Source organism: Mucilaginibacter sp. JRF, assembly GCF_015223065.1.
Lineage (GTDB): Bacteria > Bacteroidota > Bacteroidia > Sphingobacteriales > Sphingobacteriaceae > Mucilaginibacter.
This window is the reverse complement of the sequence record NZ_JADFBY010000001.1, coordinates 806,748-864,418: the sequence shown is the minus strand read 5'-3', so window position 1 is coordinate 864,418 and position 57,671 is coordinate 806,748. Positions and strand designations below refer to the sequence as shown.

Below are 57,671 nucleotides of genomic sequence, written 5' to 3'. Positions count from 1 at the left end.
TCCATGGTTTTAGGCCAAGGTTTAGTTTTTTGTTAAGCACGTAACGCACAATTGCCGCGTGACGAGCCTCAACCGCATGGATAGATACGGCAGCAGTCAGAATATCAGGTGCGCTTTTCAGGGCTGTAACCTGACCTTTGTAAGCACGCACACCGGTATCTTCAAACGCTACTGATACTTTCAGGAAGGTATCGTAGTTAGTCAACACGTCCGAAAAAGTACCATTGGCCGTTAAGTCAAACGTAAAGGCGCTTTTTGGTGTGGCCGATGAACCCAACGCGGTTTGTAAAAACGTTACGTGGTTGTTTTCATCACGGGCTATCTTGGCAAAATAGTTTGTTTTATCTGCCGTTGGGATAAGGTTAGCCTTGGCTACACCCTGATTATAAAATTCAGCCTCAAGATATTCAAGCGTTAAGGCGTAGTTAAGCACCTCAACAACGCCTGATGGCAATGTTTGGCCGTAAGCTTTTTTAAGCAACGAGCCGAATGCGAATGGCAACGCGGCAACAGCCACTTTTGAGCCGAAGCTTGCCATATTTCTTATCGCGCTACGGCGCGGGTTGATACGATCGCCCAATTCCGGATCGATCTTCTCTATATTTTCAATTACATCAAATAAGTTCATGGTAGCTGTGGGTTAAAAGTTAAAGCTTTTTGCACTGATCTTGGTTTTCAGGAATAGGTTGGCTGTAGCCACTACTTTAGTTGGGCCCATAGTGATATTCAAGCCATTTGAGTCAACCTGATCTGAATCAACAAAACTTCCCGGCGTTATCAAGTTGCTGATCACGGCGGCATGCCTTGCCTCTACCGATACAATTTTACCTGCTATCACCAAATAATCGTTGTTCTGAATTTTTGAAGCAACACCATCATAAGCTGTTACACCTAAATCCTCAAATGCCTTCGCTGTGGCCAGTACACTGGTACGGCTGCTGAAATCGATCTTGCTAAAATCAGGAGTTAAGCCTTTAATAGCGCCCGAACCTAATGCCGCCTTAAAAAATTCACGGTGAGCCACCTCATGATCGCGAATGTCGGTAAGTAGTAACTTTTCCTCCGTGGTAAAATCAGCTGAGAATGAGTTTACTACCTGTATGTAGAATGCAGCCTCTAACTGCTCAAGTGCATAGGCATAATTTAGTATACCCGGGTCCCCTGATCCTACATCAATTGTTGCGCTATCGCCACCGCCTACGTCCTCATAGGCACTGTTGTCTTTAGAGCAGGCCTGCATTGCCACAATACCGGCAACAGCAGTACTCGCCCCGGCATAACGCAAAAAGGCCCGCCTTGCCATATTTGCATTACTAAGGTTGTTTGTTTCTGTTTTCATAATACTGGATATAAAATTTTTGGTTTATAATTGTACATACCCTTTTTATTGGTCGGCGGTTTTCTTATATCGAAAATCTGTTTACAACCAGGGCGGGTAATCTGTTTAAACACAGAAAATTACACATGAACAAAATTGAGTTATACATTGAGGCATTGATATTTTCGTCGGAGCTAAGCCTGCGGCTCGAGGAGATATTATATTGCCTTCAGGGTGCTTTTGAGCAGGATTTTGAGGATAAACAAGTACTGGCTCATATAGATAATATCCGCGAAAAATACCGGCAGGATGATTTTGCCATCGAGCTTATAAAACTGAATAATGGCTACCAGTTTTTAACTAAAAAGGAATACCATGCCGTAGTAAGTATGCTACAGGCGCGGCGTGCTAAAAAGAAACTTAGCCAAGCCGCTATGGAAACTTTAGCCATAATTGCTTATAAGCAACCGGTAACCAAAACTGATATTGAACAGATACGCGGCGTAAACTGCGATTACTCGATACAAAAGCTATTAGAGAAGGAATTGATAGCCATTGTTGGAAAGGCTGAAGCCGTCGGTCGACCGATATTATATGGCACAAGCCCATTGTTTATGGATTATTTCGGCATTAACTCGGCTAATGAATTGCCTCAGATAAAAGAACTTACAAACGAGAGCTCAACCATTGGTGAGGCTACCGAATAAATTTTCGCTTTTTTTTATAAGAAAATGGATTTTCGTTATTTTTACTGAACGCAATTTAACCCTGATTAAATAGCCAACAGCTTAATATAACTTACTTGAATTAAATATTACCAATTGTTTGAATGATGGGAACGCCAAAGAAACCAGTGAACAAAAAGCCTGCTTCTAAAACTGCCGGCGATAAAAAATCAAGCGGACTGGCTAATAATTCCAAACCGCAAAAAAGGTTTATTGATGATGACGATGACGACGAATTTAACGAGCCCCTTGATGAGCTTGATTATGACTCGTTAGGCAATAGTTATGATGATGACGACGACGATTACAAATATTAATACCCAAAAAGCATTCAGTTTAAACTGAATGCTTTTTTATTTTGGGGCTGATATTTATATTGCATTAACTTTTAATGATCAGAGTGTTGGCCTCTAAAAATCATTTACTTCTCCCCTTTTCTATCTGCCATTACCTTACTTAACATTACTGTTTGCTAACAGCATCCATAAACTCACCGATTGAGTTTTATGCTAAAGTTTAGCAAAAAATAATGTACCTTACATGCTGTCAAACAAAGGCAATAAGTAGCGCCGAACAGGGTTGTGAATACCGTCACCTATCGGCCAAATAAATATTACTAATAATGACTAAGTGTTTTAAAACTGGTTGGATATTCATCTTCTTTTTGACGACATTGCTTACAAGCAGCTTAAGCTTTGCGCAAAAAACACAACCGGATTTCAGGGTTATCGCCTTTTATACTGCCAAGAACGATCAGGCCCATATCAGCTTTGTTGAAGAAGCTAATAAATGGTTTGCACAGGCAGCCGCCCAAAATCACTTCGCGTATGATGCCACCAGTGATTGGGCTAAACTGAACACTAAATTTTTATCGAAATACAAGGTCGTAATATTTTTAGATAGTCGTCCCGACGCTAAAGCACAGCGCGACGCCTTTGAAACTTATATGCGTAATGGCGGCGGCTGGTTGGGTTTCCATTTTTCGGCATTCGCGCTTACACCCTCCGATTATCCGCAGAATTGGGATTGGTATCATAATGAATTCCTGGGCTCAGGCAGCTACAAAAGCAACACCTGGCGACCAACATCGGCCAGCATAAAAATTGAAGACCGCAACCACCCCGTAACCAAAGGCATGCCTGTAATGTTCAGATCGGCACCTAACGAGTGGTATCGTTGGGAGAAGGATCTGCGTGAAAATAAGGATATACGCATACTTTGCGCTATTGATAGTTGTAGCTTTCCGCTGGGCACCGGGCCAAAACCCGAGGAAATATGGCATAGTGGTTATTACCCTGTAGTATGGACCAACACAAAGTATAAAATGGTGTACTTTAACATGGGCCATAACGATATGGATTACGAACACGGCACCAACGAAACACTATCGCACACGTTTGATAGTGAAGTTGAAGATCAGCTGATCATCAACAGCCTGTTATGGATGGGTAGCAAAAACAGTGCTCAACAACAATAAAATTATTGCTTTATTTCGCTCGGCAAAATACCGTAGTATTTCTTGAATGCTTCTGAAAGGTGCGATTGATGTTTGAAACCTACCTCGTAAGTAACCTCGCGCACGGTTAGCTTTTTATCTATCAGTAAATGGCGGGCATGCTCCATTTTAAGGCGGGTAACATAACCGTAAATAGTAGTACCGAAGTAGGCCTTAAAACCACGCTTCAGTTTAAACTCATTCAACCCAACCAAACGCGATAGTACGGGCAGTACAGGCGGATTAACAAACTGTTCATCAAGCAAATCTCGGGCATATTCTACCTTTTCCTGCTCAACGGGTGTAAAGGTATTAGTTTCATTTAACTGGTCGTTCTGTATCTGCTCCATTTGCAGCATTAGCAGCTCCAATATCTTAGCCTCAGTGAAAAGGCGTTTTATCTCGCCTGTTTTGCGACACTCCACAATATCATTGATAATCTGCCTCATCTCATGCGATACCAACAGATCCTTTGCCGAAATAGAAGTGTATTTGCCGTTCTTTATCTCCTCCACAAAATCAGCATGAAGAATGGAGTCTTTATTGATCAGGTGGAAATAATATTCTTTTGAAAGCACCACCAAAAAATAGCTATAGCTAACGCCTTTAGTCAGCTCATATTTTCCGGATAGTGATGGTATATACCTGATGTTATGGCGTGCGCCTCCACGCATTTTTTTGCTGTCTTTATCATCAGTTACGGGTACATTCTCGTAAAATATAAATTGCGAATTAATGGTTTCGCCCTCTATCTCGAACAGGATGGTTGCCTGCTCATCAAACTGCATTTTAGCATGCATCAAAAACATACCGCCCGAACTTAGCATGTAATTCGAGAACTCCTGAACCGGCGGCCGCTTAATGGTCATGCGTTTTTCGGCCAGCGGTGTGTTCGCGTTAAATGTATCGGGCAGTTCTTCAATAAACAGCCAGTCTTCAAACCCCTCTATTTTTGATTTTATATGCATTTAATAATAGTTGCGCCTGCTGTGCCCGTGCCCACACAAATAAACACGGGCTGGCAGGACTTTTTTTGTTTAGTGACTTGAGGTTGTGTATGTATATTAATTAACTATTAATCAGTAATGTGATGATATTCACCAATGCTGAGCACCGATTCAAAAAATCATCAGATGATATTATGCGGGAATGATGTCTTATGAAATAAAGACTTCACCTACACTATTTTTAATCAGTCTAAATAACCAACAAACAAAGGTGTATAGTTTAATCGATAATTCATTACCGAAATCGGGATTATTTTTTACGACTTTGGGACTAACATTAAGCTAAATAAACAATCAAATACCATAAATCCAGAATACATTTCAATCACTAAAAACAATTATTTATATGATTTTCAAATATTTACAAAAAACATAAATACAATTCAGTTTAAATCAACCCTTCCTCCATACCTATCCCAATTCCGTAACACAGACACCCTCTATTTGGAATGCTTATAAATAAGCGGTTCATTTGCGGCATGAAATCATACATTAAAAATGCAACAGGAAGCTTATGTTTAACATTAGGCTTATTATTGTTTGCAAACGGCGCCTTAAAAGCACAGGACGTTAAAGTTGTTAAAGATCTACAAGCTATCTCAAAAGTTTATTTCAGCATAGACAAAGGCACCGTAGTAACCGGGGCAGATACCGCTTCGGCAAACTGGGATATCGCTATACAGCGCACCAATATATTAGTGAACAGCGGCACCAGCGGCAAGGGTATAACAACAGCGCAGTTATTAAAGGATACATCCTTTGATAAGGTAACCGCAGCTCCGGCCGATGGATATATTGAAGATTCGGCAGAAGCCAAGGCCGTGCCACCGGGCACCGGCAAAGGCTGGTATTTATACGATATGACCAATCATACCATTAACCCTGCTCCCGGACGCGTTATTGTAGTAAAAACCGCATCGGGAAAGTATGCCAAAGTCGAGATATTGAGCTATTACAAAAACGGCGATGGCGACCCAAGTCATTACACCTTCAGGTACGCGTTCATCAACAAAGCCAACTAACAGCATCATGAAAAAGCATTTCATTATTTTATGCGTGTTGCTGGCCACGTTGCAAACAGTTATAGCGGCTGTGCCAAAACGCATCATCACCCTGAATAATACACTTACCGAAACAGTTGATGCATTAGGGCTTGGTAAAAACCTTGTCGCGGTAGATGTTACCAGTATTTACCCCGCTTATGTACAAAAACTACCAAAGGCAAGCCGCAACCGTTCGGTATCGGCAGAGGGGCTGTTATCTTTTAGTCCGGATATTGTGCTTGCAGCCTATGGTAGCATTAGCAAAGAGGTTGAATATCAACTAACCGCGGCAAATATTAAAGTGGTACAAATTAAACAGGCCTATTCGCCAGCGGGAACTTATCAACTAATAAAGGATGTTGCTACCGCCCTGCAAGTACAAGCCAAAGGCGAAGCCCTTGTTAAAACATTGCAAGCCAAAGTGAACAAGGCCATAAACTTTGTAAAACAGCACCCTAAAAAAACTAAGGTATTATTTATTTACGCCCGCGGGACCGGTGTAATGATGGTAGCCGGAAAGAATACCAGCGTTGATGCCATGATCAGTTTAGCAGGCGGACAAAACGCGGTATCTGGTTTTGATGATTTTAAGCCTTACACTACCGAGGCCCTTGTTGAATCCAACCCTGATGTGATACTGATGTTTGATTTTGGCCTCAGCAGTTTAGGCGGTGTTGAAAGCACTTTAAAAATGCCAGGCATGGCGCAAACCAACGCCGGTAAAAACAAGCGCATTGTACAAATGGATTCAAACCTGTTGGTAGGTTTCAGTACTCGGCTTGATCAGGCTATACTCCAACTCCATAGCAAATTCTGATGAATAAAAAGCTCTTTTATACATTAGTAATTGCAGGGATAGTATTGGCGGGTATACTTTCAGTTGGCTTAGGGGCGGTAAGCATCCCTCCTGTTGAAGTAGCTACATTACTTTTTAATAAGATGCTGGGTGTTAAGGATGACCAGGCTAATTTGCAGCACGAGGCCATTGTAATTATAGTACGCCTACCCCGTTTGCTGCTTGGCTTGCTGGCCGGTGCGGCATTAGGCATTTCGGGTGCATCTATACAAGGTATATTTCGTAACCCATTGGCCGAACCGGGATTGATCGGTGTATCGGCCGGGGCTTCATTAGCTGCTGTAGCGGTTATCGGGCTTGAGGGCGTGCTGTTCGCCGGGTTGAGTAACCTGCTTGGTTACTACCTGCTGGCATTCGGCGCTTTTGCCGGGGCCGGGGTTACCGCGCTCATCATCTACAATATATCAAAACACGAGGGGCGGCCAAATATCACTACCATGTTGTTGGCTGGCATCGCCATTAATGCCTTAGCCGGGGCTTTAACCGGTCTTATCACCTACCTTGCTTCTGAGCAGCAGTTGCGTAATATTACCTTTTGGCTGCTGGGCAGCCTGGGGGGCGCTACGTGGCAAACCATAATCGCCTTATTACCCTTTGTGCTGATACCTACTATTTTGTTACCCTTTTCGGGCAAGGCATTGAATGCTTTTTCGCTTGGTGAGGCACAGGCCGGTTATTTGGGTATCGATGTAGATAAGGTTAAAAAGCGGGTGATACTATTATCAACCATGGCAGTAGGTTCGGCGGTATCGCTCACTGGTATTATCAGCTTTGTGGGATTATTGGTTCCGCATATTGTTCGCCTGGTAATTGGTGTTGATAACACGCATGTGCTGCCTGCATCGGCTTTATTAGGCGCTTTAATGCTTACCATTGCCGACCTGATAGCCAGAACCATAATCGCCCCTATTGAATTGCCTATTGGTGTAATAACCGCTTTAATTGGCGCGCCGGTATTTTTGTATATACTGATACGCGATAAACGTAAACTCATTATCTGACAACATGCTTACAGTAAACAACATATCGTTTTATGCAGGCCAGCGCACATTGGTGAGTGATGTATCATTCAGTATCAGGCCGGGCGAAATGGTGGCTTTGTTAGGTGCCAACGGTGCCGGTAAATCAACCCTGCTTAAAATGCTGGCGGGGATGCATAAACCGGCTAAAGGCCATGTAGTATTTAACGGCAAAGCGCTTAACGAATACTCCACAACCGAACTGGCTAAACACCGCGCGGTACTTAATCAGCAAAACAATGTAAGTCTGCCATTTACCGTAGGCGAACTGGTAATGATGGGGCGTTACCCCTACTTTAAAAATTCGCCATCAAAAAATGATGAGGATATTGTGAATGAGGTGATGGATGCTGCGGGTATTACATCGATGGCTGAGCGATCATACCTTACCCTGTCGGGTGGTGAACAGCAGCGGGTACAATTGGCACGTTCGCTGGCACAATTATGGGAGCAAAAAAAGGCGCTGTTACTGATGGATGAACCGGTTACGGGCATGGATATATTGTATCAGCAGCAAACGCTGGCTATCCTAAAATCAATGGCGCGCAAAGGGCACATGGTGGTATGTGTATTGCACGATATGAACCTGGCATCCCATTACGCCGACCGTGTGCTGATGCTTAAAAACGGCCGCAAATGGTATGATGGTACGCCGCAGGAAATATTACAGCCCAAGCCCGTGTACGAAATTTTTGAGGTTGAGGCCGATATTGTGATCAACCCATCAACATTAAAACAAATGATAATGCCGCGCGAAGTGGTGTTCAACTATAAACAACAAAATTTAAACCCTACGGATATGGAATCAACACAAAACGCCTTGAAACAAAGGTACACTGAATACAAGGCCGAAAACCCTAAGAAACGCATACGCGAAATAGCAACCGACCTTAATGTTAGCGAGGCTGAACTGGTAGCCACCGGCATTGGTGAAACTGCTATCCCCCTGAAAAAAGACTTTGAGAAATTACTTAAACGCGTGCACGATCTGGGTTATGTAATGGCGCTTACCCGTAACGAATATTGTGTTAGCGAGCGTAAGGGTGTTTACGAAAAAATATCATTCACCCCGCATGCCGGTTTAGTTTTGGGTGAGGATATTGATCTGCGCTTATTTATGCAGAACTGGCAGTTCGGCTTTGCTGTTAATGAGAATGACAGGCGCAGTCTGCAATTTTTTGATAAAGCCGGTACAGCGCTGCACAAGATCTACCTAACAGATAAAAGCAATGAACAAGCTTATCAAACTTTACTGAACGACTTTACCGATAACACCGTGCAAGCTATACAGGTTGCCGCCAAAACAAGCAGACCTAATACCGAAATGCCTGATGATGCCGTACAGATAGGCGATTTTCAAACCGCGTGGAAAGGCATGAGCGACAGCCATGAGTTCTTCGGCTTGCTTAAAAAGTTCAATGTATCGCGCACACAAGCGCTACGTTTAGCACCTGAGGGATTTGCCCGTAAACTCAATGCAGAGAATTTCAGGAAAGCCTGCGAACTATGTTCTGGCGAAAATGTACCGGTGATGATATTTGTGCCTAATCACGGTTGTATACAGATACATACCGGCAACATTAACAAGCTGGTTGAAATGGGGCCCTGGTATAACGTGCTCGATCCGGAATTTAACCTGCACCTGCGCATGGATGCCATTGCCGAAACATGGCACGTTATAAAACCATCAACCGATGGCGATGTAAATTCGATAGAATTGTATGATGAGAATGGCGATATGATATTACAAATGTTTGGTAAACGCAAACCTGGCGTGCCAGAACTTAATGAGTGGCGCGAAGTGATTGCCGGTTTGGAGCCTGTTACCGAACCTATAAATTAAAATCAGGAAGCTCTCCTCGGGCGTTTGCCCCTGCGTTCGGCAACGGCAGCTACCGCATAACCGGCCGGACGCACGGGCTTACGCTTTTGTTGTTGCTGCTGTGGCGGCGCTGATTGCTGAGGCGGTTGTTGCCTGTCGGCCAGGCGTACGCTTATAGTACGATCGTCAATTGTACCGCCATCAAGAGCCTTGATTACGGCAGCGGCGCTCAGTTCATCAACCATATTGATAAATCCGTAACCTTTGCTTTGTCCGCTATTAATATCGGTAATGATCTTAACAGAAGCCACGTGGCCATACTGGTGGCATATTTCAGAAAGCTCGGCCTCCTCCATGTCGCGGGGAATACCCACGATAAAAAGTTTCGTCATGTGTGTTTGCTATATCAGAATAACAACGAAAAGTGTGCCACTAAATTTTACAGGCTAAAAACTAATCGTATCAACCACAAAAATAGAATTAGAAGTGTAATATATACACACTATGCAGATAATTTTATACAGTGCTGACAGTGCAGCAATTACTATTTTACATGCTGCATTAATCGCCCTACAGGGTAACGTAAAAATGTCTGCTCAAAAAACGGCGAATTCTGGTAAATAAACTCCAGCTGTGCAGCCGCACTCTCTGCCATTTTAGGTTGAGCAGTTTTTGCCGAATCCAACTTTCTTTGCATATCGGGGTGTGTTTTAAGATACTCGAAAGCGATATCCTCAAACACATAATCCGAATAGTGTTCTTTTTGCCCCAACATCGAATCAAAAAATCCCCAGGCAAAAAATGAATCCACACCCTGCGGCTCCAAAGTTTCAACAATGTAGCGATTTACAGGCTGATCTGTATAAACCAAATAATCGCCTTTGTAAAACCTCACCTTGTTATTATCCACCGTTTTTAACGATACATCATAGTGCAGATAATGGCCTTCATAAGGTTTGGGCCGGGTTTTGTAATCGGCTATATAATACGTTTGCACAGTAAGCGTGGTATCGTGCTGTAACTGCTGCATGGTTACCTTATTCAGCTTAAACAACTCAATAATTTTACCCCAGGCCTGCGGAATAACATAAACCAATGGCTTTTGTACGGTTACCGTGGGCTTATAGGTGTTGTAATATTTTATCTGCTTTGAGAATGGCTTGCTCCTATCGTAATACAACCTTGGCAACCCACTTATATCGCTTGGTTTATGGCCGGCCTCAAAACCTTTAAAGGTTATCATATCAAACTTATCGGCATCAAGTGCCCAGTTAAGGGCATAGCTTTGCTGTTGGGCTACAGCGGCATCGGTTTGTTTTTTCAGCTCGCCTATCTTTTTGGCATCACGCTGGCAAATATCTATCAGGCTTTGCATAAAAGTATAAGTCGCGTATACCTTTTTATCGTAAGGCTTGAGCATGTGGGTTTCGGTCATGTAACTGATTACGTTATGCTGTGCCCCGTACCCTGTTGAAAACCTCGGCGTTTCGAGGAAAGCTACAATACCCGAGTCGGGTGTTTCTTTCATGCTTTCCACATAAGGCGTCATTTCATAACTACCGGCGGCCATTCGTTTGTATAATTCGGGCGATAGCGTTTTGGATGTATAGTCGGCCAGTATCGGGTTCTGCTTATCCTTTTGAGTTTCTATCAAAGTCATTACATACTGATAGTCAGCACCATTACTCGCGTGATTATCAAGTAAAACTTCGGGCTGCCAGGTATTGAATATCTGCATAAAAGCCAGCGCGTTACGACTATCGGCTTTGATAAAATCACGGTTAAGATCCAAGTTGCGGTAATTCCCTCTGAAACCATAAGCCCGTGGTCCGTTCTGGCTGATGCGTGATACTCCCCTGTTCAGGCTACCATCAATATTATATAAGGCGATGAAGCAAAGCACCACATCATTGGGTAGTTTTTTATTCTTGAGCAAATCTCGGGTAAGCATCATGCTGGCATCAATACCCTCCGGCTCACCGGGATGTATACCATTATTGATGAGTAAGACACGTTTATTCTGCTTTTTTATTACAGCAGGATCAAAAACCCCATTTTTTGAAAGCACCACCAGCGTAAGCGGTTTACCTACATCTGTAGTTCCATAATTTATCAGGTATAATTGTTTAGGATATTGTTTAGCCAGCGCATTGTAATAAGCTATAACCTCGGCATAAGTAGCAGTATAGTTTTTGTCGTTGCTTTTTTCGAATGGTGTTAACTGGGCAAAGGCCGTGATTGAAACGGCAGTTAAAATTATAAATAAGAAAAGCTTTTTTAGATGTGCTGATATGTAACGATGCATGGTCGCAAAGGTACATCCTTGATCAGAATTTTCAGGATTTAAGGATGAACAGGATTTTTTGACCAATTCTCTCCTTTACAAATTATCCAACCTATTATGTCATGCTGAGCCTGTCGAAGCACTCGCCGCTTAGTTAAGCCCACGCTCACCCTTCGATAAGCTCAGGGTGACAGGCCATTTTCTTTTGTAATCAAAATTAATTCTGTAAATTATCAAATTCTGAAAATTCTGGTTCAGACAAACTACAAATAATTCACATAACGCTCCTCAAAACTACCATCATCATACAGTTCGATCAAACCATAACCATTTTGGGTTTCCCTAAGAATGCCATCCCACCAGGCGCCGCTTACCGCACCATCGCATATATAGGTTACATTATTATATTCCAAACGCTCGCGCAGGTGGATATGCCCGCTCAGGCATAGCTTTACATTTGGGTGCTGATAGAACAATTTGATAATTTTTGATACATCGGTATGCATATCGCCACCCAGCATTTGCCATCGGTTAACAATATCATCCTCTATCAGGTTAGTGGCCGTCAATATCGGTATGTGCGACATGATGAGTACCGGTGTTTTAGCATCGGTATTTTTCAGTTCCTGCTCCAGCCAGCTAAATTGCGCATCGCCAAGCTTACCGATATACCAGGTACCATCAATATCCAGATTCACGCTATCCAGTATGATGAATTTCCAGCCATTCTTTATCAGGCTGTAGTATGGCTTGGTGAGTTGTAACTGATCAAGCGAGTATTGCTTGCCGTATACAGCCTGGCCCTTGTTGTTCTCGTTCCACCAAATATCGTGGTTACCTAAACAGTAAGTCATAGGCAAACTACAATCGTTTTTCAGCATATTTTTATACAACTTCCATTGGGCATTGATGGTGTCCATGCTTTCCTTGTTCATATCGAATACGATGTCGCCACCGTTCAATATCATATCCACCTTTGGGGTTTGTTGCTGCACGTGATGCAGGCACTTGGCAAACTTAGCGGGCGCGCCAAGCTCATTCTTTAAATGAATATCAGTTAAATGCGCAACCCGCAATACCCGTTTACGTGCCGGGTTGGGTGCAGCGAATGTTATGGATGGCGCTAACAAGGCCGCGCCAATGGTTTTTAGTACCGATCGTCTTTGCATGGATAGATGTTGATATTTACTATCCGGCAAAGCTATCGGCACAAATTATATTTGACGAGCAATGAATGTTATGAAATGGTTAACTACCTGTACAGGCATCGATGTAACAAACAATATACTTTAGCCAATAAATATTAAAACTATCTTGCAGCACATCAACCCGTTTAAGCTATTAATCATGAAATACGGTATTCCTGTAGCTGTTATACTAATTTTAGGCGCATGGTTATTGATGCCTCCGAGCCAGTCTGCAAAGGCTGATAAACCGAAAGCCGCTGCCAAACCCAACGTTATTGTAATATATACTGATGATCAGGGCACGCTTGACCTGAATATATACGGGGCAAAGGATCTGGAAACGCCTAATCTTGATGCATTGGCAAGGCGTGGTACACGCTTTACTAACTTTTATTCGGCATCGCCGGTATGTTCTCCCTCAAGGGCATCGATGCTTACAGGAAGATACCCGCAACGAGCCCAACTGGCAGGCAACGCAAGCAGCACGCACGATGAGGCGGGTATGCCGGGCAGCCAGTTCACCATGGCCGAACTATTTAAACAAGGCGGATATAAAACCGCGCACATTGGTAAATGGCACATTGGCTACACGCCCGAAACTATGCCTAACCAGCAAGGGTTCGATTACTCGTTTGGCTTTATGGGCGGATGTATTGATAACTACTCACACTACTTTTATTGGGCCGGCCCCAACCGCCACGACCTATGGCGTAACGGTACCGAGATATGGGAGCCCGGCAAATATTTTCCGGATATGATGGTGAGCGAAGCCGGCAAATTCATAGAAGAAAACAAGAACGCGCCGTTCTTTATGTACTTCGCCATTAATAGTCCGCATTACCCGTTGCAGCCCGAGGTGAAGTGGATTGAGCATTATAAGGATCTGCCGATGCCTCGTAAACTTTACGCGGCATATATATCAACCATGGATGAGAAGATAGGGTTACTACTAAAAAAACTGGATGAACTGGGCATTGTCGACAATACCATTATTGTTTTTCAGGCCGATCAGGGGCATTCAAAAGAGGAACGTACCTTTGGCGGTGGCGGATATGCAGGCCGTTATCGTGGTTCAAAGTTCAGTTTGTTTGAGGGTGGTGTAAAAGTACCTGCTTTTATCAGCTGGCCGGGGCACATTCAGGCCAATGCCGTGCGCAGCCAGTTTGCCGCAAATATCGACTGGTTCCCAACCCTTGCCGAATACTGCAACATTAAACTACCTGAGCGCAAATTAGATGGCAAAAGTTTGGTAAAAGTTATAGGCTCAGCCAGGCACGCATCACCGCACCCAATATTTTACTGGCAAAGTCAGGGTTCAAAAACCAACCCGCAATGGGCAGTACGCGAAGGCGACTGGAAGTTATTGCACAGTCCATTAGAATCAAAAGAAAGTGAACTGGATGCCGAAAAGCTAATGCTGGTGAATATGAAAACCGATAGCGCTGAAACCACTAACATTACCGCGCAACACCCGGACGTGGTTAAAAAGCTGCATAAAAAGTATCAGGACTGGATACGGGAAGTGGAAACACAATAAGCGTTATTCATTTTACTTTACACACTTATTGCAAGGGTATGCTAAAGTAAAAGGTTGATCCATGTCCAAAATCACTATCCACCCATATTTTTCCGTGATGATGCTGAATGATCTCGGCACATAGGTAAAGCCCTATACCAAAACCTGATATGGATTTCATTTGATTACCGCTTACGCGATAATAACGGTCAAACAGTTTTGATATATCATTAGGTTTAATACCCATACCCTCATCGCGCACACTTACCTGAACGTTGCCATTGTTTTGCGTGCAGGTAACGTAGATGGTTGTACCAGGGTCAGAATATTTTACCGCGTTACTTATCAGGTTATTGAGCACATGGCCTATTTTATCCTTATCTGCTTCAACAATAACACTTTCAATAGGATCAAAAATTATATTATGGGTTGATATGGTTGCGTTGCATTCCTCGCTGGCCTCGTCCATTAGTTTGGCTATATCAAAGATTTGCTTATCAATATATATCTTTCCTGATTCCAGCCTCGATACATTGAGGAAGCCATTAATCATGGCGGTCATCTTCTTGATCTGCAAACTGGCCTTGCTTAACGCGCCCCCGGTAAACTCATCATCGTTTTTACGGGCGTGCATCTGCAACATTTGTATATACGCGGTTACTGATGTAAGCGGTGTTTTAAGCTCATGGCTTACCATCCCGATAAAGTCATCCTTGCGCTGCTCATCCTTTTTACGTTCGGTAATATCCTGCAAGGTGCCGTTCAAACTTATAGGCTGGCGTTGCAAATTAAACGTGGCTTTACCTTTAGCCTTAACAATACGTGGCATCAAGGTTACCGGATTAATGATGGTATATTCTTCATCATAATTACCGCCCGACTCATAACTGAGCGCGCCTTGTATAGCCTTGATCACCCTGTCTCTGTCCTTATCGGCAATAACATCAGTAGCCAGGTTGAGGTCTATCTCATCAGCGGGCTGCAAACCGAACCATGATTTTAGCAGATCGTTCCCTGAAAAACGGTTTGTACCCGGATCATAATAGAACGTACCTAATTCACCGGCATCAACTGCCAGGTTCAGCATATCCTGCATGTGCATGGTTTGCTGGCGGGCAATCATTTTTTCTGTTATTTCTTCCAGCAAAACAATTATACCGGTTATCTCTCCCCCGGCATTGCGTATGGGTTGATAGATGGAGTTTACATAAGCCTCACGGAGTTTATCGCCATCTAATAGCATCACCCTAAACTCGTTGTTTACCTTGGTGATGCCGGTGTTATATACATCATCAAGCCATTGATAAACAGGCTGCCCATCCAGTTCCGGCCGGGCTATGTGGTGCGGTTTATTGATAACATCTTCCTCTTTTCGTCCCCATATTTTAAGGATGCTTGAGTTGGCAATTTCAATAACATGATCGGGGCCGGCAAGTACGGCAATCCCCAAAGGAGCCTGATCGAAAATACCCAACAAGCGGCTTTCGCTTTCAACCAACCTGTCATTAGAGTTTTTTAATTGTGATTGCGTAATAGCGAGTTCCTCATTCGTGGCCAGCAATTCTTCGTTAGCCGCCTCCTGCTCCTCATTAATTGCCGATAGCTCGCTGTTAAAATCATGCAATTGAACTTCGTTACGTTCAAGCTTTTTGCGGGCATCAACTATCTCGGTAATATCTATCACCGATACCATCACGGCTTCAACACTACCATCAGGATCAAACAGGGGGCTGTAGGTAAAATTAACATATACCTGCTTCAGGTTACCTTCAACGTCTGATATAAAGACTTCGATCTCAGGCACATTTAGTTGCTCGCCTGTATCAAACAGGTTTTTAAGCATTTGCGGAAACGGCTGATCTGCCAGCTCAGGGAAAGCATCCATTAAACGCTTGCCAACAATCTGCTCACGGGTTCGGCTCCAAATGGCCAGCATAGGCTCGTTAGCAATTTCAACAACCAGGTTGCGACCCTTAATTATGGTCATGCCCACAGGCGCGGTCATGATCATTTGAGTGAGGCGATGCTCACTGTATTCTATTTGTTTTTTAAGTGTGTTTTGATCGGTAACATCATTCGCAACGATCATTACACTGATCACCTGCCCTGATGAGTTTTTTACAGGCTGATACACATAATTGTGAAAACCGAAGCCATATTGATCGGTATAATCAATACCTGTAACAGTATCGTACCCCAGTACCGATTCGCCGCTAAGCTTTACGTGTTCCAATATTTGGATAAGCGCTTTCGCCTCATCAGTACGCAAAATATCATTTAAATTTTGGCCGATCGCCTTTTCATCAGTACCCCAAAGTTCAAGTAAACGAGAGTTTGCCGTATCAATATTATAGTTTCCGCTATCAACAACACCAACTGCTACCGGTGCGCCTTCTAATAATATACGTGCCTTAGCTTCGGTAATGGCAAGTTCATCATGAGCAGAGTTAAGCTGCTCGTAAGTACTCTTCAGCTCATCATTCGTAGTAACCAATTCCTCGTTAGTGGCCAGGTACTCCTCGTTCAGAGAATATAATTGCTCATTAGTTGATTGGTATTCTTCGTTTAGGGCGGTTAATTCTTCGTTTGCAAGCGCAAGTTCATCGTTAGTAACCGAATGCTGCTCATTCAGCGACTGTAGTTGCTCATTGGTTGACTGGTATTCCTCGTTAATTGCGGTCAGTTCTTCATTGGTAGCAGCAAGTTCATCGTTCAATTGCTGCTCAATCCGTTCGCGCTCCTCAACCAGTTTCCAGGCCTTTAAACGCTCAGTAACATCTGTAGCGGTATGTAATAAACTATATGTTTGCCCTTCATCGTTTAATATCGGGCGGTATTCAAAATCAAAGTAAAAGGTTTGTACTTTTCCGTCAACCTCAATATCGGCAGGCGAATCCTTAGCTATAAAGCTTTCACCCGTACGCCAAACTTTTTGCAGCAATCCAGCAAATTGCTGGCCTTTCATTTCAGGAATAGCCTCCTCAAATGTTTTACCTATAACTGTCTGGTCTTTCCCCCAAATAGCGATCATGGCATCATTAGCAAAAGCAATATGTAATTGCTCATCGCTGTAAATAGCCATGGCGTCTTTTGATTGCGCCAATACTTTTAGCAGGGCATCACTACCCAATACCTTGTTTTGGTTCATTATAATTAGGGAGAAACAGTGCATAAAGATAATGGTTTTATTATAACGATAATAGATTACTACCACAGAAAAGCACAACCATTGCTTTAAAAAAACCGTAATGTGTTTAAACATTAAAATTAATTATAATTAGTCTAAATAAGATTAAAATAGTTTCTTTGCGCAACATTACCATCACAAATTTATTATGCGCTATTTTTTACTACTCCTATGTTTGTTTAGCTGCTCACTCCCCCTCCAAGCGCAACAAACACCACAAGGTTCAATTTACGGAACCATCACCTCGCCCGATGGCGAAACCATACTTGGGGCAACCGTTACCATACAGGATCGCTCCAGATCAACAACCACTAACGCCAGCGGTACCTATGAATTAAAGCTTGAGCCCGGCGAGTACAAAGTGCTTTTCAGCTTTATAGGTTATGAAACCGCCGAGCAAACCGTTACTGTTGAAGCCGGCCTGCGTATAGAGCTTAATGTTAGTTTAAAGGCATCATCATACGCCTTACAATCCGTTGAGATAACCGGCCGTAAAGAGAGTGGTTATAAAAACACTACCTCATTTACTGGTACAAAAACAGCAACATCCATCAAGGAAACACCGCAAACCATAAGCTATGTTACCAAAGAAACCCTTGACGATCAGCTGGCCTTTAAAACCAGCGACGCGGTAAAAAACATCAGCGGTGTTAACCAGGCATCATACAACAATAACGATTTTATTTTGCGTGGTTTTAGGGCGAGTAATACGCTGATCAACGGTTTACGTATCTCCACACGTGGCTGGGCTCAAAACCTGTTGCCTTATGTTGAGCGTATCGAGGTTATAAAGGGCCCAGCCTCGGCCCTGTTTGCCAATACCGACCCGGGTGGAACCATCAACACCATCACCAAAAAACCGTTGGATGAAAACCGTCGTTCGGTAAACTTTACTACCGGTAGTTTTGATACTTACCGTACAAGTTTTGACTTTACCGGCCCGATGAATGATAAGAAAACCATTCTTTACCGTTTAAACCTTGCTTATCAAAACGCGGGTTCGTTCCGTATGTTGCAGGATGGCTGGGCAATGGTTATAGCGCCATCATTCTCATTTGTGCCGAATGAAAAAACACGCGTTAACTTCGACCTGGTTTACCAATACAACAAAGGCCGTTTAGATCGCGGTCAGCCTATATTTGGCGCCACCTCGGCAGCCGATCTGTACTCAACGCCGACCTCATTCGCGCTTGGTCGCCGTAACGATTACCAGAACGAGCTTAACCTATTCTCCACCATATCATTACAACATAAGTTTTCGGAGAATATCAGCTTCAACGCATCGTACCTAAAATCAATGTATGATGAGGACTTACTGGAGCACCGTACCTCGAACCGTTACGCAATGGACTCGGCAGGTGTAACCATACCTACGCTGATGGAGATGCAAACCATTCGCCGTTTACGTAAGAATTATGTAGATAACATTAGCACCTACTTCAACCTTAAATTTAACACCGGCGATTTCTCGCACCAGGTATTGGTAGGATATGATCGCATAAGCGAGCGTTTCCCGTTGGGTAACTCAACTTACAACGCGGGTGGTTATCTCAACGCGGCAGGCACTGGCACTATCAGTCGTTATGACCCGACACACCCTGAGCGTTACCAGTTCAGAAACGGCGTGCCGGTACCAAACGTACCGTATTTCAATCTGGCTAATCCTGATTATTCTATTTCCGAAATATCGCAGTACATCAATACATCGGCACAGGAAACTCCAAGCCGTTACTTTGTGAATGGTGTATATGTACAGGAGCAATTGAAATGGAAACAACTGCAAATGCTTTTAGGTTTCAGACAGGAGTTTTACACCGATCAGCTCAATTATACCAAGGCCGATCAGCGTAATGTGCAGCAAAAGGCCTTTATACCACGTGTGGGTTTAGTGTATACCCCTATTGAGCCGGTAAGTTTTTATGCTACGTATGTTGAGGGTTATCAGCCGCAATCAGCAGGTACCATTGGCGACCCGGCAACTTTTGGCGGTCCGTTTGATCCGCTGATCAGCAACATGGTTGAGGCCGGTGCTAAAATGGATTTCTTCCATAAAAACCTGTTCGTAACCACATCGGTATATCGTATTGTACAAAACAACATTTTGGTTAATGCTAATGCTGATGACAACCCGGATCTGTTACGCCAGATAGGTCAGCAGCAATCAAAAGGTATTGAACTTGAGGCTTATGGTAAAATACTGCCTAACTTTAGCATTACCGGTAACTTTGCCTACAACATTGCCAAAATAACCGAGAGCGATGACCCGGATGAAATAGGACAGCAAATGTTCAACGCCCCAAAAACACAGGGCAACCTTTGGATGCGTTACAACTTTGTAAGAGGTGCTCTTGATGGGTTCGGTATTGGTTTGGGTACTAACTATGCATCGGTACGTAATACTGATAACGAGGCTTTGAAATTGCCGGCTTATTGGGTGAGCAACGCGGCGGTTTATTATACTATTGACAGGTTTAAGCTGCAAGCTAACTTTAACAACGTATTTAATAAAACTTATTGGGTAGGTGGATTTGACTTTAACAGGTTATTCCCCGGCGCGCCACGTAATACAATGGTATCAATAGGTTATACTTTCTAATAACATACATTTCTATTTATACCAAAGGCTGATATTGATCAATATCAGCCTTTGGTTTTTAAAATGACCGGAACCAGGGCCTGCTGATCAACGGTGAAAATGCCCAGGGTATTGATGACAGGATAACCAACAGACCAATAGTAAACCATATGGCCTGGGTTTTGAATTTATCCTTATCAGTAAGCTTACGTTTGGCTTTTGATGAGCCGATGGCGATGAGTACAATACCGGTAAGCATCATGGTGATATGCTCCATCCCGAAAAAACGCAGATCGCGAATGTGCATAGCCTCTTTAAAATGCTGTAGAAAGTAGCTCACTATCGGGCTGATGAAATATAACCATAGCCCGATTAGCAGTTGCACATGCGCAATGGTGGCGGTAATATGCCTAACCGAATTATCAAACTTTGAATACGGTTTGTTACCCAGCCAGCCACGATATCCGCGGAAGATAGCGAACAACAAACTTATCAGTATCAGCCAGCGGGTTAAGGAGTGTAAGGCTAAAAGTGTGGCGTACATAAATTATTGGGCTTTACGTTTTAATGTGATCACTGCAATTTCGGGCCACATGCCAATGCGACCTTTGAGGCCCAAAAAGCCAAAGCCACGGTTTACGTACAGATACTTACCGGCTTGTTCATACAAGCCCGCCCATTGTTTGTACACATATTTTATAGGGCTCCATTTAAAGCCTAAAAACTCGATACCGAACTGCATGCCATGCGTATGCCCTGCCAGGGTTAAATGTATATGCTGATGATGGCCAAGTGTTACGGCATCCCAGTGTGATGGATCATGCGAGAGAAGGATATTGAAACTATTATCGGGTAACCCGGCGGTAGCCTTATCCAGATCGCCGTATTTATGAAAGCCGCCCTTGCCCCAGTTCTCTACCCCTACCAGGTTAATGGCTTGTCCGGCTTTTTCAATGCTGACAGATTGATTGAGCAATAATTTAAAGCCGATATCGGCATGTACCTGCTTTAAGCGAATAAGGTTATTGTGCTTATCGGTTTCACTATCCCAGCGCACATAATCGCCATAATCATGATTACCTAATACTGAAAATTTGCCGTATTGGGCTTTTAGTCCAGCAAAGGCCGGTATCCAGCGGTCCATCTCGGATGCTTTATTGTTTACCAGGTCGCCCGTGAACAGGATAACATCACTGGCTTGCGCATTGACCAGATCAAGCCCTTTTTGTACACCAGCCGCATTGCTAAAGCTGCCCGAATGGATATCAGATAATTGAGTAATGGTAAAGCCATCAAAAGCCTCGGGCAAATCAGGGAAATATAATGTTTCGCGACGAACACGATAGTAATGCTTGCCACGGGTAATGCCGAATACTACTACTAAAAATATAACCGCAGCTACAGCCATAGTAAGTTCGCTCACCCAAAATGCACGGGGTGGAAAGCCCCTGAAAAGGCGCGTAATATCCTCAACCAATAAAACCGGTAACGAGAATAGCCTCGGCACAAAGATGAGTAACATCAACGCCATTAAGCCGGTGATGATAAGCTGCGCGAACTTTTCGCCCCTGCGCAAAAAGAATAGTGAAGCAATACCGCCAATAATTATCAGATCGATGAGCCTGTAAGCCCAATGTATCAACGGGTTTTCGGTAAGTACCTTTACCGCCTGGAAGAAATAAACATCAGTAAATAACCACAGTATAAGTATGAGTGGAAGTCGTTTTGCCATTTAAAATGAAAATATAAATTGTTATTGAGGCAGACGACCGGCGCAGACAAATATTTTAATGGTTATTGGTTAATGATGATTTAATGACAAAAGCCTAAATTTTAAACTTAATTATAATCGCATTTATCGCCCATTTTATCGGTATTGCCTCCCCTATCATCACAAGCTGAATCAGATGCTGGTTCAGGTTGATACGGGCCGAAACCACCGTTATCCTCCGCTTGTTTTGCGTAAGGTTTACAAGCCGTATCGCCCATTTTGGTTAATGAGCCTGATGTTCGTTTTGATTCCTTGTAGCTTTTTTGTTTGGTTTCAACCAGGTTTACAGTGGCAAATCGCAGGAAGCCAAACAGGTTTCTCCACGGTCTTTGACCCTTGCCCTCGGTTGCGATAAAGGCATCAATGGCGGCTAACAATCTTGGCGCGGCAGGCGAATCAGCAGCTATACCAAACAAGGACAGTCGCGCGGCAGGGCTTTGCAGCTTTTCAGTTCTCAGCAACGCCAAAAACTGTTCTGCAAGTTTTGCATTAGGTATATCATCGCCAAACAGGAATAAAGAAACATCCTCCGGCCCTTTAAAACCTGAGCTTATTATAGCGTCAGAAAGGCTACTATCAATGCCAGGGCTCGCTGTACGGCCAAGCAATTCGCCACCTGCCTCCGGTTCGGGCAAGCTTGTACGTGAACCTACTTTTGATGACAGCAGACCATGCAAACGCTTAGCGCGAGAAAATGAAAGTTGCATATTAGGTTTGGGTTTATCCATATTATCCTCTGGTGAGGCATAACCTACTATGGAGCTTATACGTGCACCATCCTTTACCCGGCTTTCAACCTCGCCCAGCATTTGGGCTGATTGGGTTTTGAGGGTTGGCTCATTAGTATCATTCGCGGTATCAAGGCTAAAATAATACCGTAACGGACTATATTCATCTACATTATAAGTAACTTCTTCTTCGTAATCGCGCGGTTCAACATCTTCAATACATTCGTAAACTATCGGGCATTTACATTCGCGGCAGGTTTCTTTACTAACATCCTGCCCGGGTAAATTGCCTCCAAATGTTATAGTTGGCGTTGGGGTGCCCGTTACATCATTCACGCCAATTGTACCCCTGTAGCCATTTATATCCAAACCCACACTTGGGTCAACCTGTAATTTACCGGTATCAAGGCCTTTGGTTAAATCTACACCTGCACCGCCCTGTATTTTGTCGTTACCTACCCTTACGGTGGCTTTGCCCCCTACTTCGGGTTCAGAGCCGGTGTTTTTAGCGCTGCCTTCTACCGCAATATTCGCCCCAACACCTCCCGGTGCATTAGGTGCAATATTTATATTACCTTTTAAAGTTGCCTCGCCGGTTGTAAAGCTGCTGGGTTTTATATCACCTTCAAGCTTGGCAACTACACGCCCGCGGCAGTATACAATTGTAAAACCGGGATTAGGTTGATAACGCACTGAGGCACTCGATTTTGAAACACTACGTGACCGGCAAGTACACATGTAACGAATCACGGCTATCTTAACCTCATCCTCTCCCCGTTTACCTATCGGGATAAAGGTAGCCCTTGGTTGGGCACCCCGCTGTTGCGGCGATTTAAAATCGGGTTCTGATGTATCTGTAGCTGGTTCGGGCAAAGCCTGGCGCCTTAACGCGGGCGCAGCTCCTGTTTGTATTACCGGTTTGCTTGTGCCCTGAGTCACCTGTTCGGCTACAAGATCGGCCTCTGCTTCTTCGGGTGAATTCACTTCTCCTACGGTCAGCTTATTTTGAAGTTTTGTATTGCCTGCGGATGATTGCTGTATGGTATGCGTTAACTCATGCGCTATTAATTGCTTACCGGCTGTGGTATCGGGCGTAAATTGCCCCTGACCAAATACCACGTTATTGCCCACGGTATAAGCCCGCGCGTTTACTGATTGTGCTGATTCTGCCGCTACTGAATCAGTGTGGATACGAACATGACCAAAACTTTGTCTAAAACGCGATTCCATAAATGAAAGTGTACGATTATCAAGCGAATTCCCGGGCGATTGCAGTGTTTGGTTTACTTTTGAGAAAGATGGTTGCCCTACACCTCCGTTCTCTTTACGTTGCAAGCCTTGTTCTTCTTTCTCACACTCGGCACATTTGCGTTGAATATGCTTTTCTCCTTCCTCCTCCTTAGCGCATGCGGCGCATTTACGCTGAACAACGGCTTGTGTATGCGTATTTATCCAGGGGATTGTATCAGCACCTTTAACCACCTTTTCCGCTACGGCATCGGCTTCCTGCTCATATACATCGCCGGGTTGGTTTACTGTAAGCTTAGGCTGTATGCCATAACGCTGTATTGCTGACGTAACAGCAGCCGCATCACTGGCTTTATTGGGCACAAATGCCTTAGTACTATCGGCTTGGCTTTGTTGGTTACTAAATGCTTGCATAACGGATTAATTAGTAATTATGGTTACTGTGTACCCGGCAAAAAAGTAGTATCAGGCTTATAACAATGGTTTAAATCGGGAATAACTAAAAAAGCAGACAATTAGCTAACAAACAGCAAATTACCCTTTCTGCAATAAATATAAATGTAGCACATTAAATTCAAGATAAAGAAGAATATGATCGATATTTTCCGTCATATTCTTCTTTAGGCTGATCAGACACAAAAAATTATTTTGACTTACCCGATAACGGGATGAACCTTGCCGACAGATCAGGGTCGGCCATTGTTTTATCAAACGGGAACATCGGTCTGATTATACGCTTGTAAGGTAAATGCTCAATATCCTGATCAACGCCGCCCGGCGTTAAGGCCAGCAGCCAGTCGGCACGCATGGCATACAATTCAGGTTCCAGATAACCTATCTTAACAACCACAATATCGGCCTTGCGTGGGTTGAGGCCAAGGCGGGTAAAATCAATTTCTTTATGATAGGGCTTGCGCTTTTTGGTAACGATAACGTTTACGCTGCCAACTTTTACCACAACTTCAACCTCGGCATCCTTATCGCCATAAACAATGGATTCTACCGTACCTGTCAGTAATACCGGCGGAGCATAACGCGCATCAACGGCAGCGCCCGCCTTGCCGCTTACAGGATTGCCAACACCTGCCGCTATGGCCTTTTCAACCAGCTCCGGACCGGGTATGGATGCATAGATGAGCGACTGACCGTTGGCCGATTTAAACTCAGGCCGTTTTAATATTTCGGTCAACGTCCAGGTAGCATCACCTGCGCCGCCAGCCGTTGGGTTATCGCCCGAATCACTAATATAAAATGGATGTTTGGTACTTGTCACGGCCTTATCAAGGCAGTATTTCAGATCTCCGGTTGGGGCTACAAATGCGAACTCATCGCGCTTATCCCAAAAACTGCGGGCCAATTGCTCGGCAGTGGCCTTTACCTTTTGCTGATCATCACCCGTAACCATTACTACCGCGTGGTTGCGTGGTTCATCGGCCCAGGCGTAGCCAATCCAAATGGCGGCATCAATTATACCGGGTTGTATGGCCGCCGGTGCAACTTGCTGATAGATGCTTTTTCCGGGTTCAATACGGGTACTTGTTTTTTCGCCGGGTAGCAATATAGGTACAGGTATCCATGCCTTGTAAGCCGGTTTACCTTTGCCACTGTTTATACGATCGATCAGGTTTTTAACCGCGCGGGCTTTGGTTTGCATGGCATCCTCATGGGGTGCCATGCGGTAGCAGGTTATCAGGTCGGTATTTTGGGCCAAACGTTTTGAAACATTGCCATGCAGATCCATAGAGGTTGATATAATGGTTTTATAACCCACTACTTTACGAATGCGCTCGATGAAATCACCTTCCGGATCATCCAACCCAACAACACTCATGGCACCATGTATATCATAGTACAACCCATCATAAGGCAAATGCTTTTTCAGTGAATCGAGGGTTTTGTTCACTAAAGATTCATAAGCCTCGCGGGTAACCGCGCCACCCGGCAGCGATTTACCTACTACGGTTGGCACCCAGTTAGCTTGTTGGCACAATGTTGAATCGGCAGCCATGAAGGGATACCTTGAAAAAACATCGGCAGCATAGGTGGCATGAAAAGCAGCCTCATCTGTTAATGCAGGCGAAAACGTGCTCGATTCAATACCTAACCCGGCAATGGCTATTTTGGGGAGCTTTTGCGTTGAGGAATGCTTTTGGGGTAACGGATGTTTATGATCATTACGGGCAAAAAGTGATTCCGAAAAAAGAACTGTAAGGGCAATAACAACGCAAAGTTTCCGCATAGTAAATCAGTGTTTAAGTGTATTAAATCGCACATTATCTTACTAAAGCATAAGTTAGTAAAATCTTTTGAAAAGCAGCTTTTGCCATCATTATAACTTTGGGCATTCTATCTTTACAAAGTAATACAACATGCTTATATGCATATTATACCATCTTAACTCATGGCACAACACACTATCATAAAACACTTTACCGAACTTACCACAACCGAACTATACAACATTCTTAAGCTTAGAAGCGAAGTTTTTGTTGTGGAACAGAATTGCCCTTACCTTGATCCTGACGATAAAGATCAGCAATGCTATCACCTGATGCTGTATGTTGATAACCAATTGGCCGCGTACGCAAGGTTGTTACCCGCGGGTGTATCCTACAATGAAGTATCAATAGGCCGTGTGGTGACCTCACCCCAATTTCGTGGCCAGGGACTGGGCGAAAAGCTGATGACTACCACCATTAATGCCTGTTATGAAAAGTTCGGTCGATCCCCCATACGCATTGGCGCTCAGCTTTACCTCTTAAAATTTTACAGGTCGCTTAGTTTTGAGGAGGTTGGCGAACCATATGATGAGGACGGTATACCGCATATTGAAATGGTGAAACCGGTTTAGGGTGTACCTATGTAGGCACACTGTAAATATCTGTAACAGTACACTACAATTCAAGATATTTTGACAGCTTTGCCCCGATGAATAATCAGACAGGCGAAAAACAAAGCCATATAAAATATTACACAGCAGGCATAGTCGCTTTCGCTATCTGGGGTTTCTTCAGCTTTGTGCTGAAGCCATTGCACGCTTATGCCTCGTTAGATATTTTGTTTTACCGGGTGTTTTTATGCACTGCCATAATGCTTGTTATAGCTATTACAGCAAAGCGCCGCGTACTTGCCGAGAACATACAGCATTTCAAATCGCTACCTGCATCCGAGAAAAGAAACAACCTTATGCTGAATATTGGTGGTGGTATCTTTTTAACGGGTAACTGGTTCTTCTTTATTTATGTGATGAACCACATCAGCATCAAGGCTACATCGCTGGCTTACCTTGTATGCCCCATACTCACCACATTGCTCGCTTTTGTATTTTTAAAGGAGAAGCTGAACAGGTTGCAATGGGCAGCCATACTACTCAGCGCGGCAGGTTGCTTGCTGCTATCGCTGGGGCATTTAATGGATATGGTATTCAGCATGATCGTGGCCTTATCATACGCTTTGTACCTCGTTAGTCAGCGGCGTAATGTAGGGTTCGATAAAACTTTGGTACTCACCTTTCATTTCCTGGTATCGGCATTGCTGCTGTTGCCACTTTATCCATTTTTTAGCGAGGCATTACCAACAAGCATGGAGTTTTATATATACATCGGCATCATATCAGTGTTGTTTACCATCATCCCGTTGTTTTTAAACCTGTATGCTTTGAAAGTTCTTACCTCATCAACGGTAGGTATGCTGCTCAATATCAATCCTATCATCGGGTTTATTATTGCCGTAACAGTATTTAAAGAGCATATTGACCAGCTACAGATTATCGCTTATAGCATCATCTTTATCTCGGTGATCATATTCAATATTCGCCCACGGCTAAGAAAACAACAGCCGGAACAGTATTAATGTCCCGGCTATCGCAAGTTATTTTTGATAGATATTGATCACAACCGGCCCAAATAATCCTGAGGTCTGCAATTTTGAGGTTGGTTTATATGGGTTGTATGATAACCATGTTTTTCTTTGATCCTGGGGCAAAGCCGCATCCCCTATCAGCCTGTTAACCCAGGTGTTGGTTACCGTTATCTCGATGGTATTTTGGCCACGTTTTAAAGCTTTGCTTATCTCTACACGGTAAGGCGCTGTCCATGCGCTGCCCACATCCTGACCGTTTACTTTTACCTTAGCCACAGCCGTTAGTTTATCCAGATCGAGGTACGCGGCCTGGCCGGGTTTAACGGCATCAACTTTTAACATTTTGGTGTATACCGCAGCGCCTGAATAATACTTTACTGAATCATTTGCTGACTCTGCCCAATTAGTAAGGCTATTAAAAGTTAGCGGCTTTTTAGGGCCACGTTGCGCTTCATCAAATTTAACTGTCCACGCTCCGGCTACCGGTATGCTTTTTATTGGCGCCGGGAAGTTTTTAGCTGTAGCTACAGGAGCCGCGCCTGCCTGTTTTTTGAATACGATGAACACGCTCTCATTAACATCTAACTCAAGCGGAACGCTGGTATATCCATTTTTCGCGATATACTCAACCAGATCCGTTTGGGCACCTGTTACTGCCTGCCATAGCTCCGGCGCTTTACCGCTTACATGAAACTCGGGTTTTATGCTGATACGCCCGGTGGATTGATTGGTTAAAAAGTAAACATCACCATCAGCCAGTTTGCGGTGCAGAAAGGCTACGGAATCTGTACCCAATTTTACATCAGGTTCAGTTTTCAGGCCATTAAGTGCCGATCGCAAGTCTTTACCGTTGATCACCATACCTTTACCGTAGGGGCGCATCAGTGAATCGGTTTGCCCGGTTCCCCATAACTCATCAGCCAGGGCTTTTACCTTGTCATCGGCAGCCGGATAGCCTGCTAAACTTGGCGAACGTAACGGCTTTGGCCCGAAAACCACACCGCCATTCTTTACCAGCTCGGCTATTTTTTGCAAAAGCTCCGGTCGTATAGTTTCCAGTTTGGGGAGTACAAGTACTTTGTAGCTCATACCGTCGGGCAGGGTGTAACGGCCATCATTTACCGCAAAACGGTGCATGATCACCTCGCCGTTCACATAATCAAAGGAGTAACCTTTTGGTAAGGCCGGAGATTGTATACCGGTCATTTTCGGGGCATCTTCACCTATAAAGTAAGCTATATCCGCTACGTATAAGCCTTGTTGCAGCAGGTAGTTCGTACGTTTAAGGTATTTTATAAAACCGCCCATTTCATAGTACCAGGTATTGTGCCTGTTAAATTCACTGCCAAAACCGGTATTAATTCCAGGCACTTTATCCTCTGATGGCTGGGTTATGTATACATGCAACAGGGTGTTATTGATACCTTCGGCAAAAAAGCGATCACCGCGTTGCTTCATAAGCGCAGGGTAACGTACATAAGTTCCGCCACCTGCCGTGAATGATTCGGCTGATACCTTTCGTTTACCATAAATGTGCGCCGATGATGAAGCCGCCCGGTTTTCAATATTACCCAGATCGCCCTCATTCCAAAACTCACCGCCTATTTCGTCAGACTGCCCGCCGTACTGCAAAAACTCACCGGGAAAGCCCCAATGCCCGTAATTTTCCAACCAGGTGATTAACCCATGCTGATGGCTTACCTCACGTAAACCAGCCACGTATTTGTGCGCCACGTTATCAGCCACCAGGCGGCGTACATCCCACAAAAACCGATCAGACCGATCCTGGCTGCCAACCACTGTGCCCTTGAACACAGGCAAGTATGGAACCGGGTCATAATTATATTTATCCTTGAACTCCGCTATAAAATCATCACTCCAGTTTTGGCCGCCGGTTTCATAGCTATCCTGCACGGTTACTTTCCACGATTTTCGGTCTGCCGCCGGTATGCGTTTCATTATCTCGCCCAGGTAGCTGTCAAAATGGTAAGCCGCGTGTTTCTTGCTCATTTTATCAACCTCAAGGCCCGTACCCGCCGGTGATGCCGGTGAATTGGTTACCAAAGTTGAGGTCATGCCTGTACGCATGATCAGCCAGTTACCTTTTGGTGCTTTCCAGCGCAGCATGCCACTGGTATCCATGTTCGCTGAAATATCGATCACCTTATCGGGCGAAACAACGTATCCGCTGTTATCAGCCGCCGCTTGTACCGGCCATTGATATTCATTCCAGTAAGGCAAAGGTGTAGGGAACATTTTTGCCAGTACCTTTTCAGGATAACGCTCCACTTTTGGTATGGGCGATAATTCAATACCTGCTATACCACTCCCCTCGTTATAACCATTAAATACCAGCCTGAACTTTTTTGACTTTACGGTTTTGAATGATACTATTATCGGCGCGTAGGGATCAAAGCCCACGTTCAGCGCATCGTTCTGCCTGTCAATATTACACTCTTTTATTGTTTGATAGCTATTGTTTACATAGGCCTGCAATGTAGTTTTGGCAAATGTCGCGTGCTTAGGTGGATAAATGGTCAGGCTTTGCATAGACTGCTCTGCTTGAAAGGTCAATTCTATTTCCTGCTTGCCACTTTTATCAAACACTATGTCCTTACTATTCCCATCAACCAACAGATCGTTTATACCATTTATAGCGGGCGAAGCTGTTAATGTGGGTTTTACTGCAATTGCAGCATCGGGTATAGGATAAGTGATCAGCCGCTGATCCTGAAATTGGTTAGTGGGTTTAGGCAGTATCATATCTAACTGCTTACCACCCTTAACCTTTGTTTGCGAAGCTGTTAAATAGCGCATGGATTGCTCCGGCTTTATCCACGGGCCGCCCGATTGGCTCCAGCCCGGGCTATTGAACAAACCGATATCTATATTAAGTTCAGTAGCTGTTTTCAGAGCCGTATGCAAAATATCCCACCACTCATCAGTAAATATTTTAACCTTACCATAGGGTGTTTCCTGCTGGGACAGGCCGATGTTGCCAATGAATGCCCTGTTGATACCCATTTTCTTCATGGAATGCAGGTCTTTTATCACCCCTTCTTTCGAGATATTATCTGATATCCAATACCAATAAACACTGGTTTGGATGGTATCGGGCGCGGTAGTGAAGATGGCACCAATTTCATTAAACGATGGTTCGCTACGCTGTTGGGCTGTAGCATTTAATGAAATTAAAGATACACTTGCACCGGTCAGTATTTTGTAGAAAAGATTCATAGGATAGCTTTTAAACCTTTGCGTTTATAATTCCTTAAAAATAGATTATAAATCGATTAAACAAAGCCTCATTTGAAAGATTCTCTCTGCTAAGCATTTCAACCAGTATACTTTCGGCCTTACATTTTGCTCCAAAATGTTTCCAGATTCCCTGGCTATCCTTGCCTAAAAAATTTCCATGTATATTATTCTTTTCATCATAGCCATTATATCCTTTGGCATCAGTGCTATTTGCGGTGGCGGTGCGAGTTTTATACTGTTGCCTGCGCTTGGTTTGTTGTTGCCGGGGTTGCAAGTTCCGGCGGCATTATCAATTGGTACCGCCGTGAGCAGTGTTTCACGCATTATGGTTTTCAAAAAACATGTACGCTGGGATATCGTAGCCTGGTTTGTACCTCCTGCCCTGCCGGCGGTATGGCTTGGGGCTAAATTGCTCAGCAACATTAATCCGGTTTTGCTGGAGTTCCTGATCGGGCTATTTCTGGTGGTTAATCTCCCGCTTATCTTCCGCAAGGAGAAAAAATCATCAGGCCGAAACCCCAAATGGGTATTGCTGCTGATAGGCGTTGGCACCGGGTTTATCTCCGGTTTAACAGGTGCAGTCGGACTGCTTTTCAATAGGTTTTACCTCACTTACGGCCTCAGTAAAGAGGAAATTATTGCCACACGGGCGGCTAACGAGTTACTGCTCCATCTCATCAAGATCGTGCTATACGGCATGTTCGGTTTACTGACCGCGCAGGCATTGGGGGCAGGTTTCGCACTATCGGCAGCGGCTATAATATCGGCCTGGTTAATGAAACGTTTGCTGAAGTATATTTCAGAAAATGGTTTCAGGCGCACCGGTTTTATTGCAATGGTGCTTTCAGGTATTATCATGCTGGTTAATTCAGGGTATACGCTTTATAATAAGGAGAATGTGCGGTTATCCATGCAAAAGTTAGACAAAGGCATGGAAACCAAACTAAACTGGAAAAAGCGGAGCTTTACGCTTGAGTTTACCTTTGATGACGGATTTGAGGCTGAGAAAGCGATACGCTTTAATAATCTGCCAGCCGACAAACAAGTACGGGTTAAAGAACTACAGCAAACCGGCAAACTTGTGTTGCTTGAGGTAGTTTATGGTTGGGGACGAACATCGTACGAGGCCTATTTTATCAAAGATAGTCGCCTTATTGTTCATGATCTTTAACCCCGTCAAATTACAGGATCATCATCAACGAGCCTCCGATAATTAAACAGGCCGCTATGCCGTGTTTAACGGTAAGTGGTTCTTTTAAAAAGATCACCGAAAAAATGATAACAAGCGCCACACTCAATTTATCAATAGGCGCAACCTGGCTTACTTTACCCAATTGCAAGGCCTTGAAATAACATATCCACGATAACCCGGTAGCGGCGCCGGATAACGTAAGGAATAACCAATTCACCCTGGTCATACTGCCAATGGCGGATATTTCTCCTTTAAACAATGCGATACCCCAGGCCAGTACCAAAACAACCGTGGTACGAATGGCCGTAGCCAAATCAGTATTTACTCCGCTGATACCCACTTTGGCCAAAATGGCCGTTAACGCGGCAAACACCGCGGACAGGAGTGCATATATCCACCACATAACTTTTTTTAATTTAGATGTTCAGATTTTCTCCAAAATTACAACCTAAATTTGGAGAAAATCTGGAATGAAACTGCTTGTTATAGAAGACGAAAAGGCCTTGCGGGAAAGTATCGGCGATTACTTTGCCGATGAGGGCAGCATTTGCGAAATGGCGCACGATCACGCATCGGCAATGGTAAAGGTAAATCTCTACAGGTACGACTGCATTGTTCTGGATATTAACCTGCCCGATGGTAGCGGCCTCGATATACTCCGGCATTTAAAAAAAGAAAGACTGAGCGACGGAATTCTCATCATATCAGCACGAAACTCACTGGATGACCGCCTGACAGGGCTTGATCTGGGTGCTGATGATTATTTAACCAAACCATTCCATCTGTCCGAGTTGCGTTCGCGCGTGGCGGCGATAGTAAGAAGAAAAGCCTTTGACGGCAATAATGAGCTTAGTTTTAATGAAATAGATATTGATTTGCTGGGCAAGGAGGTTAAAATAAACAACACTCCCCTAAAGCTTACCCGTAAGGAGTATGCCCTGCTGCTTTACTTTATCACTAACAAAAACAAGGTGGTTTCAAAAAACGCCATTGCCGAACATTTGTGGGGCGATAGCATGGATGTGGCCGATAACTTCGATTTTATTTACTCACATATCAAAAATCTGCGTAAAAAAATGCTTGAAGCGGGCGGACATGATTATATTCAGGCGGCCTACGGCCTCGGATATAAATTTACAGCGATATGAAACTGCTGACTCGCTATAACCGGCTAACCATTATGGTTACCATCATGATAATGGTGGTTGCCGCTGTAGTTTACTATTTTACCATAACGCTGGTACTATCAAAACAGGTAGATAAAGCCCTGATAGTGGAAGAAAATGAGGTGCAGGAATATGTAGCGGTAAATAATGCTCTACCACACATATTTACCACCAACCATCAATCCGTAACATTTACTAAAACAGCCAATAAATTACCACGAGCCATACGTGATACCGTTTACCAGGAGCTTAAAGGTAACGAGATTGAACCGGCCAGGGTATTGTACACCAACGTACAGGTTGCCGGGCAAAATTACCTGGTAACGGTTATACAATCAACAGTGGAAACCGAGGACCTGCTTAAGTTGATATTCGGCATCACCTCGGGATTGATATTCACACTATTGGCGGCTTTATTTTTTATTAACAGGTTCATTCTATCCAGCATCTGGCAGCCTTTTTATGTTTTTTTAAATCAATTGAAAGGCTTTAAAGTTGCCGAGAACACAGGCATTCCGGCTATAGCTTCAAACATTGATGAGTTCAGGGAATTAGATTCGGCTGTGAGTATTATGGCAGCAAGAGTTAAGGATGATTACCATACCCTGAAAACTTTTACCGAAAATGCATCGCACGAGTTAATGACGCCTATTTCCATCATGAATTCAAAGCTGGATAGTTTTGTGCAAACCGGTGAGTTTACTGATAACCAAAGTAAGATACTGAATGATGTTTATGGCTCATTGAACCGGCTTACACGCCTCAACAAAGCAATGCTGCTATTGGTAAAAATAGAGAACGGTCTTATTAACGATGAAAAGGAAATAAACCTGAAAAAGTTGACAGCCGATACGATTACGCAATTTGAGGAGTTGACCGATAATCTTAACATCGAAATATCTTCTGATCTGCATGACCATACCATCAAAGCCAACCTGCCGCTTATGGAGATACTGCTTAATAACCTAATTGGCAACGCCATAAGACACAATAAAACTGATGGACAAGTAAGTGTAAGTCTTGACAAAAAGGCCTTGCGTGTAATTAACACCGGTGATAACAAGGCGCTGATATCGCAGGATATTTTTCAGCGTTTTCATAAAGCTTCAGCTTCTGAGGGTACAGGGCTGGGGCTCACCATCAGTCAGCAGATATGCGATAACTATGGCTTTAAGCTCTCCTACTCATTTGAGGATGGCAGGCATCAGTTTACCATATTGTTTTAGGTAGATAGCGAAATATCACTCTGCGTTAGCCAATATTTTAGCCAGCAGGGTTTTTAATTGCATGGCTTCATCCCAGGTTATACCTATATCACTAAGGCGTTGCTGCATACGGGGTACTTCGGCTTTTAATGCTTTTCCCTTTTCGGTGAGGCATATTACAATACTCCGCTCATCAACGGCTGATCGTTCTCGGGTTATTAATTTAAGCTCCTGCATGCGTTTTAATAAAGGCGTTAAGGTGTTTGATTGCAGCATCAGCTTACCGGCAAGCCACGACAGGTTAACACCATCATTCTCCCAAAGTACCATCAACACCAAATATTGCGGATAAGTTATCTCCAACTCATCAAGCACAGGCTGGTAGCACTTGGTTACCGTGCGCGATGCAGCGTACAAATGGAAACAAAGCTGGTTTTCCAGCTTCATCATATCAATGGGTTCGGTTTTTTTGCTCATGTTTTCGCTCTACTTAAACACAATATACAAAGCGCCCGCAAACAACGGACGCTTTGTATAAAAAATTCAATTAGGCTACCTCTAACTCAACATCAATATTACCACGGGTAGCGTTCGAGTACGGACAAACCTGGTGAGCACGCTCAACCAATTGCAAGGCCTGCTCTTTTTCAATACCCGGTATAGTTACTGTTAGCTTCACTTCTAATTGAAAAGCGCCACCTTCTATCTGGCCTATACCTACAGTAGCCTTAACTGATGTAGCTGATTCCGGTTTTATTTTGGCCTGACCTAATACCAGGTTGAGCGCACTATCAAAACAAGCGGCATAACCCGATGCAAATAATTGTTCGGGGTTAGTATAGCCTGCGCCATTTCCGCCTAACTCTTTAGGCATACGTACTTCCAATTCTAACACACCATCTTCGCTGGTTACTTTACCATTACGGCCACCTACCGCGGTGGCGCTGGTTTCATACAATGTTTTCATAAATTAAATCGCTTAAGATTATATCGTTTACGATACAAATATATAAACTGTTTTTAACACCTAAGTATGATCACAGATAATTTATATTCAGATGACGAATGGAGCAGTGAGTATCCGGAATAATGGCTTGGTTAATTTACAAACCACAATATTCCTAAACGGGTTATTTTAATAGCAAATAGGAATTGCTTTACTAAAACATTCTAAAAAATATCTCCGTAGAAAGCAGTATCTAAGTTTAACTTTATGGTGAAAATTGTTATTTCAGCCCTGGTGGTTGTGAATGCAATGGTGATACTTTCTAAGAGCTATATCCCAAACAGAAAGTAATTATCATTGCCAAAGAATTTTAAGCGGGTACATTAGCATGCCCGCTTATTTTTTTAAAGAACTTTTCAAGCCCCTACTCACCTATAATGTATGGCCCCTTCCTGTTCCACCCTATTTTAAGGTTTGACAGGTACCAGGTTTTACCCTTATCATCATTCCCCTGATAGAACAGGTAGGTATCGCCGTTATCATCTTCATAAATACAAGGATGGCCGGACTCGCTGCTGTTCCAGCTTCCGGGTCTTCCATTAGCCAGAAAGGGTTTATCGGATAGGCGTTTCCATTTAACACCATCGCTACTTACCGCAACACCAATTTGTTGGGGCATGTTATTGTATGAGCCTGCATAAAACATATACAGTTTATTGTTGCGTTTGATGATGCTTGCACCCTCAATACATTTACCCTCCCAGGCCAATTCAGGCTCGAGTATGGAGTTGTTGCTGGCCTGTTGCCAGTCATCCTTTTTAAAATTTGTTGATGATGGCGCCACGGCTACACCCTGTTTTTGAATCTCACCAGCCTTATCACGGGTGGCGAAATATAGAAAGTAGCGATCTTTGTACTGATATATCTCAGCATCTATGGCCCGGCCATTTGTCCAGTCGCCTGTTGGGAAGAATATTGGATTGGTTTCGTCGCGTGTAAAGTTCACCCCATCGGCCGACCATGCATGGCACAGCGCATCCTTCGGTCCGTTTCCGTACGTTTGGTAAAACAGGTGTACCTTCCCTCCTCTTAGTATGGCACCGGGTGCGCAAAGTCCGCGCTGTTCGTAAGCGGCTTGAGGCTTTATTTCGGCTATCTTTTTCCAGTTATACAGATCGCTGCTTTCGGCTATACCAATGTTCCATCCCTGCATACCATCATTTTTGTTCTGGAACATTTGCTTGGAGTAGTACATCAGGTATCGCCCCTTAAACTTAACCACAACCGGATCTTTAGCTATGAAAATATCATTGCCCGATGTATCGGTGAAATACATTTTGGGCTTGCTTTGCGCGGATACATTCAGCGAAATAGTCGCTAAAAATAATATCAGGATCAATTGTTTCATAGGTTTGTTTTTGGTAGATGAATATGAGTTTAGCGATGTAAAATCCGTTCATATACTTTCACATCAATATATCTCTATTTGACCTTTACATAGGTTTCAATAATTTCCCTGTTGATATTCAAACTATCAATTTTTTCAATTCCTTTTTGTACCAACGTATCTCCATTGAACTTCACGTTGAAAACAAAATCCCTGCCTTCCCAATCACGGTAATTTAAATACGCCAAATGTTCGGTGTAAGTATCGCCTTTAAAATCATAAGTACCGCCACCGGCAGTATAGGCTACATTTTTGCCCTTACCCTTTTGCAGATCGTGCCTTAAAAAAGCGAAGTGCGTGGCGTTCAATATCTTTATCATTTCCTGTCCCTCAACAGGATAATCCTTCACTGTATCACCTTTAGTAATTGTTAAGGCTGATACTAATTTCCAGGTACCAACAATTTGCGAGGTTTCAGTGGCTGTATCTTTTGCCGGTTTTTTATCGGCACAGGCTGATAATAATATTGAAACCGATAGTAGAGAAGCGATTAATTTCATTGGTTTATATGGTTATATGTTAAAAACAATAGGCCAAAAGTAATTATTACTTCCGGCCTATCGTTTTTTATTGACTCTTAAAAAGAGCTAAGCAATCTGTTTACTTACTGTTCAGTTTATCTGCCAGCATTTTCATATAGAAGCCACCTATTACACTGCGTGCTTTAAAATTGTCGCGTATGCCGGTGTTTGAATCGTAAAAATCATTCAACGGTACGCGCGATTGTGTTTCGAGCGCATGTCTGTAAACCGGAGTTACCAAAGCCTCAAACTCTGCACGGGTTGGGGCAAATGTAGCGGTCCATAATATCCAGTCGTTTTTAGTGTATGCCTTTCTGCTATCCAGCGGTATACCAAATTTATTTTGCTTAGTTAAGTAATACTTGGTTTCGGTATCATATATCTTTTGCGGAAACAAGTTTAGTTTTAACACCTTATCCCATACCAGGTTATATTTTTGGCTCCAGGTATTCTTGTCGTCAAAGGTAAGCGCGTAATGGTCGCCTGCCTCTGCCATTTCCATCCATTTAGGCACCATGCCCTCGGCAATAGCACGATATTTTTTAGCCGTTTCGGTTTCGCCTAATGCTTCGGCTATTTGTGCATAGCAGGCAATACCTACTATTGCCTTAACTGATAAGTTGGCATTACGCGCCAAGTGACCGGCAAAGTCATCCGTACATAACTGTGTTTTTGGGTCAAGACCTTCCTTTACCAAATAATCAACCCAAAGAGTAAGGGTTTTCCAGTGCTTTTTAGCGAACTCCGCATTACCTTGAGCTTTAGTAATAGCAGCGGTAAGTATGATCATATTGCCTGATTCTTCAACCGGCATAGGCTCACCATAAGTTTGGCCGTTAGCTTTAGGATAGGTACCCAGATCGTGCGCCGCCCAAGGGTGCGGGTATTTACCGCTCTCGCTAAAGTAAAATATACCGTTAAGCATACCTTGCAGCAGTTCCGGTTTGTAAATAAGGTATAATGGTGCGGATGGATAAGTTACGTCAACCGTGTTAATAAAACCACCGCTGTTATTTTCTTTAGACAACCACAGTATCTCACCATCCGGACTTTTCACCAATGTATGTGCCGCGATGCTTTGGCGATAAGCCAGTACACACAGGTGCGCGTACTCTTTACCACCTGATTTTAACGCATCAGCGTAAACCTCTTTGTTAAAGGCAGCACACTGTTGCATAACTGTTTTATAATCGGCAGCGGCATTGGTTAACTGGCCTTCAATGGTTTCTTTACCTGAGTTATTCCACCACGGCCTTAAATTGGTATTGAAGTATTGAATGGCGTATATTTCATCATAACCCAACTCCACAAAGCGCTCAACCGGTGCTTTACCAACCGAACCGAAAGGCACCACTGTATTTAATGAAAGTGATTTACCTTTAGCTATTGTTGATACTGACGATCCTTTTCTGAATGCATCCGCAGCCTGCCCTGCTGTTGTAATAAATTGTGTAGCGCCACTGGCTTTAGGTGCAGCTACATAGAAGTAGCCCCAATCAATACGCATATCGTCGGCGCCTTTTTGTAGTATAGGCTGCTCAACGGTTCCGGTTTTCAGGATAGATAATTTATCGGTAGCATATTTTTTAGCGGTTACCTCCTGCGATGGCCTGAACACCGCGATGTTTGACGAAGCACCCAAAAATACTTTTACCACGTGCGATTTACCATCATTAGCTTGCACGCTGTAAGTAATGTATGATACCGGGCGCGACAATAAAGCCAGATCCTTCATCAATAAAGGCGAGGTAAATATAAGTTTCAGATCAACCTTACCGGCGGTGAAATTGTAGATGGTTTGTGTAGCAGTAACTTCCACATCCTTTTGCTGAGCCAGTTGTACTTTGGCAGCGCTTGCATTTTCTTTATCAACCAAACCAAAATCAAGGAAACGGCCACCGGCGGTATTCAGCAGGTGAATAGCGATGATGTTTTTACCCGCTTTCAATTCGCTTTTGCTGATCGGGAAGTATTGGAAAGTGTTTGTCCAGCCAGCCTTTTCATATACCTTTTTACCGTTCAGGAAAACCTCCACGTTATCATCGTGGTTCATTTTCAGTAACAGATCATTAATACTTGCTGGATTGGCAATATTGAACGCTCTGCGAACCCATATATCATGCGATTTCCAGAGTGTTTTAACATTGTTAGCATCATCACCAATTGGTGCCGAGCCCGATTTCCAGCCAGTGGCGGCATAATCTGCCGATGTCCAATCACCTTGTGGTTCGGTTTCGGTATAGTTAACGGTGTATGGTGTTTCGTCTGATGTACCCAGAATCATTTTGTAGTTGGCTTCCTCTTTACCCATAAAACGGTAAATGTTACCATCAACATTGATGAGGCCTAAAAGCGAATGATCGGCATCGGTCCAGTGTTTGGTAGTTGACGCGTTCAGGTCATCAGTTTGCGACCATATACTAAAATTAGGATTATGTGTAATAAGCGGATAAGCGGGCGCTTTTCGCTCTTGCGCGTTAACCTGACCGGCCGAAAACAAAATGGCAAGCAAGCCCAGAAATTTAAATTTGTAAAATTGGTTCATATTCAATAAATCTTTGATGATAGACGGCCTAAAAATACGATACCTAATGCTTTAAAAAACAACATATAGTATCAAGGTTTCGCCTATTTGTATCACATATTGATTTTTGAATCAATTTGGTTCTGTTTTTGACAGGAAATTTAAGACTTCATGAAAATTGCATATTAAATCATTTTAGCTAAAGCGATAGTAAAGTGATGCGATCATCTATCATTCACCCATAGCATATTTTATAGCGCCGAGCAAGTGTTGCTGAAAAAGCGGCTCCTGAAAAGACTCATTAGTATGCCCAAGCGAGGTGTAAATAGCCCGTCCCCCATCATAACTATGATACCACGCCATTGGATGATCGGCACCGTGATCTCCGCCGGTGTAAGTACTCTCATCAATGGTTAACAATACATTCAGATCGGTAGCGTTCCAGGTAAAATTATGCCATTCATCAAACCGTTCCCATCGCTCGGGCAGGTGACGGGTTGATATGTGATCACCATCTTTAACTTCAAGAGTAGCATCCTGCAACTCAGGGTGATTTTTAAAATAGGCACCTACTAACTTTCCGTACCAGGGCCAATCGTATTCGGTATCGGTAGCCGAATGGATGCCCACAAACCCGCCTCCGGCTTTAATATATGATTCAAACGCGCCTTGCTGATCATTATTAAGCACATTACCTGTGGTACTTAAAAATATTACGGCGGCATAGTTTTTAAGATTTGACGCCGTGAACATTTGCGCATTGGTGGTGGTATCTACATCAAAATTATTTTGTACACCAAGCGTTTGTATCGCGCTTATTCCCGCCGGAATGGAGGCATGTCTGAACTCAGTGGTTTTACTGAAAACCAATACTTTACTTTTAATTTCCACAACATCATCTTTTTTATCTGAGCAGCCGGTTACAGCCAGACAAATCAATGTCGTCAATAATATCGATCCTAAAATATGCCTTAACTTATTTGATATATACATACCTGATTTCTATTTAATGAGCCTCCGAAATAACAAATACAATTGGTGCTGAATTATTTAACACTCAGCATCATTGATTGTTCTGATGATACTTGTTCGCTCCTGCCATAAAAAGAAAAAGTCCTTTGGAGCACTCGCTGACCCAAAGGACTACTATTGATTAAAAACTGGGTTGATCAAACCAGTTAAATCTATTCAATTATCATGCTCAAGCATCAATTTAGGGCGAACAATAAAGGCACATTAACATTGATTTGATAGTGAATTTTATCACACATAAGGTATCACTATACTCACCATAACTTTGTGATAATGAAAGCTGTTTCATACTTTTAAAAACATTTACCTATACGCTGATGATAAAACACTTTCTACTTTTTACAGCGATCGCCTTTAGTTTCTATACTACACAAGCACAATCTGTAAAAACAACTAAAAATGCACACAAGCCAAACATCATAGTTATTATGGCCGATGATATGGGCTTTTCGGACATTGGTTGTTATGGCGGCGAGATACCTACACCTAATATTGATGAGCTGGCCCAAAAAGGCGTGCGCATGAAACAGTTTTACAACAACGCCCGTTGCTTCCCTACCCGTGCCAGTTTGCTCACCGGTTTGCACCCACACCAGGCGGGCATCGGTAGAATGAGTGAGGACCCGGAAAGCAACATCAAAGAGCATGACGAGGGTGTTGACGGCTACCGTGGTTACCTGAGCAAAAACACCGTTACCATTGCCGAGGTGCTTAAGACAGCCGGGTATCATACCTATATGTCGGGCAAGTGGCATGTGGGTATGCACGGTAAATGGAAATGGCCCATGCAACGGGGTTTTGATCAGTTTTATGGGATGTTGGAGGGCGCTTCGAGTTACTTTCACCCCTTTGCGCCACGTGGTATTACGGATGGTAATGGCGATATGCAATTTGAGTTTCCGGATGATTATTATACTACGGATGCCTTCACTACCAGGGCCATCAGCTTTATTAATGAGCAAAAAGACAGTAAACCTTTCTTTTTATACTTAGCCTACAACGCGCCACACTGGCCGCTGCAAGCTAAAAAAGAAGACATTGCCTTGTTCATCGAAAAATATAAGGTTGGCTGGGATTCAATTAAACACGAGCGCCTGCGCAAGCAAATACAAATGGGGCTTACCAAGCCCGAGTGGGGAACCGCGCAAAGCGAAATGCGCCCCTGGAATGAGTTAACGCAGGAGGAAAAGGACAAGGTATCGTACCGTATGGCAGTATATGCCGCGCAGGTATACCGTATGGATCAAAATATTGGCAGGCTGTTAAAAGAACTGAAAGCTAAAAAGCAGTTTGATAATACGCTGATCGTCTTTCTATCAGACAATGGCGGCTGTGCCGAACCTTACAAGGAGCTTGGCGGCGGAAAGATGGAGGAGATCAACGATCCGCTGAAATATGGCGCCATATCATACGGAACAGGTTGGGCCAATACATCAAACACTCCCTTTAAAAAGTGGAAAAATCAAACCTATGAGGGTGGTATGGCCGCTCCGTTTATTGCCTGCTGGCCTAACGGACTAAAAGGTCGTGAAGGTAAATGGACCAATACCCCCTATCATGTAATTGATATGCTGCCTACCTTTTTAGAGCTGGCCGGTGCAGATTATCCTAAAACTTACAACGGCAATGCTATCATCCCTAATGAGGGCATCAGCATGTTACCGGCATGGAAAACCGGCAGCGGTAAATTGCACGATTATTTTTATTGGGAACACGAGGAAAACTGCGCCATAAGGCACGGCAAATGGAAAGGAGTAAAACGCCTGCCTGACGGCGCATGGGAATTATATGATCTGGAACAGGATCGCACTGAAAGATATGATATAGCCGCCCAGCATAAGGACGTGGTTAAAGACCTCGACGAGAAATGGCAACAATGGGCCGATACGCACAAAGTGTTCCCGAAGGGTACTATATATTATAAACGCTTTGGCAATAAAACGGGTAGGTAGAAAACATAGAGCCCCGGCTTAAAACAGCTTATTAGCATGGCCGTGTTACTACTAATTGTCAGTATTTCGCTTTCATCGAATGTTATTAGTAGGTATTCCCAAATACGGGAAAAATATTGCGGTATATTCTTATTAAGAATATACCGTAACTTTATTATAACCAACCAATTAAATTCCTAAATACCATGAAAGCAAAATTCATTTACCCTGCTATGCTTTTGCTATTGGTTACACTGCTAACCAACTGTAAAAAAAACTCACCTGAGTTGAATGATGAACTGGCCGGTTCAAACAATTTAAACGTTAACGCCGTAACGCCCAATACCATTACTACCATTGCCGGCAGTAATAATGCGGGTTACCAAAATGGTACCGGCGCTAATGCTCGCTTTAACGGCGCGTGGGGCATTCAATATGCCGATGGCGTTATTTACGTGGCCGACAAACAGAATCACAAAATACGTAAGGTTACCACACAAGGCGTAGTAACTACATTAGATGTGCCTAAAGCCGGTGCCTCGCCACTTTTTGAGCCAGAGTATGTATACGTAAACAAAGCAGGTGTAGTAAGCATTTTACATACCTGGGTTGAAGAAGGCTTTAGCGAAGCGCGCATTTATAAACCTGATGGCACACTTGATATTGCCATAGCAAATTTTTATGCTATTTACGGCTCATTGGCTAAAGATCCTTATAATGACTATGCGTGGATTGGGATGAACGGCCGCATAGTTAAATTTTTGGCGAACCCTGAACATGATTATATTGGTATTGATCAGGCAATATTTACCAGTGGCTCTTTAGAATACCCGGAAAGCGAACAACGCCACACAAACATCACTGCACTTGCTGTTGGGTATAATCGTGTGTTTTACTTTGCGTACGACGATCACTTGTATAGTTTTGCCAATGGAGGCAAATTACAGCGCATTTACAGCAATCTTAACCTGGGCAAAATAACCAGCATTATACTTAATCGCGATAGCCGCACCATGTACATTGCTGCCGATGGCTACATAAAACGTATTGACAGCGGTAAACTAACCATAATAGCCGGCCCTAACGGTACAAATAGCGGTAACGATGGTGTTGGTCGCCAGGCGGATGTTTACGCCCGATCATTAGCAATGGGTAAAACCGAGAACGAGATATACTTTTCAAACGGTAGTTCTATCCGTAAAATACAATTCAAATAATTTGAATTATAGATAATAAAAAGCACCTGCGTTCTATATATACACAGGTGCTTTTATGTATATATCCTCACAAAATAGTAATGCTGCTAATTTAGCGACCAGTTAAATGTAGCCCTGAATTGCGCCGGAGATACCTTTGTTTTTATTTTGAATAACCTGCTGAATGATTGCGAATGCTCAAAACCTAACTCATAAGCCACCTCACTGATGCTGAGGCTGGTGGTTGATAGCAATTCCTTTGACCGTTCAATCAATCTTTGGTGAATGTGTTGCTGGGCGTTCAGTCCGGTGAGTGAGCGGAGCATGTCACTCAGGTAATTGGGTGTGTAGTTCAGTTGCTCTGCCAGGTATTGTACCGTGGGGATGCCGTTGCTGATCGGCTTGTTTTGTTTAAAATAGGCATCAAGCAAATTTTCCAGCTGTTGTAGCAGATCATTATGTACCACCTGCCGGGTTAAAAACTGGCGTTTATAGAAGCGCTTGGCATAACTCAGCAACAGCTCAATTTGCGCTATGATAACCTCATGACTAAAATCGTCAATACGGCTATTCAATTCCTCACGGATTATGTTGTATATAGATAGCATGGTTGCCCGCTCCTGCTCCGAAATGTGCAGCGCTTCGTTCGAGGCATACGAAAAGAAACCGAACTGCTTGATCTTTGCCGCCAAAGGGTATCCCTGAAAAAAATCGGGATGAATAAATAGCGACAGGCCCTCATTATCCTGGTAGCCATCAATATGTCCTACTACCTGGCCGGGCGCGGTAAACATCAGGCTGCCCTCATCAAAATCATAATATCCCTGGCCGTATTTGAACTTGCCGCCCAGCTTGGTAACAAAGGTGATCTTATAAAAACCGATGGCATAGCTCACAGGCAACTGGCACAGGTTCATCAGTTGTATTGATTCCAACAGGCTGATAAACGGATGTAAAGGGCTGGGAATACCCAGCATGCGGTGTATCTCGGTTATTGATTCTATCTTGGTGATCTTAGGCGCCTCGCTTTTCATTTTTTAAAGATAACAAGTATAACCGGCCACCAATTAGCGACCGGTTATAAATTACATTCAGACTATTTTTTAGATAATTACCAAGGCAGTACACCATCAGGGCCGGTAAAGCCGCCTGTAGGGCCATCAGTTTCCAGCGATACACGTACAGGCTCGCGCGAGCCGAACTCAAGTGTATCAGTACCCTGAAAGTTATTTAGCGCGGTTGCTGTATAACCCGGGCTGGTGGCATTTACCTTAATGTTTTCTTTTTCCAGCTCTAAAGCAAAGGCAAGGGTTACAGCATTAAGCGCGGTTTTTGATGCGGCGTAAACAATGCCGAAGTGCGGGCGTGCCCAACATTCCGGGTCAGATATCCAGGTAAGTGAACCCAAGCCGCTCGATACGTTAACAATACGTGCCGCTGATGATTTGCGCAGCAGTGGCAAAGCAGCCTGCGTAACGGCAATAACACCGAACACGTTGGTTTCCCAAACTGTGCGTACCTCATCTAACGATACATTTACCGCCCTACCCGATTCCATCACTTCCTCAACCGTGCGGCCCGGTTTACCGGCATGTGCAATACCGGCATTATTCACCAGCAGGTCAAGCCTGCCTTGTTCATTTTCAATACGCTCGACAGCCGCGTTAATAGTTGCCTGTTGTGTAACATCAATTTGGATGGCATGTGCGTTAGCGCCTAATTCGGTAGCGGCTTTTTCGCCGTTAGCCAGGTTGCCTGAGCCTACGTATACAATGTAGCCATTGGCTACAAGTTCTTTAGCAATTTGGTTACCTACCCCCTGGTTAGCGCCTGTAACAAGGGCAATGAGTTGATTATTGTTTGATGATCCGTTTTGATTTTCCATACGAATAAATGATTATTTAATAACCAAAAGTGATCATTCATCAATACGTACTTGTAACCAAATCAAGGATACTTGTAACCAAAATGGATTCAAGTAATGCTGTATGCGGCAGGCATCAACATCATGACAATTGGATGATCGTTACAGATCCTTTTCCTTACGCATCATACTCAAAAATGCAGCGGTAATGCCCAAATAGCTGGCAATTTGCTTTTGCGATATGCGCTGTTCAAGTCCCGGGTAATGCCGGCGAAACTCGCGGTAACGCTGTTCGGCGGTTTTTGACAGGTTGGAAGTTACCCGTCGCTGAAACATATCAAACCCGTTTTGTGTAAGGATTCGGAAGAAGCGCTCAAACCTCGGCACCTCGGTAAATAACCGTTCGAGAGCAGGCAAGCTAAAATAACACACTTCAGTATCCTCCAACGCCTGGATGGAGTTGGTGGCAGGCTTCGCCTTAAAAAAGCTAACAATATCACAAGCCCACCAATTTTCAGGATAAAAGCAGAGGTTATGCTCCTGCCCGTCCTTATCAGTATGGTACATGCGCAGGCAACCTTTATCAACAAAATAAATGTACCGTTCTATCTCGCCGGGCTGTATCAGTATACTGCGTTTAGCAACGGTTTTGCGTTGCAACAAGGCAAGCACTTGCTCCTGCTCATCAGGGGCAAGTGCTATGTGCATAGCAAAGTTTGATAATATCAACTCAGACATGTAAGCAAGTATAACCTTTAAAAGTCAATTTTGCGCGTCATCAGTAATTTCAGTTCGGCCGTAGCAGCCTCGCGAAGCGGGTTGGCTATCTGGTGGTAGACCTCGCTTTGCGCTATGGTTTTAAACGCTTCGGCACTGGGATATTCCACCAATACTATCTCATCCCAATCATCACCTTCGTCGGCAACTATATTGGCTACTACTTTACTGACCAATTTTACACTTACGCCCTCAATACCAAGCTGCTGCACTACCTGCCCGAAAGCCGGTATATACTGTTCATAGTATATCTGTTTGTCCTTAAACTTAACCATATTCAACATGAGCACAGGCCCCTGGCCTGTTTCAATATCCGGAAATGTAATATTCATGATCTTCAGGGTTTAAAAAAATCCAACAATGCGGGTGATGCGGTTCTCGGTATCAAACTCAACATAATCCATACCCTCAATCGGATAACCTTCGGGCCGGATAGCCAGCCAACGGAAACGACCGCTTTGATGATGCACCTGCGGCTCGGCCAGTACCTTGAATTTGCGTGGGCCCATTTGCTCGTATGAGCTGATGATGAGGTCGGCAATGGCATCCTTCCCTGTAATGGTATCCGTCAACCTATCGGTATAAGTACCATTGGGTGCCCAACATTGGGTGATCTTGGCCATAATGGCTTCGCGTTCTGTTTCATTCCATGCACTTGTATAAGTGAGAATGGTTTGCTCTATATTTTTTATGTTTTCCATACCCCAAAGGTCGTGGGCCGGGGCCGGAAAAAAGTTCAGGTAGTTGAAGACTTTAAAATATATGGCCACCATCTGCAACTATGTATAAGCAGGCAAATAATTCCTACTTTCAGACAAGAAGCGTCGTTGTAAGCACTATAGCTTTGCCTACATATTAATAATTAAAACAATGGCAAAAACAATTTTTATAACCGGTGCTTCCCGTGGATTCGGCAAGCTTTGGGCCGAAGCATTTTTACAAAGAGGCGATAACGTAGTAGCTACCGTACGTGACCTGAGTACTTTGGATGATCTGATCAGCAAATATGGCGACCGTATTTTACCCCTCGAACTTAACGTTAACGACCGCGCGGCGGATATAGCGGCCATACAGCAAGCCAAGCAACATTTTGGCAGTATTGATGTGCTGATAAACAATGCAGGCTACGGCTTATTCGGCAGCATTGAAGAAACCACCGAGCAACAAGCCCGCGAACAAATGGAAACCAACTTTTTTGGTTTGCTGTGGCTTACACAAGCGGTATTGCCTGTAATGCGCGAGCAAGGCCATGGCCATATCATCCAACTATCAAGCGTGTTGGGTTTGGTAACGTTACCTATCCTGGGGCTATACAATGCCTCTAAATTCGCGGTGGAAGGCCTGAGCGAAACACTGGCCGCTGAGGTGAAAGACTTTGGCATTAACATTACCCTGATAGAACCTAATGGCTTCGCTACCGATTGGAGCGGTGCATCAGCCCTGCGTACCGAAACATTGCCTGCATACGATGATGTGCGCAAGGCATTTTTTGACGGTACCGCTAACGATGCCATGTGGGGTATTCCGGAAGCTACCATACCGGCAGTGCTGAAATTGATCGACGAGCCAAACCCTCCGTTAAGGTTATTCTTAGGCAACCAGGGTTTGCCTTGGGTTAAACAGGTTTATGATAGCCGTTTTGCCGAGTGGGAAAACTGGAGAGAGATTTCGGCTACCGCGCAAGGTAAATAATAAATGAAACAAGGTTGACAGATCTGCGCCTGTTTATGGCGTAGATTTGTTTTAACAATCAACACAATGCAACACTTTAAACACCTGGCAAATATGCACCGCTATAATGCGATGCCCGCGCCTGCCCATCCCCTGTTCAGTATATTCAGATGCTCGCACACCTGTACCCTGGGCGACCGTGAATTTACATCTGATTTTTATATGATCGGGTTCAAGAAACTACGGGCGGGTATCATAAGGTATGGTCGTACCAGGTTTGACCACGATACCGGGAGCATGATGTTTGTTAAACCCCGTCAAATAATGGAGTTTAAAGATCTGGAGCATGAGGAAGATGGTTTTGTGATTTTTATTCATGAGGATTATCTTAACGGGCACCCATTGCATAGCCTTATCGAAAAATACTCTTACTTTGATTATGAAACCAATGAAGCCTTGCACCTATCGCCACGTGAGGAGCAATTAGTGTGGGATATTTTTGAAAAAATAGATGGCGAGTATCGTGATAACCCTGACGAATATAGTCGCGAGATCATCCTGGCGCATATTGATTCGTTATTAAAATATGCGCAACGGTTTTACAAACGCCAGTTTATTGGCCGTAAGGAGTTAAGCGGTAAAACAGTTACTAAATTCAACACGGTAATGAATGCCTACATGGCCGATGGTATGCTGACCTTAAAAGGTTTGCCCAGCCCTGCGCACATCGCATCGCAACTGAACATGTCGCGCAGGTATTTGAGTGACCTGCTTAAGCAGGAAACCGGTAAAACTGCCACCGAACTGATACATATCCACCTGATAGCCGAGGCTAAAAACCGTTTGATGCTTGATGAAAGTAATGTTTCAGAAATAGCTTATGCTCTCGGTTTTGAGAGCGTACCTCATTTTTCAAGACTATTTAAAAAGGAAACGGGTTTAAGTCCGTTACAGCATCGTAAAAGTAAAGCCGTGCCTGTAAATTAATAGATGATATATTTCACTTGATTGCCCAAAAACGAGGTATTTCACACTTTAGTATACATGACAATTATTGAAAAATTATAATTGAAATTATATACGCAGATTTGATTTAATTAATTATAAATCAAATCTATACCATGAAAAACACATTTACACTGCTATGCGGAGCGTTATTGCTTTGCCTTGTTTGCTGTAAGCGCGAAGCCGCTATCGTTCCTGAATCTCAGGATCAATCAAAAACTTTAAAAACCGCCGCTGTTACACCACAACTTGTGGCCGGTAAAAAAAACGAATCCGGATTTGTGAACGGCGTAGGGAATGCCGCCCGTTTCAATAATATTTATGACCTATTTGTTGATGGCGACGGCTCAATATATGTTTGCGATTACAACAATGCGGCTATCAGAAAGATCAGTATTTATAACCGTGTAACTACCCTCAACATTAGCGCCGATTATTTTGACGACCCGGAATATGGTAACGGTCCGCGTTCAGTAGCGGTATTAAACAACGGTAATGTAGGCGCGCAATCACAAAACGGCATTGTTCTATATAAAAACGGTGCTGTCACTAAGTACTTCCCTCATTTTGAAACATTTGGTACCGGCTCTTTCGGAAGTATTGACGAGGGACATGACGGTACTTATTTTAACTTTATTACCAATTCTGTTAATGTACCTGCCGAGCAATACAGCAGCAGACTTGGTGTAATCAAAAGCAGCGCTATTACAGGTGAGTTAAAGACTATATCATCAACTAAAAATGCTTTTACCCTTGAAGCTAATTCAAATTCAACAAAGTATGTTGCTATCAGCGGCCGTTTGTTCAAAGTAACCTCATCAGCTACAACCGAGCTGTATCCGAGCTTTAACCCAAATGCCACCATATCTGATGTTGCGGTCAACAAGGCCGGTACCGAAATTTACATCATTATTGATTATGACGGAACCATTAAAAGAATTAAAAATAACACCCTTGAAACCATAATAAGCGGCGTTAATGCAAAAGCTATCGTATTAGCCAATAGCGAAAACTATTTGTATTACGCAAGTAGCGACAATACAGTTAACAGGATATTATTGCCATAATTCCCTGAAGAATAAATCAAAATAAAAACCCCAAAGCGGATATGCTTTGGGGTTTTTATTTTTAATGTACGTTAATTGGGCAAATACGAGGCATTGAACGTGGCATTTGGTTTACAATAGGTATGCTTAACTTTGCCGGGTGACCAATAAACTTAAAATACGTTTCCGCGAACCGATGGCCGATGCGCTACGGAATACGGTAGCGGTGATATTACCTTTATTATTACTGTATAACAAATACCCGCAAACGGGTATCGGTATAACGGTTGGTGCCCTGCTGGTTAGCCTTACCGATTTGCCCGGCCATCGCAGGCACAAAACTCAAAACGCGCTATGGAACATTGGGGTGTTTTTTGTTACCGCGCTGCTGTTTTCTATTTGTGTAAGTCAGGCGGTTTGGGGCGGGGCGGCATTGGTCGTCTTCACTTTTGTATTGGCGTTGTTAGCGGCTTTTGGCGCACGTTCGGCAGCAACAGGTACCATGAGCATTGCGCTGATGATATTTACATTAGGTTTAAAACCGGCTAATCCGCTATATTTTAGTCTGTATATTTTAGAGGGCTGTTGCTGGTATTACGGCATTAGTTTGCTCCAGGTATATTTGTTGCCGTTCCGTTCACTGCACCAGGCTTTGCGGGAGGCACTATTAGCTACCGCCAATGTTTTGGAAGCCAAAGCCATGTGTTATGATACCTCCATCCCACTCGAGGATAGCTATAAACGCACCATAAAACTTCACCTCAACATCGCCCAAAAACAGGAAAACATAAGGCAATTACTATTAAGCGACAGGCGTGCCATACGAAAACAACAGGCAGAACTGCAAGATCTGGTCAACGCTTCCATCCGCATTATTGGTTTGTACGAGCTGGTTACAGCCATGCATTACGATTATGATGCGGTAAGGCAACAGCTAAACAAATTGGGTATATTAGAGCATAGCAAAAAGCTGATACAGCTATTGGCAGCTCAGGCACGCTATGTAGGCCGCAAATGGCCATACCAAAACCCTGAGTCAACCATAGTGCCAGAGTTTAATGATCATTACAAACAGTTAGACACACTTACTGAAAAACTCGCCGCAGAAGAAGCAGCTGTAGTTAAAGGTATTTTGACCAATGTACGTGCTATACATGATCAACTAAACGCTATACAAGAACATAAAGCTGAAGATACACCGGCCGAAGCAATTGCTTTACAGGATTTCCTGACACTGGGCGGCTCCTGGCAAAATCGCCTGTTGAGGCATCTAAATTGGTACTCGCCTGTGTTCCGTATGTCGCTTAGGTTAAGCGCTTTGCTTTTAACCGGTTACCTGATCATCACCCTATTTTCATCCGATCAGTATAGCTACTGGTGCTTGCTGACCATTGTTATTGTTACCCGCCCGCAGTTAGCTGTTACCTGGCAACGCAACATACAGCGGGTGGTGGGTACACTGGTAGGCGCGGGTATTGCTTTCGGTTTAATAATAGTTATACCCTACACACCGGTATTGCTAACCATTGCTGCCTTTGCCTTGCTTGGCTTTTTTGTTTGGAACCGGCCTAAATATGATTGGAGCGTTGTTTGTGTAACCGTATGCGTGGTGCTATGCCTTAACCTGTATCATGGTGCTTTGACGGCCATACTTTCGGCACGGGTAGTATATACCATTATGGGGTGTTTGCTGGGCGTTGCGGGTATGTACATTTTCCCGGCTTGGGTGGGTTCACGTTTAAAAGAGTTGTTGGATAGAGCGATTAAAGGTAACCGCGTTTATTTGGAAGCTGTGTTGAACAGTCCCAATCAACGGGATATTTGGCTGACCAGAAAAATTGCCCACGAACGCCTGGCTCAGCTGGCCGAGGCCATTGGCCACGCCCGCCCCGAACCCCATGAGCATAATATAATAGCATTAGATAAGCTGCAAATTTTGAATTACCGTATCAATGCCATCATTACTTCGATATTTTTAGCCTCAAGAAAAAAGGATGCAAAACCATCTGTTGATCGCTTAGATACCGCCTTGCGATATTTATCGGCAAAAGATTTGAGTTATGAAGAACAAAAAGCCTTGCAGCTGCCCGAAAAACCTGCACTGCTAAAAGGCACTACCCTGTTGCTTTATTTAGCTGCCGAATTATACCATGAGCGCCGAACCATGTGATGATTATATATAAGCGATAAGTAAAAAAATACATTCTTTCCATTAAATTAATTTTCAAACTCAATATTTGAATAATTATGAAGAAGATAGGATTTTTATCATTCGGACACTGGTCAAACCACCCGGCATATAAAACACAGACCGGAGGCGATACGCTGCTTCAGTCGATCGATTTGGCTGTGGCTGCCGAGCAATTGGGTTTGGATGGTGCTTATTTCAGGGTACATCACTTTGCACGCCAACTGGCTTCACCTTTTCCGCTGCTTTCAGCCATCGGGGCTAAAACAAATAAAATAGAAATTGGTACAGGCGTTATTGATATGCGGTACGAAAACCCGATGTATATGGTTGAAGACGCAGGTGCGGCTGACCTCATCTCAGGCGGGCGTTTACAATTGGGCATCAGCCGGGGTTCGCCGGAGCAGGTGATCGATGGTTGGCGACATTTTGGTTACGAACCGGCCGATGGAGAAACCGATGCCGATATGGGCCGCAGGCACGCCTTGGATTTTTTGAATAAACTTAGCGGTGAAGGATTTGCCGAGCCAAACCCCTATCCTATGTTTCCGAATCCTCCGGGGTTGTTGCGTTTAGAACCTCATTCAGAAGGATTACGTGAAAGGATATGGTGGGGCGCTGCCTCTAACGCTACAGCTGTTTGGGCAGCAGAGCAGGGCATGAACTTGCAAAGTTCAACGTTAAAATACGATGAAAGCGGCAAACCTTTCCATATACAGCAGGCAGAACAGATCAGGCTTTATAAAGAAGCCTGGAAGAAAGCCGGGCATACTCGAGAGCCGAGGATTTCTGTCAGCCGTTCAATTTTCGCGCTGGTGAACGATCAGGATAAATATTATTTCGGGCAACAAGCAGGCAGTGCCGATAAGATTGGCAATATTGAGGCGGATAAACGGGCGATCTTCGGAAAAAGCTATGCCGCCGAACCTGATCAATTGATAAAGGAATTAGCCCAGGATGAGGCTATTCAGGAAGCTGACACCTTACTATTAACGATCCCTAATACTTTAGGCGTTGACTATAATGTTCATGTACTGTCATCAATACTTGAACACGTAGCACCCGGGCTTGGATGGCGATAAAACAATGGTAATATTTATAATTAAACAAAGGGCGGCTATGGTCAACCTTTGTTTAATTCACCATTAAAAAAATATTGTCCTTTGGCGAGTTTATGAAAAAATTAAAGGCGATACCTGCTAAATAGCATATCGCCTTTAATTATAAGTTCAAAACTGGGTGATAAGAACCTTATGCGTTAAAACCGCCATCAATAGTCACCCACGATCCGGTGATCTGCCTACCCTCGTCACCGGCAAGGAAAGACACCAGCCCGGCAACATCTTCAGCCGTGCCATATTCTGCCAATGCCATGCGGCTGCGTGCATAGTCTGCCTGCTCGGTATTGTCGGGGTTCATATCGGTATTTGTTGGACCGGGTTGTACCAGCGTAACGGCAATACCTTTAGGGCCCAAATCGCGAGCAAGGCCGCGTGTAAAGCCTTGCAATGCCGATTTACTCATTGTATATAAAGTTGTTTGCGGGCCAATGGCATTTTCGGCCATATTGCTGCCTATGGTAATAATGCGTCCGCCGGCTTTAAGGTGTTTCACAGCTTCTAAGGCTGCAACAAATACCGCTTTAACGTTCACATCCATAACCTGATCATACTCCTCAATGGTATGCTCCGGAAAATCTTTACCTATATAGATACCGGCATTATTAACCAATATATCCAGGCCGCCAAATTCGGCAACGGTTTTATTTACCGAGTTAATAATATCGGCAGCTATAGAACTGTCGGCACTTATGGCTATAGCACTACCGCCCGCCGCGTTTATCTCGGCAACTATAGCGTCTGCCTTTTCGGCCGAGCGGCTGTAGGTAAAGGCAACCTTTGCGCCATCTGCCGCTAAACGGCGTACAATTGCAGCGCCTATACCACGGCTGCCACCGCTTACAAGGGCTACTTTATTTGCTAACTTTTTCATGATGATTTTTGATATTGTTTTTCTTGTATGACACAAACCTAATTCCAATACTTTAAATTTGATAGCTGGCAATAAATTGTCAGGTACTAACAAAAAAGTAAGAAATGAGAAAAGAAACCTCAACCAACGCATTGAACGAAAAACGCATTATTTATACATGCGGCATGGCAGTAGCCTTACGTATAGTTGGTGGCAGATGGAAACCTGCCATTTTGTGCCGTTTGATGTATAACAAGATGCGCTATAACGAACTAAAAAAAGCGATAGAAGGTATATCTGAACGAATGCTGGTAGCACAGCTGCGTGAGTTGGAACAGGATGGCATTGTACGCAGGCTGGTTTATGCAGAAGTTCCGCCGAGGGTTGAATACGGGATAACACAATTTGGCCATACTATGGAACCCATGCTGAAAACGATGGCAGAATGGGGAAAGCTTGCCGGTAAAAAATTGAATGCTAAAATGGCAGAAGTTGTTGAAGTTTAAATCAAATTCTACATCATTATTTACCGAAAGTTCGTCACTCGCAGTTATAACTACCCTGTTCATCCGGCTGACGTTTGTAATATCAGTTCGGGCAGAAGTATCGCCTGGATTGAAAGTTGAACAATGCATTCAGGTATCTGTGCAAAACAATTGTATTTACCTGTGAGGAACACTTGTTTTGGTCATAAAGTTTTTATGGCTTAACTACCTGATGGTTTGATAGGTTATTGGCATTTTTCAACCAATTGTAATTATGTATTGTTAAGTTATTAATTCGTGCACTTTTTTCTTGCATAAATAAAAATTAATACGATACTTTGCACAAAATTTAAAAAACGCAATAAATACTGTATAAATGAACCAGCAAAGCTTATATAAGCCAGTTACAAGAGCAATTTTTGCTCCTGTTGCCAATGCTTTGGTTACAGTTATTTTTATGTGTATTCCGTCACGACGACGATTGTTTATCCCCCGGGTTTAATTTAAACTACTACAACCCTCTGATGTGTTTTTATTTAAAAACCCGTCAACAAAAAATCATCTGATTACTTAATAGGTTACATGGTTAACCATTTGGTTCACAGCAATCATTTTTATTATTTAATGACCATAAACGATTTTGATATATTAGTTGCATCAGCACAGCACGTTGATTTTGCGCAGCAGATATGTGATGAGATGGCTGAATCTGCTAAAGCACGCGGTACCGGTATAGCACAGCGTTCGCCCGAGTATGTGGCTAACAAAATGCTTGAAGGTAAAGCTGTTATAGCTCTGCATAAGGATGGCACCTGGGCCGGCTTTTGTTATATTGAAACATGGAGCCACGGGCAGTTTGTTGCCAACTCAGGTCTTATTGTTAACCCCAACTTTCGTAAAGTGGGCCTGGCAAAGGCTATCAAAGAAAAAATATTCGAACTATCGCGCAGCAAATATCCTGATGCTAAACTATTTGGTTTAACTACCGGCCTGGCTGTAATGAAGATCAACTCTGACCTTGGTTACGAGCCTGTAACCTACTCAGAGCTTACGCAGGACGAGGATTTTTGGAAAGGCTGCACCAGCTGCGTTAACTATGATATTTTAATGAGCAAGGGGCGTAAAAACTGCATGTGCACCGCCATGCTTTACGATCCGGCCGATAAAGCCAAAGAGGCTGAGAATAAATTAAAGAAGATAACCCACAAGGCTACCCTGCTCGAACGTATTGAGAATGCCCTGCGCGGATCATCAAAAATTGTATCACTATTAGCAAAGGTTTAAACTTTTAACCCGGTTGAACAAACATATATAATGAAGAAAAAAGTAGTATTGGCATACAGCGGCGGTTTAGATACATCGTTTTGCTGCATTTATTTAACCCGCGACCTTGGCTTAGAGGTGCACTCGGTAATTGTAAACACAGGCGGTTTTAGCGACGAAGAATTAAAGAGCGTTGAAAAGCGCGCCTTTGAAATGGGCGTAACCAGCCATCACGTGGTTGATGAAACTACCAACTTTTACGATAGCTGCGTGCGATACCTGATCTATGGTAACGTATTAAAAAACAATACCTACCCCCTGTCAGTAAGTGCCGAGCGTGTTAGCCAGGCTACAGCCATTGCCAATTACGCCAAAGAAATTGGTGCCGAATACGTAGCCCATGGCAGTACCGGTGCCGGTAACGATCAGGTACGTTTTGATATGATATTCAACATCCTGATACCGGATGTAAAGATACTTACCCCTATCCGCGATCTTAAACTGAGCCGCGAGGAGGAAATTGAGTACCTTAAAAAACACGGCGTTGAAATGAATTTTGAGAAAGCCAAATATTCGATCAACAAAGGCATCTGGGGTACATCAGTTGGTGGTAAAGAAACCCTTACCTCAAACCTGGGTTTACCCGAGGAAGCATGGCCTACGCAAGTAACCGCTACCGAAGAAAAGAACCTGGAGCTAACCTTTGAAAAAGGCGAACTGGTTGCTATTGACGGTGAGCGTTACGATCACCCGACCAAAGCCATACAGGCACTGCAAGCTATTGCGCAGCCCTACGGCGTTGGCCGTGATATTCACGTGGGCGATACTATCATAGGTATTAAAGGCCGTGTAGGTTTTGAGGCTGCGGCTCCGGTTGTGATCATTAAGGCTCACCATACTTTAGAGAAGCATGTGCTTACCAAATGGCAGCTATCATGGAAAGATCAGTTGGCATCATTCTACGGTAACTGGTTGCACGAGGGCCAATTCCACGACCCTATTATGCGTAACATGGAAGCTTTTTTAACAGATACTCAAAAAACTGTTAGCGGTAAAGTGTACGTTCAGCTTAACCCTTACCGTTTCCAAATAGTAGGTATTGAATCAGATCACGATTTGATGTCAAACAAATTTGGTAGCTACGGTGAAATGAACAATGCCTGGAGTGGTGAGGACGTTAAAGGTTTCTCAAAAATATTTGGCAATCAGGTAATGATCTATCATAAAGTTAACCCATAGCCCCCTTACCCTCTAAAGGGGGAATTAATCAAAAATAATGGGCAATACTGATAAAAATATTAACGTAACTACTACTACTCCCCCTTTAGGGGGCTGGGGGGC

50 protein-coding genes (2 of these 50 cut by a window edge) are annotated in these 57,671 nt (G+C 43.6%); 25 read left to right on the top strand and 25 right to left on the bottom strand.

From position 1 onward, the window contains the following. Nucleotides 1–628, bottom strand: the 5' portion of a protein-coding gene (locus tag IM792_RS03535; RefSeq protein WP_194100320.1) for a ferritin-like domain-containing protein. It extends 221 nt beyond the left edge of the window; the window shows 628 of its 849 coding nt (coding positions 1–628); its start codon is at nt 626–628; its stop codon lies beyond the left edge, outside the window. A gap of 12 nt (nt 629–640) precedes the next feature. Continuing rightward, on the bottom strand, nt 641–1,339 hold the full coding sequence (locus IM792_RS03530; protein ID WP_194100318.1) for a ferritin-like domain-containing protein: 699 nt from the start codon (nt 1,337–1,339) through the stop codon (nt 641–643). A gap of 125 nt (nt 1,340–1,464) precedes the next feature. Here IM792_RS03530 and scpB point away from each other — a divergent pair, with 125 nt between their 5' ends. The 3 genes from scpB (at nt 1,465) to IM792_RS03515 (ending at nt 3,520) form a co-directional block, all read left to right on the top strand. Further along, a complete protein-coding gene (gene scpB / locus IM792_RS03525; protein WP_194100317.1) occupies nt 1,465–2,025 on the top strand; it encodes an SMC-Scp complex subunit ScpB in 561 nt (186 codons plus the stop codon). A gap of 122 nt (nt 2,026–2,147) precedes the next feature. Then, the gene (locus IM792_RS03520) at nt 2,148–2,360 is read left to right on the top strand and encodes a hypothetical protein (RefSeq protein ID WP_194100315.1); all 213 of its coding nucleotides are present in this window, start codon (nt 2,148–2,150) and stop codon (nt 2,358–2,360) included. 305 nt (nt 2,361–2,665) lie between these two features. Beyond that, the gene (locus IM792_RS03515; protein ID WP_194100314.1) at nt 2,666–3,520 is read left to right on the top strand and encodes a ThuA domain-containing protein; all 855 of its coding nucleotides are present in this window, start codon (nt 2,666–2,668) and stop codon (nt 3,518–3,520) included. A 2-nt stretch (nt 3,521–3,522) separates the two neighbouring features. On the opposite strand, the gene IM792_RS03510 is transcribed toward IM792_RS03515, so the two are convergent. Then, complete coding sequence (locus IM792_RS03510; protein ID WP_194100313.1) at nt 3,523–4,506, bottom strand: AraC family transcriptional regulator; 984 nt, start codon at nt 4,504–4,506, stop codon at nt 3,523–3,525. Nucleotides 4,507–5,024: 518 nt separating this feature from the next. Between IM792_RS03510 and IM792_RS03505 the strand changes: the two genes are divergently transcribed. Genes IM792_RS03505 through IM792_RS21255 form a run of 4 tightly spaced genes read left to right on the top strand, consistent with a single transcriptional unit; the run spans nt 5,025 to nt 9,306 of the window. After that, a complete protein-coding gene (locus IM792_RS03505) occupies nt 5,025–5,567 on the top strand; it encodes an HmuY family protein (RefSeq protein ID WP_194100311.1) in 543 nt (180 codons plus the stop codon). A 7-nt stretch (nt 5,568–5,574) separates the two neighbouring features. Next, a complete protein-coding gene (locus tag IM792_RS03500; RefSeq protein ID WP_194100310.1) occupies nt 5,575–6,405 on the top strand; it encodes an ABC transporter substrate-binding protein in 831 nt (276 codons plus the stop codon). Beyond that, entirely contained in the window at nt 6,405–7,445 is a 1,041-nt protein-coding gene (locus IM792_RS03495; protein ID WP_194100308.1) for an iron ABC transporter permease, read from the top strand. The genes IM792_RS03500 and IM792_RS03495 overlap by 1 nt, the downstream gene beginning before the upstream one ends. Before the next feature lie 4 nt (nt 7,446–7,449). Further along, entirely contained in the window at nt 7,450–9,306 is a 1,857-nt protein-coding gene (locus IM792_RS21255; protein WP_228084915.1) for a heme ABC transporter ATP-binding protein, read from the top strand. A 2-nt stretch (nt 9,307–9,308) separates the two neighbouring features. Here the strand turns inward: IM792_RS21255 and IM792_RS03480 are convergent, their stop codons facing one another. The 3 genes from IM792_RS03480 to IM792_RS03470 all read right to left on the bottom strand — a co-directional run bounded on the left by IM792_RS03480 (nt 9,309) and on the right by IM792_RS03470 (nt 12,738). Further along, on the bottom strand, nt 9,309–9,677 hold the full coding sequence (locus IM792_RS03480) for an RNA-binding protein (RefSeq protein WP_194100307.1): 369 nt from the start codon (nt 9,675–9,677) through the stop codon (nt 9,309–9,311). Between the two features lie 152 nt (nt 9,678–9,829). Further along, nucleotides 9,830–11,590 carry a M14 family zinc carboxypeptidase gene (locus IM792_RS03475; RefSeq protein WP_194100305.1) on the bottom strand — a complete coding sequence of 587 codons (1,761 nt, stop codon included), beginning with the start codon at nt 11,588–11,590 and terminating at the stop codon, nt 9,830–9,832. A gap of 242 nt (nt 11,591–11,832) precedes the next feature. After that, complete coding sequence (locus IM792_RS03470; RefSeq protein WP_194100303.1) at nt 11,833–12,738, bottom strand: metallophosphoesterase; 906 nt, start codon at nt 12,736–12,738, stop codon at nt 11,833–11,835. A 178-nt stretch (nt 12,739–12,916) separates the two neighbouring features. Between IM792_RS03470 and IM792_RS03465 the strand changes: the two genes are divergently transcribed. Next, on the top strand, nt 12,917–14,293 hold the full coding sequence (locus IM792_RS03465; RefSeq protein ID WP_228084914.1) for a sulfatase-like hydrolase/transferase: 1,377 nt from the start codon (nt 12,917–12,919) through the stop codon (nt 14,291–14,293). A gap of 25 nt (nt 14,294–14,318) precedes the next feature. On the opposite strand, the gene IM792_RS03460 is transcribed toward IM792_RS03465, so the two are convergent. Beyond that, nucleotides 14,319–17,420, bottom strand: a complete 3,102-nt coding sequence (locus tag IM792_RS03460) for a PAS domain-containing protein (RefSeq protein ID WP_194100302.1) — start codon at nt 17,418–17,420, stop codon at nt 14,319–14,321. A 187-nt stretch (nt 17,421–17,607) separates the two neighbouring features. On the opposite strand from IM792_RS03460, the gene IM792_RS03455 reads away from it, so the two are divergent. Next, on the top strand, nt 17,608–20,055 hold the full coding sequence (locus IM792_RS03455) for a TonB-dependent receptor (RefSeq protein ID WP_194100300.1): 2,448 nt from the start codon (nt 17,608–17,610) through the stop codon (nt 20,053–20,055). 58 nt (nt 20,056–20,113) lie between these two features. Here the strand turns inward: IM792_RS03455 and IM792_RS03450 are convergent, their stop codons facing one another. The 4 genes from IM792_RS03450 to IM792_RS03435 form a co-directional block, all read right to left on the bottom strand. Continuing rightward, complete coding sequence (locus tag IM792_RS03450) at nt 20,114–20,578, bottom strand: hypothetical protein (protein ID WP_194100298.1); 465 nt, start codon at nt 20,576–20,578, stop codon at nt 20,114–20,116. A gap of 3 nt (nt 20,579–20,581) precedes the next feature. Then, nucleotides 20,582–21,766 (bottom strand): metallophosphoesterase, encoded by a 1,185-nt coding sequence (locus IM792_RS03445; RefSeq protein ID WP_194100296.1) that lies wholly within the window; start codon nt 21,764–21,766, stop codon nt 20,582–20,584. Nucleotides 21,767–21,873: 107 nt separating this feature from the next. After that, nucleotides 21,874–24,195 carry a DUF4157 domain-containing protein gene (locus IM792_RS03440; RefSeq protein ID WP_194100295.1) on the bottom strand — a complete coding sequence of 774 codons (2,322 nt, stop codon included), beginning with the start codon at nt 24,193–24,195 and terminating at the stop codon, nt 21,874–21,876. Nucleotides 24,196–24,424: 229 nt separating this feature from the next. Beyond that, nucleotides 24,425–26,020, bottom strand: coding sequence for a M81 family metallopeptidase (locus IM792_RS03435; protein ID WP_194100293.1), 1,596 nt, complete (start codon nt 26,018–26,020; stop codon nt 24,425–24,427). Nucleotides 26,021–26,182: 162 nt separating this feature from the next. Here IM792_RS03435 and IM792_RS03430 point away from each other — a divergent pair, with 162 nt between their 5' ends. Together IM792_RS03430 and IM792_RS03425 are read left to right on the top strand one after the other, a co-directional pair. Beyond that, nucleotides 26,183–26,632, top strand: coding sequence for a GNAT family N-acetyltransferase (locus tag IM792_RS03430; RefSeq protein ID WP_194100291.1), 450 nt, complete (start codon nt 26,183–26,185; stop codon nt 26,630–26,632). Between the two features lie 77 nt (nt 26,633–26,709). Continuing rightward, on the top strand, nt 26,710–27,633 hold the full coding sequence (locus tag IM792_RS03425; protein WP_194100290.1) for an EamA family transporter: 924 nt from the start codon (nt 26,710–26,712) through the stop codon (nt 27,631–27,633). 18 nt (nt 27,634–27,651) lie between these two features. On the opposite strand, the gene IM792_RS03420 is transcribed toward IM792_RS03425, so the two are convergent. Beyond that, the gene (locus tag IM792_RS03420) at nt 27,652–30,879 is read right to left on the bottom strand and encodes a glycosyl hydrolase (RefSeq protein WP_194100288.1); all 3,228 of its coding nucleotides are present in this window, start codon (nt 30,877–30,879) and stop codon (nt 27,652–27,654) included. A gap of 178 nt (nt 30,880–31,057) precedes the next feature. Between IM792_RS03420 and IM792_RS03415 the strand changes: the two genes are divergently transcribed. After that, nucleotides 31,058–32,071: a sulfite exporter TauE/SafE family protein gene (locus IM792_RS03415; protein ID WP_194100286.1), complete on the top strand. Its 1,014-nt coding sequence runs from the start codon at nt 31,058–31,060 to the stop codon at nt 32,069–32,071. Nucleotides 32,072–32,081: 10 nt separating this feature from the next. On the opposite strand, the gene IM792_RS03410 is transcribed toward IM792_RS03415, so the two are convergent. Further along, entirely contained in the window at nt 32,082–32,495 is a 414-nt protein-coding gene (locus IM792_RS03410) for an EamA family transporter (protein ID WP_194100284.1), read from the bottom strand. A 67-nt stretch (nt 32,496–32,562) separates the two neighbouring features. Between IM792_RS03410 and IM792_RS03405 the strand changes: the two genes are divergently transcribed. After that, nucleotides 32,563–33,240: a response regulator transcription factor gene (locus tag IM792_RS03405; RefSeq protein WP_194100283.1), complete on the top strand. Its 678-nt coding sequence runs from the start codon at nt 32,563–32,565 to the stop codon at nt 33,238–33,240. Next, entirely contained in the window at nt 33,237–34,484 is a 1,248-nt protein-coding gene (locus IM792_RS03400) for a HAMP domain-containing sensor histidine kinase (RefSeq protein WP_194100281.1), read from the top strand. Before IM792_RS03405 ends, IM792_RS03400 begins: the two co-directional genes overlap by 4 nt. Nucleotides 34,485–34,499: 15 nt before the next feature. On the opposite strand, the gene IM792_RS03395 is transcribed toward IM792_RS03400, so the two are convergent. The 6 genes from IM792_RS03395 to IM792_RS03370 all read right to left on the bottom strand — a co-directional run bounded on the left by IM792_RS03395 (nt 34,500) and on the right by IM792_RS03370 (nt 40,792). Next, nucleotides 34,500–34,940 (bottom strand): MarR family transcriptional regulator, encoded by a 441-nt coding sequence (locus IM792_RS03395; protein WP_194100279.1) that lies wholly within the window; start codon nt 34,938–34,940, stop codon nt 34,500–34,502. A gap of 70 nt (nt 34,941–35,010) precedes the next feature. After that, nucleotides 35,011–35,430, bottom strand: a complete 420-nt coding sequence (locus tag IM792_RS03390) for an organic hydroperoxide resistance protein (protein WP_194100278.1) — start codon at nt 35,428–35,430, stop codon at nt 35,011–35,013. A gap of 403 nt (nt 35,431–35,833) precedes the next feature. Then, on the bottom strand, nt 35,834–36,817 hold the full coding sequence (locus IM792_RS03385; RefSeq protein WP_194100276.1) for a family 43 glycosylhydrolase: 984 nt from the start codon (nt 36,815–36,817) through the stop codon (nt 35,834–35,836). Between the two features lie 74 nt (nt 36,818–36,891). Beyond that, nucleotides 36,892–37,356 (bottom strand): lipocalin-like domain-containing protein, encoded by a 465-nt coding sequence (locus tag IM792_RS03380; RefSeq protein ID WP_194100274.1) that lies wholly within the window; start codon nt 37,354–37,356, stop codon nt 36,892–36,894. A 100-nt stretch (nt 37,357–37,456) separates the two neighbouring features. Next, entirely contained in the window at nt 37,457–39,922 is a 2,466-nt protein-coding gene (locus tag IM792_RS03375) for a glutaminase family protein (protein WP_194100273.1), read from the bottom strand. A gap of 210 nt (nt 39,923–40,132) precedes the next feature. Continuing rightward, nucleotides 40,133–40,792 (bottom strand): ThuA domain-containing protein, encoded by a 660-nt coding sequence (locus IM792_RS03370; RefSeq protein WP_347343790.1) that lies wholly within the window; start codon nt 40,790–40,792, stop codon nt 40,133–40,135. A 458-nt stretch (nt 40,793–41,250) separates the two neighbouring features. On the opposite strand from IM792_RS03370, the gene IM792_RS03365 reads away from it, so the two are divergent. Beyond that, complete coding sequence (locus IM792_RS03365) at nt 41,251–42,885, top strand: arylsulfatase (RefSeq protein WP_194100270.1); 1,635 nt, start codon at nt 41,251–41,253, stop codon at nt 42,883–42,885. A 185-nt stretch (nt 42,886–43,070) separates the two neighbouring features. Next, complete coding sequence (locus IM792_RS03360; protein WP_194100268.1) at nt 43,071–44,081, top strand: hypothetical protein; 1,011 nt, start codon at nt 43,071–43,073, stop codon at nt 44,079–44,081. 86 nt (nt 44,082–44,167) lie between these two features. Here IM792_RS03360 and IM792_RS03355 read toward each other — a convergent pair whose 3' ends face one another. The 5 genes from IM792_RS03355 to IM792_RS03335 form a co-directional block, all read right to left on the bottom strand. Further along, nucleotides 44,168–45,094: a helix-turn-helix transcriptional regulator gene (locus IM792_RS03355; protein ID WP_194100267.1), complete on the bottom strand. Its 927-nt coding sequence runs from the start codon at nt 45,092–45,094 to the stop codon at nt 44,168–44,170. Nucleotides 45,095–45,171: 77 nt separating this feature from the next. Beyond that, on the bottom strand, nt 45,172–45,945 hold the full coding sequence (locus IM792_RS03350; protein WP_194100265.1) for an SDR family NAD(P)-dependent oxidoreductase: 774 nt from the start codon (nt 45,943–45,945) through the stop codon (nt 45,172–45,174). 141 nt (nt 45,946–46,086) lie between these two features. Beyond that, nucleotides 46,087–46,662 (bottom strand): Crp/Fnr family transcriptional regulator, encoded by a 576-nt coding sequence (locus IM792_RS03345; protein ID WP_194100264.1) that lies wholly within the window; start codon nt 46,660–46,662, stop codon nt 46,087–46,089. A 17-nt stretch (nt 46,663–46,679) separates the two neighbouring features. Beyond that, entirely contained in the window at nt 46,680–47,033 is a 354-nt protein-coding gene (locus IM792_RS03340; protein WP_194100263.1) for a DUF1330 domain-containing protein, read from the bottom strand. 12 nt (nt 47,034–47,045) lie between these two features. Continuing rightward, the gene (locus IM792_RS03335) at nt 47,046–47,402 is read right to left on the bottom strand and encodes a nuclear transport factor 2 family protein (RefSeq protein WP_194100261.1); all 357 of its coding nucleotides are present in this window, start codon (nt 47,400–47,402) and stop codon (nt 47,046–47,048) included. Between the two features lie 169 nt (nt 47,403–47,571). Between IM792_RS03335 and IM792_RS03330 the strand changes: the two genes are divergently transcribed. The 5 genes from IM792_RS03330 (at nt 47,572) to IM792_RS03310 (ending at nt 53,693) form a co-directional block, all read left to right on the top strand. After that, nucleotides 47,572–48,393, top strand: coding sequence for an SDR family NAD(P)-dependent oxidoreductase (locus tag IM792_RS03330; RefSeq protein WP_194100260.1), 822 nt, complete (start codon nt 47,572–47,574; stop codon nt 48,391–48,393). A gap of 66 nt (nt 48,394–48,459) precedes the next feature. Further along, nucleotides 48,460–49,359, top strand: coding sequence for a helix-turn-helix transcriptional regulator (locus tag IM792_RS03325; RefSeq protein WP_194100259.1), 900 nt, complete (start codon nt 48,460–48,462; stop codon nt 49,357–49,359). 134 nt (nt 49,360–49,493) lie between these two features. Then, a complete protein-coding gene (locus IM792_RS03320) occupies nt 49,494–50,444 on the top strand; it encodes a hypothetical protein (protein WP_194100257.1) in 951 nt (316 codons plus the stop codon). 139 nt (nt 50,445–50,583) lie between these two features. Next, nucleotides 50,584–52,593 carry an FUSC family membrane protein gene (locus tag IM792_RS03315; RefSeq protein ID WP_194100256.1) on the top strand — a complete coding sequence of 670 codons (2,010 nt, stop codon included), beginning with the start codon at nt 50,584–50,586 and terminating at the stop codon, nt 52,591–52,593. A gap of 77 nt (nt 52,594–52,670) precedes the next feature. Then, nucleotides 52,671–53,693 (top strand): LLM class flavin-dependent oxidoreductase, encoded by a 1,023-nt coding sequence (locus IM792_RS03310; RefSeq protein ID WP_194100254.1) that lies wholly within the window; start codon nt 52,671–52,673, stop codon nt 53,691–53,693. 169 nt (nt 53,694–53,862) lie between these two features. Here IM792_RS03310 and IM792_RS03305 read toward each other — a convergent pair whose 3' ends face one another. After that, complete coding sequence (locus IM792_RS03305) at nt 53,863–54,603, bottom strand: 3-oxoacyl-ACP reductase family protein (RefSeq protein WP_194100253.1); 741 nt, start codon at nt 54,601–54,603, stop codon at nt 53,863–53,865. Nucleotides 54,604–54,707: 104 nt separating this feature from the next. Between IM792_RS03305 and IM792_RS03300 the strand changes: the two genes are divergently transcribed. From IM792_RS03300 to IM792_RS03285, 4 genes are all read left to right on the top strand, one after another. Beyond that, nucleotides 54,708–55,088, top strand: coding sequence for a winged helix-turn-helix transcriptional regulator (locus IM792_RS03300; RefSeq protein WP_194100251.1), 381 nt, complete (start codon nt 54,708–54,710; stop codon nt 55,086–55,088). Nucleotides 55,089–55,691: 603 nt separating this feature from the next. After that, on the top strand, nt 55,692–56,351 hold the full coding sequence (locus tag IM792_RS03295; RefSeq protein ID WP_194100250.1) for a GNAT family N-acetyltransferase: 660 nt from the start codon (nt 55,692–55,694) through the stop codon (nt 56,349–56,351). A gap of 30 nt (nt 56,352–56,381) precedes the next feature. Then, nucleotides 56,382–57,569, top strand: a complete 1,188-nt coding sequence (gene argG, locus IM792_RS03290) for an argininosuccinate synthase (protein ID WP_194100248.1) — start codon at nt 56,382–56,384, stop codon at nt 57,567–57,569. Nucleotides 57,570–57,606: 37 nt separating this feature from the next. Next, nucleotides 57,607–57,671, top strand: the beginning of a protein-coding gene (locus IM792_RS03285) for a cupin domain-containing protein (protein ID WP_194100246.1). Its footprint extends 346 nt past the window's final position; only the first 65 of its 411 coding nucleotides appear in the window; the start codon lies at nt 57,607–57,609; the stop codon falls past the right edge of the window.

Bases quoted from the DNA above. Each gene is read 5' to 3' on its own strand.
- IM792_RS03530 (WP_194100318.1), bottom strand. From the start codon at position 1,339: ATGAAAACAGAAACAAACAACCTTAGTAATGCAAATATGGCAAGGCGG.
- scpB (WP_194100317.1), top strand. From the start codon at position 1,465: ATGAACAAAATTGAGTTATACATTGAGGCATTGATATTTTCGTCGGAG.
- IM792_RS03520 (WP_194100315.1), top strand. From the start codon at position 2,148: ATGATGGGAACGCCAAAGAAACCAGTGAACAAAAAGCCTGCTTCTAAA.
- IM792_RS03515 (WP_194100314.1), top strand. From the start codon at position 2,666: ATGACTAAGTGTTTTAAAACTGGTTGGATATTCATCTTCTTTTTGACG.
- IM792_RS03510 (WP_194100313.1), bottom strand. From the start codon at position 4,506: ATGCATATAAAATCAAAAATAGAGGGGTTTGAAGACTGGCTGTTTATT.
- IM792_RS03505 (WP_194100311.1), top strand. From the start codon at position 5,025: ATGAAATCATACATTAAAAATGCAACAGGAAGCTTATGTTTAACATTA.
- IM792_RS03500 (WP_194100310.1), top strand. From the start codon at position 5,575: ATGAAAAAGCATTTCATTATTTTATGCGTGTTGCTGGCCACGTTGCAA.
- IM792_RS03495 (WP_194100308.1), top strand. From the start codon at position 6,405: ATGAATAAAAAGCTCTTTTATACATTAGTAATTGCAGGGATAGTATTG.
- IM792_RS21255 (WP_228084915.1), top strand. From the start codon at position 7,450: ATGCTTACAGTAAACAACATATCGTTTTATGCAGGCCAGCGCACATTG.
- IM792_RS03480 (WP_194100307.1), bottom strand. From the start codon at position 9,677: ATGACGAAACTTTTTATCGTGGGTATTCCCCGCGACATGGAGGAGGCC.
- IM792_RS03475 (WP_194100305.1), bottom strand. From the start codon at position 11,590: ATGCATCGTTACATATCAGCACATCTAAAAAAGCTTTTCTTATTTATA.
- IM792_RS03470 (WP_194100303.1), bottom strand. From the start codon at position 12,738: ATGCAAAGACGATCGGTACTAAAAACCATTGGCGCGGCCTTGTTAGCG.
- IM792_RS03465 (WP_228084914.1), top strand. From the start codon at position 12,917: ATGAAATACGGTATTCCTGTAGCTGTTATACTAATTTTAGGCGCATGG.
- IM792_RS03460 (WP_194100302.1), bottom strand. From the start codon at position 17,420: ATGAACCAAAACAAGGTATTGGGTAGTGATGCCCTGCTAAAAGTATTG.
- IM792_RS03455 (WP_194100300.1), top strand. From the start codon at position 17,608: ATGCGCTATTTTTTACTACTCCTATGTTTGTTTAGCTGCTCACTCCCC.
- IM792_RS03450 (WP_194100298.1), bottom strand. From the start codon at position 20,578: ATGTACGCCACACTTTTAGCCTTACACTCCTTAACCCGCTGGCTGATA.
- IM792_RS03445 (WP_194100296.1), bottom strand. From the start codon at position 21,766: ATGGCAAAACGACTTCCACTCATACTTATACTGTGGTTATTTACTGAT.
- IM792_RS03440 (WP_194100295.1), bottom strand. From the start codon at position 24,195: ATGCAAGCATTTAGTAACCAACAAAGCCAAGCCGATAGTACTAAGGCA.
- IM792_RS03435 (WP_194100293.1), bottom strand. From the start codon at position 26,020: ATGCGGAAACTTTGCGTTGTTATTGCCCTTACAGTTCTTTTTTCGGAA.
- IM792_RS03430 (WP_194100291.1), top strand. From the start codon at position 26,183: ATGGCACAACACACTATCATAAAACACTTTACCGAACTTACCACAACC.
- IM792_RS03425 (WP_194100290.1), top strand. From the start codon at position 26,710: ATGAATAATCAGACAGGCGAAAAACAAAGCCATATAAAATATTACACA.
- IM792_RS03420 (WP_194100288.1), bottom strand. From the start codon at position 30,879: ATGAATCTTTTCTACAAAATACTGACCGGTGCAAGTGTATCTTTAATT.
- IM792_RS03415 (WP_194100286.1), top strand. From the start codon at position 31,058: ATGTATATTATTCTTTTCATCATAGCCATTATATCCTTTGGCATCAGT.
- IM792_RS03410 (WP_194100284.1), bottom strand. From the start codon at position 32,495: ATGTGGTGGATATATGCACTCCTGTCCGCGGTGTTTGCCGCGTTAACG.
- IM792_RS03405 (WP_194100283.1), top strand. From the start codon at position 32,563: ATGAAACTGCTTGTTATAGAAGACGAAAAGGCCTTGCGGGAAAGTATC.
- IM792_RS03400 (WP_194100281.1), top strand. From the start codon at position 33,237: ATGAAACTGCTGACTCGCTATAACCGGCTAACCATTATGGTTACCATC.
- IM792_RS03395 (WP_194100279.1), bottom strand. From the start codon at position 34,940: ATGAGCAAAAAAACCGAACCCATTGATATGATGAAGCTGGAAAACCAG.
- IM792_RS03390 (WP_194100278.1), bottom strand. From the start codon at position 35,430: ATGAAAACATTGTATGAAACCAGCGCCACCGCGGTAGGTGGCCGTAAT.
- IM792_RS03385 (WP_194100276.1), bottom strand. From the start codon at position 36,817: ATGAAACAATTGATCCTGATATTATTTTTAGCGACTATTTCGCTGAAT.
- IM792_RS03380 (WP_194100274.1), bottom strand. From the start codon at position 37,356: ATGAAATTAATCGCTTCTCTACTATCGGTTTCAATATTATTATCAGCC.
- IM792_RS03375 (WP_194100273.1), bottom strand. From the start codon at position 39,922: ATGAACCAATTTTACAAATTTAAATTTCTGGGCTTGCTTGCCATTTTG.
- IM792_RS03365 (WP_194100270.1), top strand. From the start codon at position 41,251: ATGATAAAACACTTTCTACTTTTTACAGCGATCGCCTTTAGTTTCTAT.
- IM792_RS03360 (WP_194100268.1), top strand. From the start codon at position 43,071: ATGAAAGCAAAATTCATTTACCCTGCTATGCTTTTGCTATTGGTTACA.
- IM792_RS03355 (WP_194100267.1), bottom strand. From the start codon at position 45,094: ATGAAAAGCGAGGCGCCTAAGATCACCAAGATAGAATCAATAACCGAG.
- IM792_RS03350 (WP_194100265.1), bottom strand. From the start codon at position 45,945: ATGGAAAATCAAAACGGATCATCAAACAATAATCAACTCATTGCCCTT.
- IM792_RS03345 (WP_194100264.1), bottom strand. From the start codon at position 46,662: ATGTCTGAGTTGATATTATCAAACTTTGCTATGCACATAGCACTTGCC.
- IM792_RS03340 (WP_194100263.1), bottom strand. From the start codon at position 47,033: ATGAATATTACATTTCCGGATATTGAAACAGGCCAGGGGCCTGTGCTC.
- IM792_RS03335 (WP_194100261.1), bottom strand. From the start codon at position 47,402: ATGGAAAACATAAAAAATATAGAGCAAACCATTCTCACTTATACAAGT.
- IM792_RS03330 (WP_194100260.1), top strand. From the start codon at position 47,572: ATGGCAAAAACAATTTTTATAACCGGTGCTTCCCGTGGATTCGGCAAG.
- IM792_RS03325 (WP_194100259.1), top strand. From the start codon at position 48,460: ATGCAACACTTTAAACACCTGGCAAATATGCACCGCTATAATGCGATG.
- IM792_RS03320 (WP_194100257.1), top strand. From the start codon at position 49,494: ATGAAAAACACATTTACACTGCTATGCGGAGCGTTATTGCTTTGCCTT.
- IM792_RS03310 (WP_194100254.1), top strand. From the start codon at position 52,671: ATGAAGAAGATAGGATTTTTATCATTCGGACACTGGTCAAACCACCCG.
- IM792_RS03305 (WP_194100253.1), bottom strand. From the start codon at position 54,603: ATGAAAAAGTTAGCAAATAAAGTAGCCCTTGTAAGCGGTGGCAGCCGT.
- IM792_RS03300 (WP_194100251.1), top strand. From the start codon at position 54,708: ATGAGAAAAGAAACCTCAACCAACGCATTGAACGAAAAACGCATTATT.
- IM792_RS03295 (WP_194100250.1), top strand. From the start codon at position 55,692: ATGACCATAAACGATTTTGATATATTAGTTGCATCAGCACAGCACGTT.
- argG (WP_194100248.1), top strand. From the start codon at position 56,382: ATGAAGAAAAAAGTAGTATTGGCATACAGCGGCGGTTTAGATACATCG.